General features: G+C 47.8%; 41 protein-coding genes. 24 read left to right on the top strand and 17 right to left on the bottom strand.

Translation table 11 applies throughout. The features are described 5' to 3' along the window. The first annotated feature begins 628 nt into the window (after positions 1–628). The 4 genes from J7438_RS08250 to J7438_RS08235 all read left to right on the top strand — a co-directional run bounded on the left by J7438_RS08250 (position 629) and on the right by J7438_RS08235 (position 10,402). Positions 629–3,967, top strand: coding sequence for a hypothetical protein (locus J7438_RS08250; protein ID WP_209276173.1), 3,339 nt, complete (start codon positions 629–631; stop codon positions 3,965–3,967). A 293-nt stretch (positions 3,968–4,260) separates the two neighbouring features. Next, entirely contained in the window at positions 4,261–7,539 is a 3,279-nt protein-coding gene (locus J7438_RS08245) for a hypothetical protein (RefSeq protein WP_209276172.1), read from the top strand. Between the two features lie 164 nt (positions 7,540–7,703). Further along, positions 7,704–9,080, top strand: coding sequence for an ankyrin repeat and SOCS box protein (locus J7438_RS08240; RefSeq protein ID WP_209276171.1), 1,377 nt, complete (start codon positions 7,704–7,706; stop codon positions 9,078–9,080). Between the two features lie 1,127 nt (positions 9,081–10,207). After that, positions 10,208–10,402, top strand: a complete 195-nt coding sequence (locus tag J7438_RS08235; RefSeq protein WP_209276170.1) for a hypothetical protein — start codon at positions 10,208–10,210, stop codon at positions 10,400–10,402. Between the two features lie 122 nt (positions 10,403–10,524). Here J7438_RS08235 and J7438_RS08230 read toward each other — a convergent pair whose 3' ends face one another. Further along, positions 10,525–11,202, bottom strand: a complete 678-nt coding sequence (locus J7438_RS08230) for a hypothetical protein (protein WP_209276169.1) — start codon at positions 11,200–11,202, stop codon at positions 10,525–10,527. A 66-nt stretch (positions 11,203–11,268) separates the two neighbouring features. Then, positions 11,269–12,171: a TauD/TfdA dioxygenase family protein gene (locus tag J7438_RS08225; RefSeq protein ID WP_209276168.1), complete on the bottom strand. Its 903-nt coding sequence runs from the start codon at positions 12,169–12,171 to the stop codon at positions 11,269–11,271. 315 nt (positions 12,172–12,486) lie between these two features. Here J7438_RS08225 and J7438_RS08220 point away from each other — a divergent pair, with 315 nt between their 5' ends. Then, entirely contained in the window at positions 12,487–13,539 is a 1,053-nt protein-coding gene (locus J7438_RS08220) for a hypothetical protein (protein ID WP_209276167.1), read from the top strand. 509 nt (positions 13,540–14,048) lie between these two features. Further along, entirely contained in the window at positions 14,049–14,606 is a 558-nt protein-coding gene (locus tag J7438_RS08215; protein ID WP_209276166.1) for a hypothetical protein, read from the top strand. Positions 14,607–14,811: 205 nt separating this feature from the next. On the opposite strand, the gene rsgA is transcribed toward J7438_RS08215, so the two are convergent. Beyond that, the gene (rsgA, locus tag J7438_RS08210; protein ID WP_209276165.1) at positions 14,812–15,849 is read right to left on the bottom strand and encodes a small ribosomal subunit biogenesis GTPase RsgA; all 1,038 of its coding nucleotides are present in this window, start codon (positions 15,847–15,849) and stop codon (positions 14,812–14,814) included. A gap of 205 nt (positions 15,850–16,054) precedes the next feature. Here rsgA and orn point away from each other — a divergent pair, with 205 nt between their 5' ends. After that, positions 16,055–16,594 carry an oligoribonuclease gene (orn, locus tag J7438_RS08205; protein WP_209200633.1) on the top strand — a complete coding sequence of 180 codons (540 nt, stop codon included), beginning with the start codon at positions 16,055–16,057 and terminating at the stop codon, positions 16,592–16,594. 419 nt (positions 16,595–17,013) lie between these two features. Then, positions 17,014–18,432 (top strand): endonuclease/exonuclease/phosphatase family protein, encoded by a 1,419-nt coding sequence (locus tag J7438_RS08200; protein ID WP_209200632.1) that lies wholly within the window; start codon positions 17,014–17,016, stop codon positions 18,430–18,432. An 84-nt stretch (positions 18,433–18,516) separates the two neighbouring features. Here the strand turns inward: J7438_RS08200 and J7438_RS08195 are convergent, their stop codons facing one another. The 6 genes from J7438_RS08195 to alc all read right to left on the bottom strand — a co-directional run bounded on the left by J7438_RS08195 (position 18,517) and on the right by alc (position 23,628). After that, complete coding sequence (locus J7438_RS08195; RefSeq protein WP_209200631.1) at positions 18,517–19,743, bottom strand: urate hydroxylase PuuD; 1,227 nt, start codon at positions 19,741–19,743, stop codon at positions 18,517–18,519. Between the two features lie 80 nt (positions 19,744–19,823). Beyond that, on the bottom strand, positions 19,824–21,140 hold the full coding sequence (guaD, locus tag J7438_RS08190) for a guanine deaminase (RefSeq protein WP_209200630.1): 1,317 nt from the start codon (positions 21,138–21,140) through the stop codon (positions 19,824–19,826). Beyond that, positions 21,137–21,664, bottom strand: a complete 528-nt coding sequence (locus tag J7438_RS08185; protein WP_209200629.1) for an ureidoglycolate lyase — start codon at positions 21,662–21,664, stop codon at positions 21,137–21,139. The genes guaD and J7438_RS08185 overlap by 4 nt, the downstream gene beginning before the upstream one ends. 52 nt (positions 21,665–21,716) lie before the next feature. After that, entirely contained in the window at positions 21,717–22,055 is a 339-nt protein-coding gene (gene uraH, locus J7438_RS08180; RefSeq protein ID WP_209200628.1) for a hydroxyisourate hydrolase, read from the bottom strand. Then, positions 22,052–22,570, bottom strand: coding sequence for a 2-oxo-4-hydroxy-4-carboxy-5-ureidoimidazoline decarboxylase (gene uraD, locus J7438_RS08175; RefSeq protein ID WP_209200627.1), 519 nt, complete (start codon positions 22,568–22,570; stop codon positions 22,052–22,054). The genes uraH and uraD overlap by 4 nt, the downstream gene beginning before the upstream one ends. Continuing rightward, complete coding sequence (gene alc, locus J7438_RS08170) at positions 22,567–23,628, bottom strand: allantoicase (protein WP_209200626.1); 1,062 nt, start codon at positions 23,626–23,628, stop codon at positions 22,567–22,569. The genes uraD and alc overlap by 4 nt, the downstream gene beginning before the upstream one ends. A gap of 176 nt (positions 23,629–23,804) precedes the next feature. On the opposite strand from alc, the gene puuE reads away from it, so the two are divergent. Next, the gene (gene puuE / locus J7438_RS08165; RefSeq protein ID WP_209276164.1) at positions 23,805–24,737 is read left to right on the top strand and encodes an allantoinase PuuE; all 933 of its coding nucleotides are present in this window, start codon (positions 23,805–23,807) and stop codon (positions 24,735–24,737) included. A 32-nt stretch (positions 24,738–24,769) separates the two neighbouring features. Continuing rightward, complete coding sequence (locus tag J7438_RS08160) at positions 24,770–25,846, top strand: patatin-like phospholipase family protein (protein ID WP_209276163.1); 1,077 nt, start codon at positions 24,770–24,772, stop codon at positions 25,844–25,846. 129 nt (positions 25,847–25,975) lie between these two features. Here the strand turns inward: J7438_RS08160 and J7438_RS08155 are convergent, their stop codons facing one another. Beyond that, complete coding sequence (locus J7438_RS08155; RefSeq protein ID WP_209276162.1) at positions 25,976–26,545, bottom strand: arylesterase; 570 nt, start codon at positions 26,543–26,545, stop codon at positions 25,976–25,978. A gap of 31 nt (positions 26,546–26,576) precedes the next feature. Here J7438_RS08155 and J7438_RS08150 point away from each other — a divergent pair, with 31 nt between their 5' ends. The 3 genes from J7438_RS08150 to J7438_RS08140 all read left to right on the top strand — a co-directional run bounded on the left by J7438_RS08150 (position 26,577) and on the right by J7438_RS08140 (position 30,601). Next, positions 26,577–27,440 carry an ABC transporter ATP-binding protein gene (locus J7438_RS08150; RefSeq protein ID WP_503003892.1) on the top strand — a complete coding sequence of 288 codons (864 nt, stop codon included), beginning with the start codon at positions 26,577–26,579 and terminating at the stop codon, positions 27,438–27,440. A gap of 2 nt (positions 27,441–27,442) precedes the next feature. Next, a complete protein-coding gene (locus J7438_RS08145) occupies positions 27,443–29,983 on the top strand; it encodes an ABC transporter permease (protein WP_209276161.1) in 2,541 nt (846 codons plus the stop codon). A gap of 171 nt (positions 29,984–30,154) precedes the next feature. Continuing rightward, positions 30,155–30,601, top strand: a complete 447-nt coding sequence (locus tag J7438_RS08140; RefSeq protein WP_209276160.1) for a hypothetical protein — start codon at positions 30,155–30,157, stop codon at positions 30,599–30,601. Positions 30,602–30,774: 173 nt separating this feature from the next. Here the strand turns inward: J7438_RS08140 and fliO are convergent, their stop codons facing one another. Continuing rightward, the gene (gene fliO, locus J7438_RS08135; RefSeq protein ID WP_209276159.1) at positions 30,775–31,179 is read right to left on the bottom strand and encodes a flagellar biosynthetic protein FliO; all 405 of its coding nucleotides are present in this window, start codon (positions 31,177–31,179) and stop codon (positions 30,775–30,777) included. 492 nt (positions 31,180–31,671) lie between these two features. On the opposite strand from fliO, the gene J7438_RS08130 reads away from it, so the two are divergent. Next, positions 31,672–35,694, top strand: a complete 4,023-nt coding sequence (locus tag J7438_RS08130; RefSeq protein ID WP_209276158.1) for a hypothetical protein — start codon at positions 31,672–31,674, stop codon at positions 35,692–35,694. Positions 35,695–35,746: 52 nt separating this feature from the next. Here the strand turns inward: J7438_RS08130 and J7438_RS08125 are convergent, their stop codons facing one another. Then, the gene (locus tag J7438_RS08125; RefSeq protein ID WP_209276157.1) at positions 35,747–36,148 is read right to left on the bottom strand and encodes a phnA protein; all 402 of its coding nucleotides are present in this window, start codon (positions 36,146–36,148) and stop codon (positions 35,747–35,749) included. 161 nt (positions 36,149–36,309) lie between these two features. Between J7438_RS08125 and J7438_RS08120 the strand changes: the two genes are divergently transcribed. After that, positions 36,310–36,918, top strand: a complete 609-nt coding sequence (locus tag J7438_RS08120; RefSeq protein WP_209276156.1) for an N-acetylmuramoyl-L-alanine amidase — start codon at positions 36,310–36,312, stop codon at positions 36,916–36,918. Positions 36,919–36,932: 14 nt separating this feature from the next. Here the strand turns inward: J7438_RS08120 and J7438_RS08115 are convergent, their stop codons facing one another. Beyond that, complete coding sequence (locus J7438_RS08115; protein ID WP_209276155.1) at positions 36,933–37,730, bottom strand: phytanoyl-CoA dioxygenase family protein; 798 nt, start codon at positions 37,728–37,730, stop codon at positions 36,933–36,935. Positions 37,731–37,770: 40 nt separating this feature from the next. Further along, positions 37,771–38,289, bottom strand: coding sequence for a hypothetical protein (locus J7438_RS08110; protein WP_209200615.1), 519 nt, complete (start codon positions 38,287–38,289; stop codon positions 37,771–37,773). 193 nt (positions 38,290–38,482) lie between these two features. Here J7438_RS08110 and J7438_RS08105 point away from each other — a divergent pair, with 193 nt between their 5' ends. Beyond that, positions 38,483–39,676 carry a class I SAM-dependent rRNA methyltransferase gene (locus tag J7438_RS08105; RefSeq protein ID WP_209276154.1) on the top strand — a complete coding sequence of 398 codons (1,194 nt, stop codon included), beginning with the start codon at positions 38,483–38,485 and terminating at the stop codon, positions 39,674–39,676. A 25-nt stretch (positions 39,677–39,701) separates the two neighbouring features. On the opposite strand, the gene J7438_RS08100 is transcribed toward J7438_RS08105, so the two are convergent. After that, a complete protein-coding gene (locus J7438_RS08100) occupies positions 39,702–40,358 on the bottom strand; it encodes a histidinol-phosphatase (RefSeq protein ID WP_209200614.1) in 657 nt (218 codons plus the stop codon). A gap of 151 nt (positions 40,359–40,509) precedes the next feature. On the opposite strand from J7438_RS08100, the gene J7438_RS08095 reads away from it, so the two are divergent. From J7438_RS08095 to ptsP, 3 genes are all read left to right on the top strand, one after another. Beyond that, positions 40,510–42,435 (top strand): hypothetical protein, encoded by a 1,926-nt coding sequence (locus J7438_RS08095; RefSeq protein ID WP_209276153.1) that lies wholly within the window; start codon positions 40,510–40,512, stop codon positions 42,433–42,435. A gap of 288 nt (positions 42,436–42,723) precedes the next feature. Continuing rightward, entirely contained in the window at positions 42,724–43,215 is a 492-nt protein-coding gene (gene rppH / locus J7438_RS08090; protein WP_209200612.1) for an RNA pyrophosphohydrolase, read from the top strand. Positions 43,216–43,527: 312 nt separating this feature from the next. Next, positions 43,528–45,804 carry a phosphoenolpyruvate--protein phosphotransferase gene (ptsP, locus tag J7438_RS08085; protein ID WP_209276152.1) on the top strand — a complete coding sequence of 759 codons (2,277 nt, stop codon included), beginning with the start codon at positions 43,528–43,530 and terminating at the stop codon, positions 45,802–45,804. A 213-nt stretch (positions 45,805–46,017) separates the two neighbouring features. Here the strand turns inward: ptsP and J7438_RS08080 are convergent, their stop codons facing one another. After that, entirely contained in the window at positions 46,018–47,142 is a 1,125-nt protein-coding gene (locus J7438_RS08080) for a PilT/PilU family type 4a pilus ATPase (RefSeq protein ID WP_209276151.1), read from the bottom strand. A 198-nt stretch (positions 47,143–47,340) separates the two neighbouring features. Beyond that, positions 47,341–48,375: a type IV pilus twitching motility protein PilT gene (locus tag J7438_RS08075; protein ID WP_209200609.1), complete on the bottom strand. Its 1,035-nt coding sequence runs from the start codon at positions 48,373–48,375 to the stop codon at positions 47,341–47,343. 35 nt (positions 48,376–48,410) lie between these two features. Here J7438_RS08075 and J7438_RS28215 point away from each other — a divergent pair, with 35 nt between their 5' ends. The 5 genes from J7438_RS28215 to J7438_RS08045 all read left to right on the top strand — a co-directional run bounded on the left by J7438_RS28215 (position 48,411) and on the right by J7438_RS08045 (position 57,526). Continuing rightward, positions 48,411–50,039, top strand: a complete 1,629-nt coding sequence (locus tag J7438_RS28215) for a YggS family pyridoxal phosphate-dependent enzyme (protein ID WP_353620106.1) — start codon at positions 48,411–48,413, stop codon at positions 50,037–50,039. An 81-nt stretch (positions 50,040–50,120) separates the two neighbouring features. Beyond that, complete coding sequence (locus J7438_RS08060) at positions 50,121–50,675, top strand: YggT family protein (RefSeq protein WP_101744744.1); 555 nt, start codon at positions 50,121–50,123, stop codon at positions 50,673–50,675. Between the two features lie 136 nt (positions 50,676–50,811). Beyond that, positions 50,812–53,286 (top strand): glycoside hydrolase domain-containing protein, encoded by a 2,475-nt coding sequence (locus tag J7438_RS08055; protein ID WP_209276150.1) that lies wholly within the window; start codon positions 50,812–50,814, stop codon positions 53,284–53,286. Between the two features lie 59 nt (positions 53,287–53,345). Then, on the top strand, positions 53,346–55,148 hold the full coding sequence (locus J7438_RS08050; RefSeq protein WP_209276149.1) for a serpin family protein: 1,803 nt from the start codon (positions 53,346–53,348) through the stop codon (positions 55,146–55,148). A 362-nt stretch (positions 55,149–55,510) separates the two neighbouring features. Further along, a complete protein-coding gene (locus J7438_RS08045; RefSeq protein WP_209276148.1) occupies positions 55,511–57,526 on the top strand; it encodes a serpin family protein in 2,016 nt (671 codons plus the stop codon). The last annotated feature ends 145 nt before the right edge of the window (positions 57,527–57,671 follow it).

Below are 57,671 nucleotides of genomic sequence, written 5' to 3'. Positions count from 1 at the left end.
GAAACCAACCCGCCTGCACTCGTTCTCAGAAGCTAAAGAAAGAATGGACAATAGTACTATCAGGAAGAATTCCTTAATGTCTACCCTAAGAAGGCAAACACAGATACCACAGCAAAGTTTAATGATTTATTTGCTAAAGTTGTTCCACAGGTTTCTACCAATATACCGCCATCTGATTTTCACCCATTACATTCACAGTCGGAAAAACAGATGTTTGGTATTGAAACTTTGATGCCCAAAAACAAAGATCTGATTCCCCAACCCTCAACAGACCATCTTCGATCAACCGAACAGGTCTTACAAAAATCATCTGATTAAAGTTGATAAATTACGTCAAAAGAGGGTAATCATAATAAGATTAATTTTATGTACTAAAGTTCCAAAATTAGCAGGCCCGGTGTTACGTAAACAAATATCAGTTATTGAATGTGTTCAAAATGAAAGACTTGCCTCCAACTCCTTGAGGGTAATTAATTCCATGGAACCAAATTGGATTAATTATGTCTGATTAATAAAACATATCCGATTATTACGTAAAGTTCTTTTAATAATAATTATGAACAATACCGAAAACACATTTACTTGTCCCCGGCCTGCCCCTGAGGCATACACCACTGGCTCAGAAGAATTGGCGGACACATCAACAACTGCCAGGGCTACTGCAATCAAACCAGAACTTCATTCCCCGGGCAGTGATATCATCAATGACCCGGAAAACTCTCAGCCCAGTGATTTATCACTGAGTGAAAGAAAGACGGAGACCAGTCCTGTCGATAAAACGTATCATGCACCTGAACTGACCTCAGCTGCCGGGCAGAGCCAGCCGGAACAGTCATCAGCCTTCTGTCCTGTCTCTGACGTGTTCATGAAGCCTCTGACTGATGATGATGACACCATTATGGGCACTCTTCCCTATTTCGACATGACACTGCCCAATCCCCTGGAAATTACCACCGGGGATATCCAAAAATTCAAGGACGAATTATCCATCTTTAAAATGGAACTTGATCAGGAATTTCTCAATGGAAAGTTTCTGGACACAGACAGTTACCAGTTCCATAGCTTAATCTGCAATAGACTGGCTTCGCTCAAGCATCTTGCTGATAAATATCAAGCATTCAAAGACAGTTCTTACAAACTTGTTGAATGGTATAACAAAACAGAAATGGCTTACAAAAGTCTCTATGGCAAATTGTCCAGACAGCTGTTTTTGAGTGATGATATGTGTAAGGAAATACTGAGGCTGGGCGAGCTCTATCGTGATCTCAACAAAATGTTATATCGATGGCCCTCTGGGGTTGAATACCCGCACCAGCAATCAATCAGCTTTCTCAGTGAATCTCTTGTTTGCCATTTGTCATATATCTGTTGTCTTGTGGAGGGCCTGATAAGATACGCTGATTTCAACAAATATATCGCCGTGCGGGCACCAGTAAATCCACTTAACTTTCACACAATTTTGCATGCGCCCCTCCGGGAACACCCTGACATAAAGCCACACGGAACTGGTACCTTGAATGAAGGCATCAGCAATATGCTCACTGCCATTGCCACAGGAACATGGGAAACCCTGAACAGGGAAGCTCCTCAAGATATCCTGAAAACCACCTCTAAATACCTTTTCAGTTCAATCGATCGATACAGGAATGAAGGGAGTGATCAAAAAAAATTCCAACCAGTCTGCATTAATCAAAAGACGATTGGGCAACATCTATTTTGTGCAGAGTTATTCCATGCTGCTTTAATGGCAGGACGATGGGACGAAGCCGATAAGGCTTGTGAAGCAACCACTCGAATAGTATTTCATGGCAAGTATTCACTGGAGCCGGTTATTCAGGCACTTAAACATAATAATAATACAGCAGGAATCAACATTGAGAACTGGCATAATGATTTTAATGAATACACACAATCCCGACCCTACCCCATTCACAAGTATTTTACCCTTGGGCTTGAAGCTGCGTCTACTTACCTGAGTACCCTTCTTGCTCACAAGGAGAGTGACACTGAGAAACAATCACCGTTAATAAAAGTAATGAAGACGGAAGATCTGATACAAATACTGAATGTTCTGGATACATGGGCAGACCAGTTGCAGAAGCTTGGATTTTTGACCAGTGAAGCAAGGGAAACCTGTAAATACCATCGCCGTTTATCTCTCGCCTGGCTAAGATTACTGACTCTGACCAACAATCACGAGATGGCCATCAAGAAGAGCTTTCATGAGGCCCAAAAGGCCATTATGCAACATACCCCCTTGGATGGGGTAACAAATGACAATCCGCAACAGCTTCCTGCGTACCTGAAATCCCGGCTGACACAAATACTTCTCCAGAATAATGATATTTTAAAGCTTATTAATAAAACGTGGAATGCACTCAATCCAAACATTAACATCTCAGAACTGAACAGAGAATCCTGTCTGCACCTAATTAAAATTTTTGCAGACGATGCACCAACACCGCACACCGAGTTATTGTTAACGTTCTTCCACTGCTGTTATCACTGTGCAATACTAGTTGAGCATATTTGTGAATGCGCTTCAATATTCGGTGATCTGGAGACCTGCCTTACCAGCATTCATACAAGTAAACCATCACACTCACTTAAGATGGCCAAAGAGAAATGGAAAGATGAAATCAGAGCAAATGCTTCCGGGATTAAAGAGAAAATTGATCAATTTGACAAGTTCAACCAAAATTTCAAAGCCTTTTTCATCCATGCTTTCAGCCACTTAAAAGAAATCAGAGAACACAGCAATAATGGGGAAGACAAATGCCTGAAAATTGTGCTTTCAGAGTCAATTCAGACTACTTTATACCACAGTTTGTTACAACTTCAGCATTTGAACTCTGCCCTGATTAACGTTAGCAGTAAACGGATCGACATTCTCAGGCATGAGTTTCCAACTATTGCCAACCTTGAACAGGCTACTGCTGGTTTTGGGAAAAGATTGAACAAAAATATTGCTTTCATAGCAAGGTGCTTAAAAGAACTGAATGACTCTAAAGAGCTATCATTAGCCAACACCACTGGCAGGCATAAACCGAATTCAGGCCAGATTAAAAAAGGTCAACGCAACAATCAAGTCATCAATCACAGTGATACTCTGGCAGGTTTTGCCAAAGCAATAACTATCTGGCCAGATACTCCGGAGACTCTCAGTAACAGAGCTGAATTTCAAGAGCAAATAGCCAGCGAAGTGCAGACGTTGCAACATCAAGGTTTGCCTGTGGTCTATCTGGGGAGCCGTGCTTATCAGACGCAGATTCAGTCACTTTGGGGGAATAATGCATTTGAGCTGGCAACCGGCAGCCATCTGTTACCAGCCGAAATATCTGATACAGTTATTAAACGCTCAGTCACGCCAAGAGATACCGATCTTTTGGTACTTGACCAGGAGAAATTCAGTGAAATCAAAACGCAACTCTGTATCCGTCTCAAGAAAGCCGCCGGCATAGACGACAACATGCCGGGGAAATATCAACTGATTACTCCCAACGATGACAACAAGTTTTACTACGGCAAAAACTGTTGCTGCTGCAACCTCATTGTTTCTTTAAGTGGAAGTTATTTCAGGAAAGACTGGGCTTATGTGGTTGACTTGATCTCCCCGATGGACTCAGGCCCGTCACCACTGCTGACTTACGACTCCCCCGTGCTGCCTTCTGGTGACTCGACCCAGGCAAGGCCACTTACCAGCATTATGATGGATGAACTCAACCTGGCAATCAATCAGGCTGTTAGCGTTAGCCCTGTTAGCGTTAGCCCTGCCCGTTCACTGATGGCAATGACGCGCATTAATGTCCTGGCAGTCCTTGAATATTTAGAGCCAAAGCTAGATCCCGTATCACGCATTGTGCTTATGCATGTTCTGGAGCGTCTTCAGAACAGTTACCCCGATCCAGCCCAGGAAAAACTGGCCAGCACTCTGCGTTCCAGGGCATTTAATATATCAGTCCTTTGACAACAGGTTTCAGGAAAAAATCAATATAGATAGGACCGGTGCACTCAACTCCTTGAGCATAATTAATTATGTGGAACCAAATCAGAGTAATTATGTCTGAATAATAAAGATATCCAGTTGTTACATGCCGTTCTTTAAAAATAATTATGCAAAATATCGAAAACACATGTACTCCGTTTGCTTTTCCCCGTCCTGCCCCTGACGAATACACCACTGAGCGCCGCTCAGAAGGATTGGTAAACACAGACCCAACGACAGCCGGAGCTTCTGTAATCAAACCAGAACTTCATTTCGTGAGTAGTGATAAAACCAATGGCCCGGAATACTCCCAGCCCAGTGATTTTTCACTGACCAAAAGGCAAACTGCGACCATTAAAGTAGATGAAACGTACCATACACCTGAATTGACCTCGGCTTCTGACCAGAGCCTTCCGGAACCCTCATCAGCCTCCTGCCCTGTTTCCGACGTGTTCATGAAGCCTCTGCCTGATGATAACAGCGTTGAGCGTACTCTTCCCGATTTCTGCATACCGTCGTCCCCTCAGAGAATTACGATAGGGAGTGTCCGAAACTTCAAGGAGGTATTATCCAACCATAGTGCGGAACTTGAGCAAGAATTCCTCAATAGAAAGTTTCTTGATACCGATCATCACCAGTTCCATAGATTAATCTACAATAGACTGGTTTCGCTCAGGTGTCTCGCCGATAAATATCTGGTATTCAGAGACAATGCATACCAACTTGTTGATTGGTATAACAAAAAAAAGTTCCCTTTCAAAAGTCAATATATCGAATTCTCCGAACAGCTGTTTTTGAGCGATGACATGTGTGAAGTAACGCTGCGGCTGGCCATGCAGTATCGTGTTCTCATCAAAATGCTATGCCAATGGTATCCCGGGGATGATTCCCCGGACCAGCAAGCAATCAGCTTTCTGAGTGAATATATTGCCTGCCATTTATCCTTTGTTTATTGTGTTGTGGAGACATTGATAAGAGGCGCTGACATCAGAGACAATATTGCCCTTCGGGCACCAGTAAAACCGCAAATCAGGAATTACCACTCAATTTTGCATGTGCCACCCCGGAAACGCCCTGGCTTTAATCCGAAAGAGTCTGACATGCTAAGAGAAGGGATCAGCGATATGCTCACTGCCATTGCTACAGGAGCATGGGAAGACTTTAAGAGTAAAGAGCCTATCCTGCATATCGTCTCTGATTATCTTTTCCAATCAATTGATCGATACAGGCAAGAATCTGGTGATCACGAATTTCAACCAGTCTGCGTGACCAATCAGACGATTGGGCAGCATCTATTCTGTGCAGATTTAATACATGCAGCTTCAATAGCAGGGCGATGGGATGAAACCAAAAAGGCTTGTGAAGCAACCACTCGAATAGTTTTCCACAACCAGTATTCACTGGAGCCGGTTATTCAAGCACTTAAACATAATAATACGGCTGAAATTAACATCGAAAGCTGGCATAGCGAACTTAATGAGCATAGACAATCCAGATATTACCCCCTTAGCTATTATTTCATCAAAGGGCTTGTAACTGCTTCTATTTACTTGAGTAACCTTATTGATCACAAGGAGGATGAAACTGAAAACCAGTCACTCTTAATACCGGTAGAGAAAACCGAGTATTTGCAAAAAACACTGGATGTTCTGAACCGATGGGGAGACCAGTTGCATGAGCTTGGCTTATTGCCCGATGAGGCAATGAAAGACTGCGCATTCTACCGTCGTTTACCTCTGGTCAGGAAAAGAATACAGACTCTGACCAACAATCACGAGATGACCATCAGGAATAGCTTTGATGAGGCCAAAAAAATCATCGTGCAGTATACTGCCGGGGATGGAATAACAAATGACAATCCGCAACCGCTTTCTGAATACCTGAAACCCTTCCTGGCACGCCCCCTGATCCAGAATCATGATATTTTAAAGCTCATTAATAAAGAGTGCGATGCATACAATCCAGGCATCAACATCTCAGAACTGGACAGAACATCCTGTGAATGGCTAACCAATATTTTTGCAAACCATGCACCATCACCGCACACTGAGTTATTGCTGACGTTCTCTCAGTGCAGTTATTACTGCGTAGTGCTCATTGAGCAAATTTGTGAATGCGCTTCAATATTCAGTGATCTGGAAGCCTGCCTTACCAGCATTTATACCAGTGATTCATCACACGCACCAAAGATGAGAAAAGAGAAATGGAATGAAAAAATCAAAGCAAATGCTTCCGGGATTAAAGAGAAAACTGATCAATTTCACAGGTTCAACCAAAACATCAAATCCAGTTTCAAAGATGCTTTCAGTCACTTAAACAAAATCAGGGAACACGTCATTAATGAACAAGACAAGTGCCTGAAAATTGTTCTGTTCGAGTCAATTCACGCTACTTTATACCATAGTTTGCAACAAATTAAGCATTTGAATGATGCCCTGGTTACCGTTATCAGTAAACGGGTCGACATTCTCAATAATGAGTTTCCAACTATTGCCAAGCTTGAACAGGCTTCAGCTTGTAACAGGAAAAGATTGAAAAAAAATATTGCTTTCATAGCAGGCTGCTTAAAAGACCTGAATATCTCTAAAGAGCTATCATTAGCCAAAACCACTATCAGTCATAAACCGAATCCAGTCCCGACTAATAATGGCCGCTCTAAAAAACAAACCAGCAAAAACCGTAATACTCTGGCAAATTTTGTCACAAACAATAACAAATCTGTCAGGTTAGATACTCCGAAGACCCTCACGGCAAGAGATTATTTTCATGAGCAAATAGCCAAGGGGGTCCAGGCGTTGAATCATGACGGGAAGCCTGTGGCATATTTGGGAAGCCGTGCTTACCAGGTACAGGTTCAGTCACTCTGGGGGAGCGAGGCATTTAAGCTGGCAACCAGCAGCGACCTGTTACCAGCCGAAATATTACCGGGTGTTATTCAACGCTCAGTCACGCCAAGGGATACCGATCTTTTGGTGCTTAACAGAGAGGATTTCAGTAGCATTAAAGATCAACTCTATGACTGGCTGAAGGAAGCTGCCAAGGAGGAGGGCGGCTTCTTGCCGGATGAGTATGAACCGGTTAAAACCAACGACTTCAATGAGGTTTACTACGGCATAAACTGTTGCTTCTGCAACCTCATTCTTCGTTTAAAAGGAACGTATACAAGGAAAGACTGGATTTATGTGGTTGACTTGATCACCCCGATGGAATCTGGCCCGTCAACACTGCTAAATTACGATTCCCCTGTGCTGGCTTCAGGTGACTCGACCCACGCCAGGTCACTTACCAGCATTATGATCGATGAACTCAACCTGGCAATCGGTCAGGCTGTTGGTCCTGCCCGCGCACTGATGGCAATGACGCGCATTAATGTCCTGGCAGTCCTTGAATATTTAGAGCCAAAGCTCGACTCCGTATCACGCATTGTCCTTATGCATGTTCTGGAGCGTCTTCAGAACAGTTACCCCGATCCAGCCCAGGGCAAACTGGCCAGCAATCTGCGCTCCAGGGCATTTAATATGGTTGCTCATGAAGGATCTAATGACACCAATTAAAAAACAGTGTCGTATATTGTCTGCCCCGCATTGCAAGCACAGTTTTTCATCATGACGAAAACGTCATGAGCTATTGCGATTAGCTGCCCAATCAGGAACTTTCATGACGTTTATCTCTCTAACAGAGATGCTGTCATATTATCCTGATTTTCCCGGGAGGTAGCGTGGGTCCAGCAGAAAGATTATCGAGTTTACTCCCGGTTGCCCCTAACCATCTGTCCAGCGACCACTATCCAGAAGATCAGATTACTACCCGTCAATTGCCAACCGCTGGCAACCAGTTTGAAGCGGGCACGATGCCCAGGCTGGCCAATCGTAAAGTGAAACCTGCTGAAACGCTCACCCCTGAACTGAACGGGCAACTGAACGGAGCGGATTCACTGTCCAGTGTATTAGGCCAATGTTGTTCAAGTCATGCAGCTCTGTCGACAGGTGACTTGAACACAGTGGATGATGAGGGATTTACACTAATGACCAGAGCCGCCTATTTTAATCAGCCCGAGCATGTCAGAAAGCTAATTCGTGCAAAAGCTGATGTGGACCGGGCCGACAATGCCAGCTGGACACCCCTGATAGCGGCTGCCGATCAGAACTGCACAGAAATCACCGGGATACTTTTGACTGCGGGGGCAGATATAGAGAAGACAGATTCAATGATGTTCGGCCCCTTGCATGCTGCTGCTGAAGTAGGCAACGAAGAGGTTACCCAGATGCTGTTGGCGGCCGGAGCAGATGTTGAAGCGGTCAACACGTATGGTTCAACTCCGCTGATGTCCGCCTGCCGCAAAGGGAATAAACAGGTGGTGAAACGACTTGTAGAATATGGTGCTGATATCAATGCAAGGAACTGCAAAACCTTCACCTCTGTCTTCCAGCTCGCCTGTTACTATGCCAATGAGTCCAGAGACACAGATATTCTCCGATTCCTGATCCGGCAAAAGGTAGAAGTCTTCACACTTGACCACAATCATTGGTTTCCGCTGCTGACGGTCATAGCAGGTGGTCTTTCCAGTGAGGTAGAGTTTATCCTGAGCAGGGGGTGGCAAAAGGCAGTCATGGGTTATGACTCCCGTGCATTTTACCTCGCCGCTCTCAATGGTGAGGATGAAATACTCAGAATTCTGTTTCAACAAATACCTGATAAAACCAGTGCGTTTCAATGCATTGCCAAGGTAACCTCACTGACAGGAAAGTTTCTTGTAGAAAGTCCACTGCGCATTATCGAAAGGAACTTTAATGAGATTCTGTCCATTGAGAATATTGTGGATAGCCCTTACTCATTAAAGTATTTGTGCCGGTCGATCATCAAACGATATGCAGCCACTGATCAGTATTTCGTTCTGGACCAGTTGCCATTACCTGAAAGTCTGAAAAAATACTGCTGGCAAATTCCTGTTTGTTTGTACAATAAACATGACGTTGCTATATGGGCTGATTTTGTCGAATCGCAACGTGTTGCTGATGAAGGTGTTGATAATGATAATGTGGGCAGTATCACTGCTGCCCGGTTAAGAAAAAAAGCAAAAAGCAATGCCATATGACTCCAGCATACTTTTATTGATAAATACCGGAAAGAACGGAAGTGTTGTCATATTCACGGTGTATCGGACCAGTATAATTACAACACTACCGGCGACGTTTATTTCTGCCACGCCCGATTGGGCGAGGATGTCTGTCTGAGTTTTTCTCTGGCTGAACAGTAATAGGCCGGGGTTGTTTAGTCGGACGGTCATCAACTGAACCCGTTGCCCTGGCAGTATCAGCTGTAATATCGCTACTGGTGCCGCTAACGTTAAACCGGGGCGTCAAGTTATCCGTGTGATGGCACTTACGATCTTTCAGATGCTCATCCGTTAAATAAACACTCAGGTCCAATAACAATGGTTTGCACGCTGCGGCACATAGCACACCACAGAAACCAGATGCTATGCAGCCGTATCCCAATTTAAATACCAGGCAGGAACAGCATCCCAGACACACCAATTCGGAGCATTCATTAAAGGTCGACTCTTGCACAGCCTGTCGTTCATTCTGACAGGATTGACAGTGCCGAAGATTGTTTCCACTTTGGGCCATTGCCTGATAGTTGCCTGAAATATTCATCGTTCAATAAATCCGGTTTGCCTGACTCATTGGATTGGACAGAATTTATTTACGATTGTTTCCGAACAGTGCCTTTAAAGGAAACATAGCCCAAAAAACCATAGAAAATTTGCCATATCCAGAATCATGACTATGATCCATGGTGTTCCGCCAAATGTTGTCTCTGTTATCAGGAATCATGCAGTAAAGCGGACGTACAAATAAACATTAACCATATAACTATGAAACACTGGAGATTTCCATGGAATCCATTTCTGGGGCCACTGTGCGCTCCGATTGTGTAAGTGCCGGTTTGCAACAACAAGAGCCCCGGACCAAGAGAAAAGGTCTGTGGAGTTGCTTTAGCTGTACCTCTGTTGACCAACCGAAAAGTGAACCCTACACACGAAGGTCAACGACAAATCTGCCAGATACTCCGTCGGGAAAATTCTCTCAGGGTCAAAGACAAACCATTAGAACGCATGTCAAAGCTCACCCCCCGAGCACATCTTCCATCTCCGGAAGCAAAAGTACTGGCAACTCCGAAACTTCCAGTTCCAAGCGAAACGGCTTGTTTATAGGATTGGTGTCAGGTGGTTTACTCGCCAGCAGCAGTCATCACAGCAGTAGTGCTTATGGTACTTATGGTAGTAGTAGTCACGATGACTACTCTGGTGGCGGTGGTTATAGCAGCGGTGTTTGCAGCGGCAGTGGTTACAGCGGAGGTGACTGTAGCTTCGGTGGCGGAGGCTGTGACTCCAGCTTCAGTGGCGGTTTTTGATCAGAACTTTTTGGTAGTTCTGTAGTAACAATAAAAGGCTGTTTGAAAATAGAAAGAACGGTAGGTCTTGTATCTTTACTATGTTCGAAAAGGCAGACCCCTGTTTACTTTCTATCTCTTATTTAATTTTTACTAATGGAAATTAACCGCTCAATATCTTTACATTTTTCATCAATGGCCTTTATTTCCCGGGATAGATTTTTATTCTCCAATTTCAATCTATCCTTTTCTGATTTCATCACTTTTATTTGCTTTTTGATGTATTTAACTTTAGCAACTTTTAATCCTCTACTTTTTTCAGAGTATTCTTTATTCTTCTCAGTTCTTCGCAAATATCTTACAAATTTACAAACCTCTTTATTTTCTTCTTTCTTGAGAATCTGATTAAGTTTTTGTACGGTTAACCCGGCAATTTCCTGACGAGTATATTGTCTTCCACTTATTTCAATGGGCTGATCCAAGGCCCGCTGTATATTTTGACCAGGTAAGACAGCGGGATCAGGTTTCTGGGAGATACTTGCTTGCCACGATTCTGAAGGCCGTGGACTCTGCCTGACAGCAATCTGGTGATCAGGAGTAGTTACTTTACAACTTTTCTTGCCGAGATCCGCAATGATGGGCCCTTCATCCATTGCTTTGCGCTTATTTATTCGCGGCTTTACCGGCTCTTCCGAAGTTGTTACCGTTTTGAACAATGTCCTTGATGTTTGCTGTTTTCCCCCCATAGCCTTTGAGCTGTACACGATGGAGTTAATTTTTGCAGCAGCAGTAGTGGCAAAAGAAAAATATGTTGAATTCATTTTTTCATTACCGGTTATTAATCATCCATTGGATTCGACAGATTTATAGTTGCAAGGTTCCCCACCTCAATAATTCGCTAGATGTCGCAGAGTGGTTTCTTCCCGGGCTACAACCCCTAACCTGAGGCCAACTCGCTGATGGTGCCTTGAGTCATAGGGTTGTCCACGGTGCATGACTTGAGAGTTATCCCAGAAAACAATATCGCCTTCCTGCCACCGGTGAGCGTAAATGACACAGCTGGCAAGGATTTCATCCAACAGTGCTTGCCAGAATGTTCTGGCCGCTTCAGGGTCCTTTTCAAGCCCAACCGGTATCGCTGTATCCGATCCCATGTAGAGCCCTTCCCTGGCAATCAGTTCATGTTCAGAAACCAGGGGGTGGGGTTTTAACGGTGTTTCCGCTGTCCATGAATCAGGCGTCAGAAAAGGTGGCGAGTGGATCAGTTTTACGGCTCTCAACTCTGCCTGCCGCTCAGGACTGAGCGCGCGCCAGGCTTCAAGCTGGTCGAGGAAGTGCGTTGTGTGAGGTTGTCCATCGCATCCGGTCCCGGGCACCTTGTGTATATGAAGCATCACGATATAGAGCGCATTCATTGCCAGTCCCTCCAGGCGGGGAAGCGCATCCTTGTCGTGATGCCATTGCCATGCAGCTGACTCCAGTGGGCGATCAACAGAGCCCAGGGGGTTGCCAAGTACGGCCACATGATTGCTGACCAGCTCAGGTGGTAAAGGTGGGCGATCCTTACGTTGGCGATTGTCGCCTATCATCATGGGACCGAAAGTATCCAGTGCAAATTGTTCCATCTCACTGGCGGTCAGATATTGCTTTCTGGCAAAGATCACCCCATGCTGCCAAAGCGCATGTTTCAGACCAAGCCTCTGGCTGCTGGTTAACGTTTTCAGGTTTAAACCCTGACACACTTCAAAGCCAAGCCTTGGGTGCTGGCTGGTGGTCTGATAGTTGATCATGATCGGCAGGCGGTGTTATCTGATACTGTTGAGTATAGGTAATCCTTGAACCGCAATGACACTTATCAAAAAAGATTGTACGACTGTCTTCTACGCCTTTTCCAGAGAAAAAACCGGTGTCAGGCCTTGAATCCTGAAGGTGTTCAAAAAGAAAGACCTGCCACCCAACTCCCTCCCTGTGTCCCGTTCGGCAGGCAGAGCAGATGCTGGCTATACTGGACGCTGTTTCATGAGCATCACACTCCGAACCTGTGATTTCCATGACTTGTCCGGGGCCATTTGCATTGCAATATTGATTTTGGATGATCGGGAAACATGAACGCAGTAGCCAGCGCCCAAAAACTGCCGCTGATGGGCAGTGCCTGTGGTCCAGTTACGGATATTTACCGCAACAAAGTGTTGTGGGGCGGATACCACATTTGCAATGTGGAGGCTTTTCCGGAAGAAAATAAAGAGTATCTCTATTCATTACCGAGGAGTATTTGCTTTGATTGTCAGGGATTGGCGCGCAACGCAGTACAAACAGCTTGCGTCTCCCTTCTGTGTGAAGACTGCAGCGAATACAGAACCCTGACAACCCCGCCAGGTCGTTTATGTCATATATGCACAGCTAATGGAAAACCTGCCACGCAGGAACACATAGATGCTTGCAAAGTGATCGAACCTTTTCCATTCAAAAGACGTGCGATCGACAAATTTTACCTCAAGTGTCCATTCACCGATTGTCAGTGGCAAGGCACGGTGGCTGAACTTTTCGGCATTCATGAAAGTGAACATCTGATGAATGCTTCCCCTGTCTCTCAACTTAAACATCTGTGCAGGACGGCCATTCAACGCCGCTTTGGTCATAATACTATTCTGTTAAGCGAATGCTGCGCTGTCTTGCGCTTACCTCTGGGGTTACAACAGTATCTGGCCAATGCGCCACCGGGTTACACGCCCAGCAACCGCTCAGCCAAAGCCTATGTAGAAAAGTACTTTGTGACATCCCCTGGTTTGCTGGTTTGCCTGTTGCTCAATAATAAGGACCGGGTGATGGCTACGTGGTCTACGGTCGTGCAGGATCCCTCTGATGCCGACAAAAAAAGAGCCGTAAAGCGCTTTATCCGCGAGCAGGCATTGGACCGCAAGGCGGTCTATATACAGTTTTACTACCACCCGAAAAAATGGGATCCCGCTTGTGAAGGTAATGACACCGTAGCTGAATCCTTGCGATGGAATTGTGTGCATTGGGACGCTTGCGACGATTTGGCGCATATTGATGGTGTGACACTTTGGAAAGTTTTCGTTAAGCAATTGATACTCCACGGTAGCTTTTCCAGGAAGAGCCTCTGCGTCAGGCACCAACCGGCCCGCCCTGTAGTTTGAGAGTGTCGTATTTGTGCAGGGCAACCGGGAAGCCAGATGACCAATTCTCATGACTGGCGAAGCCACGTTTTGGAGCACCTATGAACATGAACCCAGCAGTCAGCCGCCCGATACTGCCACTGATGGGCAGTGCCCATGGCGGCGTTGTAGATAGCGACAGTAACAGAGTGTTGTGGGGCGGATACGCTGTCAGCAATGCTCAGTGGTTGCCGGAAAACAGCGAGCGCATTCGGTTTCCAGAGAATCGCGTTTGCGTTGATTGTGGCGGAATACCACGAAGGGTAGTTCAGACAATGTGTGGCCATTTGCTATGCAAGGACTGTAGCCATTACAGAACCCTGGCACTACCAACAGATCGATTATGTCACCATTGCTCAGCTGAGAATAAGCCGGATACTCCAGAAAATATCAGTTATTGTAATTTGATTAACGTTGATAATTTCACGGGACGTAAAATCAGCAAATTTTACCTCAGGTGTCCATTTACTGGCTGTCAGTGGCAAGGTACCGTGGCTGAGCTTTATGGCCTGCACGAAGATGAACATCTGACGGTTGGTTCCCTGAAACATCTGTGCAGGCGGGCCATTCAACAGCAACTCTCCCAAAAAAGAATTGTGTCACGCGAATATGCGACACTGCCTCTCCCTCAGCAATTGAAACAGTATCTGGCCTTTACGCCGGCTTGTATTCCCAGCAATCAATCAGCCAAAGCGTACGTAGAAAGACATTTTGGGACAACAGATACCGGTGGTTTGCTGGCTTATTTATTTCTCAATCGCCAAGGGCGGGTGATTACTCTGGGGCATACGGTCATGAAAGACCCTTATGATAAACCCAAAACAGAAACCGTAAGGCATTCTGTCATCAAGCAGGCCGTGAATCTCAACGCGAGCCTGGTGCAATTTTACTATCGCCAGGACAATTGGCATTCACAGTACAGAGGCACGGGTACCGTAATTGAAAGCTTGAGGAAAGAACCATTTTTCCAGTGTGTTTTTGCATTGAAGCAGATTGGCTGTGCACAACTTTGGAAAGCTATTGTGCCACATAGCAAGGACCTTGTGTGAAAACCAGTGTCTTGGATGTGTTCAAAAATTGAGAGATTTGAATGGAACCACAAAGCACACAAAGAGCACTAAGAAGAGCTTTTCTTTTCCTTTGTGCTCTTTGTGTGCTTTGTGGTTCAAATCGCAGGGTGCCTTAAAGCCTACGTATGGCAAGACTTTCACTCTTAAGTCAGTACCACTTTATGGGTATTAACGCTTTTCTGCCCTATGCTTTTTCCAGAGAATTCAAAATATTCTGGTAGCTGTCCATTCTTTCCTGAAGAATATCGCCATTCAGGAGGGCCTGACGAATAGCGCAACCCGGCTCCTGTTCATGACTGCAATCCCTGAACTTGCAGTGCCCGATAAAGGGACGAAACTCCTTAAAGCCGTGCAACACGTCTTCCGGTTCCATATGCCAAAGCCCGAATTCCCGAATCCCCGGGGAGTCAATCAGCATACCACCGGCCGGGAAGTGGAATAGCCTGGCTGCCGTGGTGGTATGGGTGCCTTTGCCGGTGCTTTCAGACAGCGGGCCGACCTTGGTATCAACGCCGGGCAGCAGTGTATTGACCAGGGAAGACTTTCCGACACCGCTTTGGCCGACGAAAACGCTGGTATGTTCATTCAGAAGGTTCTTGAGTTCATTGAGCCCATCTTCCGTCCGGGTGGAGGCTTTAAGTACGCGGTAGCCAATACGCTCATAGTTAATCAGCATATCGTCAAGCTCTTTACTGAAAGATGGACGGCTCGCTCCACCTTCCAGCAAATCGGTTTTATTGAGCAGGATGACCGGCTCAATACCAACGGTCTCCGCAGCCACCAGATAACGGTCAATCAGGTTTGAATGAGGAACAGGAACCGGGGCGATGACCAGAACAATGTAGTCAATATTGCTGGCAACCGGCTTTAGCTGTCCTCGCATATCCGGTCTGGATAACAGGCTGTCACGGTCCTCAAGTGCCACTACCACCCCCATGCCGCCTTTGCTGGAGGCTCTCCAGACAATACGGTCACCAGTCACCAGTGGTGGCAGGTTGGCCCTCAGGTGGCAGCGATAGGTCTCACCGGGTTTGCCAATGGGTTCGATATCCAGCTGTGCGCCATAGTGGGCAATAATCAGCCCTGGTTGCTCTGGTCCCAGGGAATCATCCTGAAGTTCCAGGGTAATCTTATCCTCACGCTTTTGGGCGCGGGCTTTGCGTTCTTCCTGAATTTTCTCGATGCGCCAGCTTTGTTTGCGCGTTAGTTTGCGCTTACTCATGATGTGCGGGAGAGAGCCTGATTTGTAAGGTTGGACAGTATCATAAATTTGTGTTGAGCTGATTTCGCTGCAATTATGAATGAAGTAGACTTATTATGTCAGCTGATTCGTTATCTGCCCTTAAATTGATCCATCTTTTTTCAGCGACAGGACAGGTAATTATCAAACCGTTCAGACTTTCTAAACTTTGACGACCGGGTGTTGGATGGCTAAATCGGATAATCTCATATGGATCGACCTGGAAATGACAGGCCTGGATCCAGTCAATGATCGGATTCTTGAGATCGCGACAATTGTTACCGATGGCCAGTTGAACATTCTGGAGGAAGGTCCAGTTCTCGCTGTTCACCAGAATGATGATGTTCTGGGTGCCATGAATGAGTGGTGTGTTAAGACTCACGGAGCCACAGGCCTGACGGATCGGGTAAGAGCCAGCACTATCAGTGAAAGGCAGGCTGAACAGATGACCCTGGATTTTCTCCGCCAACACGTTGACCAGGGTATTTCACCAATGTGCGGTAACTCCATCGGTCAGGACCGCCGTTTCCTCTGGCAATATATGCCAGAGCTGCACGACTACTTCCACTATCGGAATATTGATGTCAGCACCCTGAAAGAGCTGGCTCGTCGCTGGCAGCCGGAGTTACTGGAGCAGTTTACCAAGAAGGGTGTTCACCTTGCGCTGGAAGATATCCGTGAGTCCATTGATGAACTTCGGTTTTATCGGCAGCACTTTATCAAATAGCACTTATCATAAAGGTTAATGACCCGCCCCATCTGATGATAGACTCTGACAGGTTAGCCGCTGCATTAGGTTGGACATTAAGCTTATCCCTCCTTTAATTGGGGTTTCGGATGGAACCACGAAGAACACAAAGAAGAGCTATTCTTTTCCTTCGTGCTCTTCGTGTCCTTCGTGGTTCCATCTTTAACTTGCCGAAGAGAGTAGTAGGCGCTTAATGTCTACCCTAAGAGCCGCTGCAGTACTCACCTGAGGTGATATCGCCAGGGAAATCAGGTGCTCATGCTCGCTGAAATTATCTTGAATGCCCTGCTGTCAGGTGTACAAAGATTAATCACTTGGTTTGATCTGCATCAATAGTGTACAACAGACTTTCCATGCACAATAATCCACCTGATTAACCACCGCTTACTTCCCCCCCCATGAATGTAAAAAAGACCCTGCTGGCCGCTGTGCTGGCTACTTCCACTATCCTGTTATCTGGCTGTAATGAAGAGTTTGTAACCGAACCAATAATGCCAGTGGATGTCAAGTTCGCTTCATTTAACGTATCGTTTGCTGTCGATGGTGACGCGGCAGAAAACTACCAGCGCTGGGTTGAGTTTTTCAGCATCACGCCAGAGGAACAGAACCAGTTGATTGCCATCTGGAAACAGGATGTTGCCGGTGGTACTGAATCTGACGTGCATGCCAGGGCAGAGCGGGTGATACAGATTCGTAATATTGCTGCCATCATCCAGAAGAACCGGCCTGATGTATTGCTGCTCACCGAGTTCAATAACGATGGTGAAGGCAAGGATATGACCGCGCTGGCCAACTTCCAGAAAAACTATCTGTCGGTTTCCCAAAGTATGAACAGTGTCGACGGGGGCGATATGCTGGAGCCGATTCACTACCCGTTTGTTCAGAACTATGCCACTAATACCGGTCTGTTGCCCACAGACACCAGTCTGGATTTTGGCAATGACGGCGCTGGACCCACATTGCCCAATGATGCCTACGGCTTTGGTTTTTATCATGGGCACTACGGCTTTGCCCTGATGTCGAGGTTTGAGATTGATGCCGACAACACCCGCACCTTTCAAACGTTCAAGTGGAAAGATCTGCCTGAAGAAGTTGTGATTCCGACCATTATTAACTGTGAAGATCCCGACAACCCAATTCCTGAGGGCATGAAATGTAACGATAACTGGTACAACGATAAGGAGTTTCAGGAGCTGCGACTCAGCTCGAAAAACCATGTGGATGCGCCAATTATTATCCCCACACCCAGTGGCAACAAGGTTATCCACGCCCTGCTGTCCCACCCGACGCCGGCAGCTTTTGATCCCCTGGCCCACCATAACCGCTATCGCAACGGTGCTGAAAATAAATTGTGGATGCACTACCTGAATGGTGAACCAAGCCTCTATGACGACCAGGGCAATACCGGCGGCTTTACCGGTGAGGACTTTGTGATTATGGGTGACCTGAATGCCGACACGGAGTTCTCCAGCGGTCAGAATTATGGCATTCGAGAACTTATGATCTTCCATCCGCTGGTCAATAACGAGGTCAGTCATCCGGCTGGCAAGTATTTACCAGTCAGCGAAGGTGCCAGGCTGGAAGATAACAGCAAAGGCCACCCTTACCCTGAAACCCGCACCAGTACCTTTGGGAGCCGGGTAGACTATGCCGTGCCGTCGTTGACGCTGAATGTGGTGGATTCCGGTGTCTACTGGCAGGCAGAGGGCGAACCGGGACGTCTGCTGTTTAATGACCCCAGGGTAGGAGACCGTGGTACCGATAAAGAAGTTTCCTCAGATCACCGCTTTGTCTGGGTGACCGTTCGCCTCAACTGATTATGTGACCCGGACGACTCTGTACCGGGTCTTCTTTATATCCACTCTTAAGCAAGTGGCATTACTGAAAGAGAGGCTTCAACATCATGAATCATTCGATCCACCCGCTCTGAGTTGTTGATACCACAGGCCAAGCAACTTGCGCTCTTCATCGGTCATGCCCGTGCGATTAGCCAATGGCATAATCTGAGTCTGTACGGTCTGGCTATAAATCTTATCAGCCTTGTTGGCGATGGAATCATAGTCGTGGAAAACCAGGCCACCGGGCGGTGACTGAAAGAGAGGATCTGTCGGTGTTGCCGAGTGACAGGTGCTGCATCGGGCAGTAACCAGCTCAACAATATCGCCCTGTTCCACAGCCGGTTGCTCTGCCATCGGTGCCTGCTGTGCAGCCATTTGTGGTCGGATAATAAAGGCCAGAGTCAACATCAACACCGCCGCTGCAGGCCATAGCCAGGTTAAAATGGCACCCTGATTGCGTCGGTTGAAGAAATGACGAACCAGTACTGAAGCCGCTGCCAGAACCGCCAGAATTGCCCAGTTCCACTGGCTGCCAAAGGTCATGGCATAGTGACCACTGATCATGATAAACAACAACGGCAGTGTGAAGTAATTGTTGTGGCGAGAGCGCAGCAGGGCATGCCTGGCACTCTTTCCAAGACAAGAAGGATCAAAACTGGTATCCCCCTGTTCAGCGGCGGCAACCAGTTTTCTCTGGGAAGGGATAATCACCCTGAACACATTTCCCACCATCAGGGTACCAATCAGCGCACCGACATGAATATAGGCGGCACGGCCACTGAACAGTTGTGCGTAGCCCCAGGCGGCAAACACCACCAGCGAGAACAGCACCAGGCTGAACAGTGTTTCCTGTTTGAATAGCGGTGATTTACACAACAGGTCATAAATCAGCCAGGCCGTTAGCAGGCTGAAGATACTGATGGCAATGGCCTGAATGGGCGTCAGCGCAGACTGCGGTGCCAGTAAATAACTCTCTGCCCCCCAGTAATAAATAATGGCCAGCAAGCCCATGCCGCTCAGCCAGGTGACATAAGCCTCCCATTTAAACCAATGCAGCGTTGTCGGCAGTTTTTCCGGGGCAAGATGATATTTATTCACTTCATAAATACCGCCGCCGTGCAGCGCCCACAACTCACCTTTGATGCCTTTTTTCTGCTTGTTTGCTGGCGCTGCTTCCAACCGCCCTTCCAGCCAGTTGAAATAAAAGGATGCGCCAATCCAGGCGACACCGGCAGTCACATGTAGCCAGCGAAATAGCAGGTTTAACCACTCTTGTAGATAGGATTCCATGGTTCAATACTCATTTTATTAGTGAAAATGCTGAGCGACGGTTGTTATAGACGTAATGGTGTCGTCAGCACTTCCGGCTTTCAGGCTTCCTGACCCATGATGATGGTTTGTTCAATGACCCGGTCATCGCCCATCACCATCAACACGCCAAGCAACTCTTCCAGTGCCCTTTGTTCGCTGTAGGCACTTATCTTTTCCGTTCTAAATTGAAGCATTGGGGTAGCCGCCGGATTGAGCACCAGAAAATCCGCTTCATTGCCTGTGCGGAAGCTACCGATCTTGTCGTCAAGATGAAGTGCCCTGGCACCTCCCAATGTGGCCAGGTAAAAAGCTTGAAGCGGCGAGATGGTTTCCTCCCGCAACTGAGATACCTGATAAGCGTCTTTCATGGTATTGAGCAGGCAGAGACTGGTTCCCCCACCCACATCGGTACCAAGACCGGTGGGGATACCATGGGCCTTAGCCCGGTTCAGATTAAACAGCCCGCTACCGAGAAACAGGTTGGAGCCCGGGCAAAAGGCGATGGATGAGCCGGAACTGCCCATTCGCTGCCAACTGTGGTCACACAGGTGGACGGAGTGGGCAAATACGGACCGGGGGCCCAGCAAGCCATGCTGATCGTACACATCCACATAGTGTTTGCTGTCCGGGAACAGTTCCTGAACCCAGTCAATCTCTTTCGGGTTTTCCGAGAGGTGGGTGTGCAGATAAAGACCATCATGTTCCCGCAATAATCGGCCAGCCATCTGCAACTGTTCCGATGATGAGGTAGGGGCAAAGCGCGGGGTCACTGCATACGACAATCGCCCTTTGTTATGCCACCGGTTGATCAATGCTTTACTGTCTTCGTAGCTGCTTTCAGGGGTATCAAGCAGATAGTCAGGGGCATTACGATCCATCATCACCTTGCCTGCGATCATACGCAGATTTCGTTGATGGGCTTGTTGAAAAAAAGCATCAACGGACTGAGGTGCCACGGTACCAAACACCAGGGCTGTGGTGGTTCCATGGCTTAGGCATTGGTCCAGAAAGAACCGTGCAATCTCACTGGCATACTGCTCATCAGCAAACTTCTGCTCTGCCGGAAATGTGTACTGGTTGAGCCAGTCCAGTAACTGGACACCGCAGCCTGCCAATACTTCAAGCTGTGGATAATGTACGTGTGTATCAATAAAACCCGGAACCAGAAGGCGACCGGTCAGGTCTTTTATTTCTGTTCCGGCGGGCAGATTCTTAAAGACCTGATCGGAGGGACCGCATCGGGTTATCAGACCATCTTCAACCAGAAGGGCACCGTCTTCGAAAAACTCCCAGGAGTCCTCTGAACCCTGTTGTTTTGCCGGATCCTCCAGAAAGTGCAGGACAGAGGCTCGCCAAACTACCGATTGACTCATCATGGCACCTCCACGATATACGGCACAGACATCAAGACCTCATCACAGTTATCACCGGGTCCCTTACGATCAATCACCAGATACTCTTCTCCGCCATCATCTCCACCAGCAATGGACAGCAAAGGGTGATGCCAAACACCAGGGTGGTAGGTGACTCCCTGTTTACCGTTGGTGAGAAAGCAGCGAATGGATGACCACTCGGGTGTTGAGCCGTCACTGGAGTCAGGGGCCACCACCACCAGAAAGCGCTGGCCTGCCAGGGGCATAAATGTCTGGCTACCCAGTGGGTGTCGTTCTAGCAGGTCCAGTTGATAATCGTGGTTAATCGGGGCTGTTTTATAGATATGTATTGTCGTGTAACCCTGATCGTCCGTGGTGACTGATGTCAGGTCGCTGTATTTCTGACAACGCCCCTGATTGATCACCAACGGTACATCTCGGGTTTCGAGTACATCACCAAAAGGTTCAAAGGCTTCACGGGTCAGTATTTCCACCTTCAGCGTCTGGGCTGGTATTTCTTTATCCATAAGCCTTGTTCTCGTTCTTATTATATTGAGTCAATCAGCTGCTTGTGATGGCTTAACTACCCCGATAGGTAGAGTAGCCATAGGGTGATAACAGCAGCGGCACATGGTGATGACGGTCATCACTGACTTCAAAAGTCACCACAACTTCCGGATAAAAGCACTGGACTTTATGCTTCTGGAAATAATCCTTAATGGCGAAATGCAGCTGATAAACCCCTTTGGAAAGGTTCAGGTCATCTGTCGCCAGGTTTGGAATGCGACCATCATTGTTGGTGACGCCACTGCCAACTGGGTTCCAGTTATCTCCTTCCTGTTTTGACAGGGAGACAGGGACTCCTTCTGCCGGTAAGCCGCTACCGGTATCCAGAATATGGGTGCTGATGCCGGTCATGCCATTGGCCTCCATTCAATCAGTTTGTTCAGACGTAGCCGGGTTATCTTATGTTGCTCGGCAGCGGCAATCTTCAGTTCATGTTCCGGCTGGTTATTCAGCCGGTCATTCAGCAGTGACAGCATCTGATCCGCTGACTTCCCGGTGGCACAGACAATGAAGATATAGCCAAAGCGGGTTTCGTAAGCGGTGTTACCTTCTGCTAACGCCTTGAGTGTTTCGTCACTGGCAGTGGCTGCGCCTGATTGCTCATGACCGGCCATATCACGGGTGTTGGCGTATTTTGCTTTCAGGCTGTTTACGTCGCCAATCTTCGGGTGGCCTGCAAAAGCCTGTAGATAATCTTTTTCTCCACAAGCGGACCAACTGGTGTCCGCTGTGGATAGAAGCTCATCCTGACTGGAGTACGGTCGGTTGTTCGCCATGAATTCCAGCCAATGATCACTGGTACAGCATTGGCGGAAAAAATATCTGGCGCTATCAATATCCAGACTGTTCAGTTCATCAAGTGTCATGAACTACTCCCCTCAACACCGCTCTCATAACCGCTCTCAAAGCCAAGAACGCGAAGCCTTGATACACCCCCATCAGGGAATATATTCAGACGCACATGGGTGTATGGTTGTTCCGTGTTCTGCAACTCATTCAAGAACCGATGGTTGCGATGAGCATGCAGTTTCTGTTCCGGAAGAATGGTATGCCATTGCACAGGATCCGTTGCATCTTCAGGGTTATCCCCAGCAAAGGTACAGGCCTCCAGGCTGCAACGGTCAGGGTAGTTACCCTTGAAGTGCAAGGTATCCACTTCTACGCGATGAATAGTGCCGGGCAGAGCCAGCTTGACCATCATCCAGTCATTACCGCCCTGCCGCCGACGTCTGGTTTCCCAGCCATTATGCATATCGACACCACGCCCTGGCAGTAACAGGTTTTGCATAGGGCCGAAGAATGAGTCACTGCAGGCTACGGAGCGGCCACCGTTCATCAGTGCCGCCAGATCCAGGGGCTCACCCGGTAAGCGATGGCGCTGATCAAGATGAACCTTGCCATAAACCCGGAGACGGGCAACACCACCATCCGGGTAAATTCTCAAACGAATATGGCTGGCTACTCTTGGTTGAAGAGCGAGCTGATCCAGAGTAATCAGGTTTCTGCAATCGGGTTTTACGTCCACCCGATCCGTCAGCGGTAGCCAGTTGCTCTGTTCGTTGGGATCAGCGTCATCAAGCAGGTAGTCCAGCTGCACCGCGCCGGGGGCATTACCTTTAAAGTGACGTGTATCAATATCCAGCGCTTCGATTTCACCCACAGCAGCCAGGCGCACAATGACCCAGTCACAGCCTTCATAACCCGGTGCATCGCGACGACGACGTGACTCCCAGCCATCCATCCATTTGCCGTAGGCCGTATATTTTTCTGGCAGAAATATAGGGTCCTCTGCCAGTAGCAGGTTATCTTTTTCGGCAAAGAAATCATCGCTGCAGTCGAGAACATCCCCACCCAGCGCACGGGCTGCCAGATCAATTCTTGTCTGCTGCCACTGTGCGGCGAGATCATCAGAAGAGTTATTCATTAATGTGTTGAACCTGCTGTTATTATTTTTCAGTGCATTGATAGCGGCAAACTTGTATGAGCCTTGTACCACTTTATCCTGATAGAATAGGTTTTATTATTTGACCATTTAGTCAATTTTTTGAGCATTTATGCCATAGAACCCATCAGGCAGGCAATAAAAAAATGGAGAGCCCAATGAAGTTCGACCCTCTTTTAACGACAGATGACTACCCAAGAGACCTGATAGGTTATGGCAAAACGACGCCTGATCCCCAGTGGCCGGGTAATAGCAGAATAGCGGTTCAGTTTGTTATCAATTACGAAGAAGGCGGCGAGAACTGTATTCTTCACGGTGATGAAGCATCGGAGGCATTTCTCTCGGAAATCATTGGTGCTCCGGCTCATAAGGGCATGCGTCATATCAGTATGGAGTCGATCTATGAGTACGGTTCAAGGGCCGGGTTCTGGCGACTTCACCGGCTGTTCTCCCAGAGGCAGATACCGGTCACTGTGTACGGTGTCGCCATGGCCATGGCACGCAATCCGGAAGCTGTCAGCGCCATGATTGAGTCCGACTGGGAGATTGCCAGCCATGGTTATCGCTGGATTGACTATCAGTTTATGGACGTTGATGAAGAGCGTCGTCATATGCAGGAAGCGATTCGTCTGCACACCGAAGTGACCGGTAAGCGCCCAACCGGTTGGTATACCGGACGTTGCAGTCCAAATACCGAGCAGCTGGTAGTGGAAGAGGGAGGTTTTTTATATCACGCCGATAGCTATGCGGATGACCTTCCCTACTGGGATACCCGGTTTGGTAAACCCCAGCTGGTGGTTCCCTATACGCTGGACTGCAATGATATGCGTTTTGCCACCGCCCAGGGTTTTAACAGCGGCGATCAGTTCTTCAGTTATCTGAAGGACGCTTTCGATGTACTTTATGAAGAAGGTGCTACTGCTCCCAAAATGCTGTCGGTAGGCCTTCATTGTCGTTTGGTTGGACGACCGGGAAGAGCGGCAGCCCTGGCCCGTTTCCTGGATTATGTGCAATCCAGGGAGCAGGTATGGCTATGTACACGGGAACAGATTGCCCAACACTGGCATACTCATCATCCTTATAATCGATAACACTGGTTGGGAATTTTCAGGGGGAGCGGTGTATGGGCAGTCTGATTGATATTCAGGCCGGGGCAAAGGCATTGGAAAGTATTCGTGCCAATGGTTTGCCCCAGGAGAGTGTCAAGGTCATGGTAGGCGCTTCTGGTGGTCCAAAGTGGTTTGTGCTCAGTGGCTTGGATAAAGCCCTGCTGGGTGAATACTTCAGCCACAGAACATCACCGCTGGATCTGATTGGCACCTCTGCCGGCAGCTGGCGCTTTAGCTGTTACAGCCAGGATGACCCTCTGGCTGCCCATGAGCGTTTTGAACAGGGCTATATTTATACCAGTTATTCCAGCAAGCCAGATGCTGCTGAAATAAGTCGTAAAGCCAGGGAGTTGGTAGAAACGATCGTTTCCTCCGATAGTGTCGGACAGATCCTTGATAATCCGGTTTTTCGTTTTAATCTGATTGCCGTGAGAAGCCATGGACTGGTCGCTTCTGAACGCAAACCGCTACAAATAGCGGGCCTGGGGCTTGCCGCTACGGGAAACTTGATTAATAGAAAATATTTGTCGTCATTTTTTACCCGTACTCTTTTCTATCATCCAGCCTATGACACTTCAGAGAAGCCTGCTTTTTATCATGCCGATGATCTTCCGACTGAGCGTGTGCGACTGACGGCAACCAATCTGGTGGATGCCATTATGGCCTCTGGTGCCATTCCTGCGGTGATGAAGGGTGTGAAGAATATCTCTGGTGCGCCCGCAGGCTGCTATCGGGATGGCGGGCTTACCGATTACCACTTCGATATGCGCTTTCATCAGGGTGATGGTCTGGTGCTTTACCCACACTTTTACTCAAGGATGATTCCCGGCTGGTTTGATAAGGCCTTAAAGCATCGCAGGCCGTTGCCACAGAATACCGACAATATGGTACTGGTTTCGCCGTCACAGGCATTTGTTGACCGGCTTCCCTATGGAAAAATACCCGATCGCAATGATTTTGCCCGATTTACCTACGATGAACGGGTGCGCTACTGGCAGCGGGTGGTTAATGAGAGCAAGCGGCTGGGGGATGAATTTCTGGAACTGGTTTCGGGTAATAAAGTACAACAGGTGGTTAAGGAACTGTCCTGAAATAACTTCCACATCCGATGTTGTCCAGTAAAGAAAAAACCTTGCCACGGAGTCACGAAGAAAAGAAAAAATCTTTTCCTCTGAGACTGCCTCCGTGGCGAACAAGAGGAAGTTATTCAGGGACAATTCCTAAGCCCCAGGCTTAATCATCGAGAGGGTTGACTGCTGCAACCGGGGTTGCAGCTCAGGCCATACATTGTTTAACAGGATTGGCTGGGCGGCTTCCGTCGGGTGAATCCCGTCCGGTTGATTGAGTGAATCATTGCCTGCAACGCCATCCAGGAAGAAGGGAATCACTGGTATGTCCCACTTTTTACCCAGCCCATGAAAAGTTTCTGTAAAACGTCGGGTATAGACCGGTCCGTAGTTGGGTGGGATCTTCATTTCAAAGAGAATAATGTCAGAATTGTATTCCCGGGTCAGGGCGATCATCTGATCAAGGTTGGATTTGATGGTTTTCAGCGGCTTTCCCTGCAGACCATCGTTGGCACCCAGCTGCAGTAACACCAGGTCCGGGTTGGTCTGTGCCAGTGTTTTCCGGAATCGGCTCAGGCCTCCGGCGGTGGTTTCGCCACTGATACTGACATTGGCAATTTTCCAGGGGTACTGATGGCTGTCGATTTTTTCCTGAAGTAATTGCACCCAACCCCGATTGATATCCGTAAGACCGTAGGCAGCACTAAGACTGTCGCCATACACTAATAGTGTTTTTTCTGAAGCTGACAGATTGATGGCCGGAAGGGACATTAAAACAAGAGTAAACAGCCTTGAGCTGATAGAAAGCCTTGAGCTGATAAAAGGCTTTGAGCTGGTGAAAAGACGACGAAATAAGGATTTTCTCATGAATGATGCGCTCTCCGGTTCCCGCCACACTCTCACCTCTGAGACCGCCGCTGAAACCACTCCATCGATAGAATCTGATTCACTGGCGGTGACTGCCTCAGGTCTGGAAAAGACCGTGGTTGCCCGTGATAACCGACTCACCATCTTGTCCGGACTTGACCTTCAGATCAAGTCTGGTGAATCCGTTGCGATTGTAGGGACCTCCGGCTCCGGCAAGTCAACGTTGCTGGGTATTCTGGCAGGGCTGGATTTGCCCACTGCTGGCAGTGTCAGCCTGGCCGGAAAACGCATTGATCATCTGGATGAAGATCAGCGGGCAACCGTGCGCGGGCAGCATACCGGGTTTGTTTTTCAGTCATTCCAGTTACTTGCCAACTTAACGGCGCTGGAAAACGTTATGTTGCCCCTTGAGCTGGCGGGTGTGGATAACCCCGGTGAGCGGGCCAGGAAACTGTTAACCCGAGTTGGTCTGGAGCACCGGCTGGAGCATTACCCGAAACAACTGTCCGGTGGTGAGCAGCAGCGGGTCGCCATTGCCAGGGCATTTGCCGGGGAACCGGATATTCTCTTTGCCGATGAACCCACCGGCAATCTGGATGAGAAAACCGGTGAAAGCATTATTAAACTTCTGTTTGAAGTAAATCAGGCCAGCGGTACCACCATTATCCTGGTTACCCATGATATGGACCTTGCCAGACGGTGTCAGAGAATACTGAAATTGCACGGCGGTCGTCTGGAGGCGGTGGTATGACGGTGAATAGTTCCTCCGCAAGTCTTAAGCACAATAAGGTTATCCACAAGCCGAAAAGTACCTTCGGACTCGCCTGGCGCTTCCTGCTCAGGGATTGGCGCTCCGGTGAACTCTGGCTGCTGGTGGCGGCACTGTTGATGGCGGTTGCGGTCAGTACTGCCATTGCTCTGTTCAGTGATCGTCTGCAACTGGCTCTTGGACGACAGGTGGCAGAAGTACTGGGTGCGGATATGTTGATTCGCAGCCCGGGACCGGTGCAGCCAGTGATTCTCGAAGCAGCCAAAAAGCAGGGTTTAAAGTTATCCACAGTGCTTGAATTTCCCTCGGTGGTGATGGCCGGGGATGAAATGCAGATGGTCTCTGCCAAGGCTGTGGAAAACAATTATCCACTGCGTGGGCATATTCGCACGGCCGATCAGCCCTTTGCCCCGGACCAGATCGTCAATGACACACCCAATCCGGGTGAAGCCTGGCTTGAGCCCAGGCTTTTTCCTTTACTGGGCGTGGCTATCGGCGATCAGGTGATGCTGGGGAATACCTGGCTGACCATTACCCGGGCAATCACTCTGGAAACCGACCGGGGAGGTGATTTTTACAGCTTTTCACCCAGGCTGATGTTCAATATGGCGGACCTGGACAGCACCGGCATTATCCAGCCGGGCAGCCGGGTCAGCTGGAAAACGCTGATGGCAGGAGAGCTTTCATCACTGGAACAATTCAAGGCATGGTCCAAAAGTCGTCTGGATACCAGTGAACAATTGATGATGGCCGACGACAGTCGACGTGATCTGCGCAACTCGGTGGTGCGGCTAAAGCAGTTTCTTGGCCTGGCCAGTATGGCCGCGATGCTGCTGGCTGGCGTTGCGGTGGCCATGGCCAGCCAGCGGTTTGCAGAGCGCCGTTTTGATAGTTGTGCGGTGATGCGTTGCCTGGGAGCCAGTCGCCAGCAGGTGCTGAGACTGTTGCTTGGGGAGCTGGCTTTTGTGGCGGTGCTGGTGGCGCTTCCCGGCGTATTGATTGGCTGGTTGCTTCAGGAAGGGATTGTCCAGATGCTCAGGGGAGTATTGCCCGCCTGGCTGCCTGCAGCGGGTATCATGCCGATGGTGATTGGTGGGCTCACCGGAGTGATTACCCTGGCGGGCTTTGGGCTTGCGCCACTGTTACGGCTGCAGGACGTTTCGCCACTGAGGGTCTTAAGACGTGACCTGTCGCCTGCGCCTGCCGCTTCCTGGCTGGTATACGGTTTCTCGTTAATGGCGGTGTTTCTGCTGCTCTGGTATCACACCGGCGAGGTGGTGATGGCGCTGATTCTGGCCGTGGCTTCGGGAGCGGTGCTGATGATGATCTCCCTGGGCGTGCAATTGCTGCTTACTCACCTGGGCAATCGTCAGAGGCTTGCTGCCCTGCCGGTGTTCTGGCGTCCCGGGGTCAGCAGGATTATCCAGGGTAAAGGCAAGACCTCGGCCCAGCTTCTGGCATTTACCCTGACCTTTATGGCCATGGCGGTGGTGCTGCTACTGCGCACCGATCTGCTTGATCGCTGGCAGAATGAGTTGCCGGACGAGACGCCCAACTACTTTGCCATGAATATCCAGCCGTCTGAAGTTGACGCATACTCCGAGTTTCTGACCATTAATGATGTGAATACCAGTCAGCTCTATCCGATTATCCGTGGTCGTCTGGTTCGCATTAATGATGTGCCCGTCAGGGAGGCAGTAACCAAAGAGCAGGAGAACCATAACGCCCTGAACCGTGAATTGAACATGACCTGGTCAGAAACGTTGCCGGAAAATAACCGGATTGAACAGGGCGAATGGTGGGAACCCGGCAGTAATGAGGGCCTTTCCATAGAGGCAGAAATTGCTGAAAACCTGGGTATTGATCTGGGTGACCGTCTGACGTTTATGGTGTCAGGCAATGAGTTTACCGAAACGGTAAGCAGTATTCGTTCGGTCCAGTGGGAGTCTTTCCGGCCTAATTTTTACATGATTTTTCCTGAGGCCGTTTTACAGGATCTGCCGGCTAACTGGTTGAACAGTTTCTATCTGGATGCAGAGGATAAACTGCTGCTCAATGGTTTGGTCACTCAGTTTCCCACCATGACCTTACTGGACCTGGACGCAGTGATTAACCAGGTAAAGAAGATGCTGGCGCAATCAACCATTGCTGTCGAAGCAATGCTGGTAGCACTGCTATTGGCAGGGTTGCTGGTGATGATGTCCGTGATTGAATCCAGCATTGATGAACGCCTGCACGAGGGCGCATTGATTCGCTCACTGGGAGGAACCCGTCGTCAGCTCTTGATCATGCAGATCGGCGAGTTTGTTCTGTTCGGTATTCTGGCAGGTTTACTGGCAGCCTGCGGTACCGAGCTTGCCAGCTATTTGCTAAATACCCGGGTTTTCCAGTTGCGTTGGGAACCTGCCTGGTTTATCTGGTGTGCATTACCCCTGTTTGGTGCCGCTGTTCTGGGTATTGCCGGATGGCTGGGGATTCGCCGGGTCATCAGTCAGTCTCCTGCAAATATTTTGAAGGAGGTGTGAGCCAAATTGCGTCTGTACAAAAAATAAACAGGTATTGTTTTACCCAGTAACTGTAAGGGATAAAAGGATTTATCCACAGCTCATTCAGGGAGTTGATCAGGGAAACTGTGGAAATCTGTTCACTATCTGGATTAACCTGAAGAAAACACTACCTCAGGGAAGGAGGTTACGATGGCGTGGGTAATTGATGGTGATGTCAAAGAGCTCAGTGGACCGTCTGCACGGGAAGACAGTTTGGAAGGAGTGGCGACTGCGGTCTCTGCCGATTCGCTTCCCATTGAGGATGAATCCTACCTCTGTCTGTTATGCCTGCGGGACAGTACTGAGCGGATCATCATGCTCTACTTTAATTACCTCAAGTTGCGCCAGGAAATATCGAGAGACACACCTGCAGTGCTGATCGGCATGCTGATGGTCATGCAGGAAAAACACCAGGGTCTGCAGGAGAAGCTGTTGCATTACTACCCGGATAATATGGCCGCTGGGAAATGGCACAATCGGGATGAGCAAAATGAATGTCTGGGGTATCTCAGTGAAGATAACCGGCAATCCTTACAGCAGATCTGTCTGACGGAAATGAAGATGATGATGTTGATATCACAAATGATGGAACGCTAGGAGCCATTGACAGGTTGCGCACAGGTTTATGTGGATAACCTGTGCGTTACCTGTATAACTCCTGTTTCCAGTTATGAATAAGTTTATTTGTGTATAACCAAGTGTGGAAAACCGTAAAACAACAGTCAGGCAGGAAAGCCCCCGAAGATCAAGATGAGTTGATTAACGGGGCTTTAATCGTGGGCCCCTGAACCATCCGCTTTCTCAGAGGATTTATCACCATCCGTTTTGGAGCGCAGGAGTTTTTTAAACTGCTCTGCCAGATCCGTCTGCCCTTTGATCTGACTTCTTTCGACGACCGGGGCATCAAAATCTTTCAGCAGAGTAATTTGGTTAGGTGTGATGCCAATAAGAAGATCTTTGCCACTCACCCGAACCAGAGTCAGGCGTGACTGATTGGTTAGAGGCGCACTGGATAATAACTCGATATCTTTTCCCATGGCCGGCAGTTTGGGGTTAAGCCGCTTGACCAGCCAGGCCAACGCAAAAATCAGGCTGACCACTATCAGCATGGGCATGACAACCTGAAACAGATCCAGCTCACTGACCGGATTGGCAGGCTCTGGTGTCTCTGCCATCAAGCTGGCGGGCAGAAGTAACAGGAAAGTGTAATATTTGCATAATTGTCTCATGATAATGACTATAAAGCCCTCCCTGCTCAGAGTGCAAGCTTCTGATTTGGTTTACATTCTGCACAATGGTGAAATCCCCTGCTGCTCATTGGCTCATCTTATTAAATCAGTGATTTAAATTGGATTGTCCAGACGTGGATCAACATACTCCTGACAATCAGATAGTCATTAAATATCAATAGTTTAATAGTACTGAAGAATTTTCTACCTTGGTATTTTTATTTCTTTAATGAACTATTGTCCTCAATATTGATCTAAAAGAGGTAATTAGAAAATCATTCGAACTTAATCAGGCTTAAGATGTTATTTCTTAACGAATGCAATGACTGTTGCTTGAAGTAAGCGAAACAATACGTCCTTGTGGAATACAGGAAATCCATAAGCTGATTAAACCCCGTACGGTTAAAAAATCTTTCCAGAGTATTTAAGGAGTTAAAAATGGATAATAAGGTTGGGAACAAAGGTTATGGAACAACAAGCTCTTCTCCTGGTGCCGGCCCCTCTGAATCTGCAAGGCGCAGGCATGAAACGGGTACTCATGAAAGATATAAACATCAGGCTAAAAATGATGGAACAGGACAACCTGTTCCATCGCAGCAATTCGCAGGTCGTCCCTGTTCAACAAGGCTGGCGGGGCCTTCCGGAGTTTCAGGCAGCACGGGGCCCGGTTCTGTAATCCCCGGTATTTCAGGATCTCGACTTGCACCAAAAACCTCTACTTATTCAATAAGCCAACAGACTGCAGTTACCCGGTTATCTTCACCCCACAACCGGAGTTCTGCCCCTGACTCCTCTGCAGAGTCTTTGAGTGATATTGCCAGGGTAATATGTAAAATCTTCAATAAAGGAATTCACCCAAGACTCCAATTTATGAATAATGTAACTGAACAGGAGGTTCATAATGCTGTGTCGACACAGCAAAACTCGGTAGCAGTCATGGAGTGTTTAAAGAATTTGAAACCTGATACGACGTTAACTTTCCCAGACAAATTGGCCCTCGAAGAGGTGGCCAAAGCACACATTCTTTCCAATTATGACATGATGCCCAATTCTGAAACTGGCTCTAGAGCAAAGGAGTCTGATTCAACAGTTGAGGGGAATAGGCAAAAATACTCACCCAAGTACGACCTGCGAGCTCAAACCGCTGACAATAGACCGGGACAACCAGGGGCAACACACGCTCCTCAACTACCGAAAGCAAAGCCTGTAAAAATTAAACGCCCGGTACTTAACCGGTCCAGGCAACCACCTGGTATTGAAACTCAAGGAGAAATACAGCATGCCCGGGCAGACCGGTTTAAACCACAAGCTCGGCAGTGTGTGCCCATTCCACCGACTAAAAACAAGCAAGATCGGCCACTGACACCGGTTGCAGATCCATCTGATGGTGCTTTCCTGGGTCTGAGAGATGAGGAACTGACCAAATCTCTCTGCTTTGACATCAGGAATGGCTTGGCGGCTGCCGAATGGATAAAGCATGCCGGACAGCCTGAAGAACTGCCTCCAAAGGTCAGTTCACAACATGCTGCTGTGAAGAACGTTACGCCCCCGCTTATTCCACCGAGCTCTCACTTCCGGCCAATCAGGCCTGAAGCGAAAGTTGCTGTCACTTCCGCTTTGGCAGAAGGCCGGAGTCTACCGAAAGCGCCAGAGCCCGGCGGAGCGAGGCGAAAGCATCTAATGAAGGGAGTGGGCAGCAGGCCTCTTGCACCGGTAACCACGGCAAGGTCCGATGCGGCCCTGACAAAAGCTCCAGACACGCCTGTTCAGCTGGTAACTCAGGGCCTGCCAAAAGCTGACTCTGAACATTTGGCCGGTGCAACCAGAGAGCCATTTACAACATTATCCTTTAATATTCGTCGCTATGCTCGATTAGAAGGCGAGAGCCTAAAAAATGTTGTAAGCAGCATTAACTCATTAGGACTGGATAAGAATATTATCGAGCTAGCTGCTGGATACTTTTGGAAAGAGGAAACTCAGGATGCTTTGGATAAAGTGCTAGCGGCGTACACCACGCTGAGCACGCCGGTATTGACTACTCCCCCAGGCCCTACTGTTGAAGCTAACCAGGTTTCAGTGTCTGCTGATGAGCTTTCTAATGCTGATAGACCTGAGAAATCTATTTCTGATTCCAATATGTCAAATCAAGTCATAGAAGCGGTTGGAGGTCATCACACCATTGCCCCTGACTCCAGGCGCTCTGAGGAAGATAAACGCGTTTACGACCTAAGAAAGGCTATTTGGGAGGCAATGAATGAAGAGGTGGGTGTTCTTTCACCTGATCACAGCTCAGGTACATCCAGTCCAGACAGTTCATCTGGTTCATGGCATTTCGTAGACACTAAACAAGATGAGTATGGTACTGAATCTCTTATCCGCGCCGAATCTCAAGCTACCCGTTGGCCGGACCATCCGCAAAGACAGGCAGCGGAGCCTTGGGTCGCCCTGGGCATGAATGACCTGAATGACCTGACGCCCTCTCTGGTATTTGATTTGGAGAATCAAAAGATTGATCCGTCAGCGCTGCCGAATCAATCCGAGAGTACCAGAATCACTGAGGAGCAAATTTCGGCAATAATGAAGCAACTTAAAAAGTCATGTCCAATGGATGCCGCTACCGAGGAAAGGATATGGAGCAATATTGGTACTATCCAACTGACTACCACGGAGGTTGAGGCAGCCACTCATGGTGGTAGAGATTCACTTTGTAATATTCTGGCAAAATGTCTTGAGGGTCCATCATTACCACAACAAGCAGCAATTCATGCCGACGGACCTATCGCTAATCCAAGTGAAGCAACGGTAAGAGCAGCAGGTATTCAAGCAAGAAACAATAACTGTGGCCTTGCATCCTTCTTTATGTGTCTTTCACATGATGGCGTGCTGGATACTTTGATTAGTGATGCCAATCATAGAATTGAAACACTTCATCATTCAGGGAAATTTAATGATGCCAGATCCCTGGAAAGGTTAGTTAGCCTACTGAAGAAATTCAATACTTGTGGAGATATTGATAAATATATTTCAAATGATGGACTTGATAATATCAGATTACAATTTAGCCTGATAGCAGCCACATTGAATAGTGATGCTGTAGATACTGCTTTCAATAATAATAAAGGGCAGCAGGTAAGTTTTGTGGTTGAATCGGCATTCGACAATATCACAGAATTAACAAACACTGACAATAAAAAAGCGACAATTTCATTAGCAATATCAGCAGTTCCAAAACATGGTTCATTATACGCTACGGTTACCTCTCTTCCTGATTCATCTAAAGGTTGTATGCGTCTCAAAGGCACTTCTCTGGTTGTAGGTCAGCAGATAACAAAAGCTGATCTTAAGGATTTGAAATTTGTACCCTTTGGAGAACAACTGGAACACAATGAGCTTATAAACAAGATGCTCAGTGAAATCTATGGGTATTTGAATACTGAAGCCGAGCCGTTACAAAGTATATCGCAATTAGAGCGTGTCCCCATGTCACTCAAACAAAAAGTCACCTTGATTGAGATGTCTCATGATCGTAAAGAATTAGAAAAAACTACCAGAAAAGCACCAAATTTTAAGACTTCCATAAAGGAGGAAGAAGTTCCTGGAAATTTAAAACTCAAAAAAAGGGAAACCAAACCTCACGAGTACAACAGGAATACTATCGGACAGACTATTGAATATTATCATAATGAAAATGACATCTTGAGTTTAAAGCTGAAGAAGGAGCACCATCATGCACATAAGGGTGTAATCCGCAAGATTTTTGAGTACTTTGATAAGGACGGGAATCTGTCCGAGAAAATCATCCTTGGAATGGATAAACACTGTCTGCTTGATACTCCTTTCGTTCGTTCCAGAGAGTCAGAAAAAGTTGAAAATGGAGAAAGAATCAAAGTTGAAGAAGTGCTGACTGGATATTCACAAAGCGCTCCACATTCAGGAAATGTAGTAACAACGAAAACAAAGAGAGCGGATAACTTTCAAGATTTGATCGATATCTTTATTGATGGCTTGAAGGATAAATATAGTAACGGTGCTTTAAAAGCACTTTTACCGGAGGGAAAAGATGATTGTCCGGAAGTCATATTCATGATCATACCTAATGAGGGCAAACACAAAAGGTGTAAATTAGACTGGCAAAAGGATGTTAGCCTGCCCACGTTGCAAGGTGACAAAAAAATCACTTATGGAGCCGATGCCATGGTTACGATTGCTGAAAGCCACTTTTTAGCCTGGCTAAGAGATCGTAAAAACGGGCTGCTTCACTATACCGACTCCATGGGCGATAGTGAAAAAGATGTTACGATTCCTATGGTGGTTACGATGCCGGATCGGAATACAGAAGCCGCGCTACAACTTGCTGACCAAAAGGTCAATGGCATTCATAGACACTTCAGAGAAGCCGAAAGAAAGCTAAAAGTGCTTGATAGCCAGATGGCTTTGGTGATGTTAAAGCGAAAAGATTAAAGAACGCTGAGCCATTTATTGAACAATAAATGGCTCTTTTTTTGCTCCCTTTTCAGATTTTTGCGGCGTCTGCCCACTCCTCAATGTCAGGCTCAAGGTAAGCATGCTCCAGCGCTTCGATAGCCCAGTCCTGTCTTTGGGATAATGTTCTTAGCAGTCGAAGAGAAACCACCTGAACCGCGGGTATCTGGCTCCAGATACTTTTAGTCAGGCATCGCCAGTGGTTGGGTTCCAGACGTTTTGGCTGCTCCAGTTGCGTTTTGCAGGTTTCACAGAGCATCAGACAGTAGTCGTAATCTGGTTCGCCGGGAACAGGCTCTATCTCATAGATGGACAGTGGAACGCCGGACGCTTCACACAGTTCACATTTCGATTTTGCCCGCCGTGCCAGATCCTTTCCCAGCAAACTCAGGGCACTCTGTCGCTCCTGATGCTTTAATAGCCCTTTGGCCATGGTTTATCCTCCAAAAATTTCTTTATCGTTACATCGTGACCGCTTGCAGTCTCTGGATAATCAGACAATGATAAGTTGATTGATATCTGGCTGGCTGCGAGCTTATGACTCTGAATGTGAACAGGGTAAAAACTGCGAACAGGGATGACTGGTTAATTCCTGTGGATTATCTGGTAATTCATTATACAGCGGTAGACCTGAAAGATACGCTGGACATTTTTATGAACCCTGAGTCCTGTGCGTCTGCACATCTGGTGATCGATACGGATGGTGAGATTTATGAACTGGTTGACTGTCTGGATGGCCATGTCTATCGCGGTTGGCATGCAGGGGTTAGTGAGTGGGAAGGCGTTCAGGGGTTAAATGACTGCTCTATTGGCATCGAGCTGGTGAATTATAACGGTAATGTATTCCCGTTTACCGAAGCACAGTACCGGTCGTTGCAGCAGGTGATGGCCAGGTTCAAAGAACACTATCCTGATTTGCGCGACCCTGAGAGGGTGTTTGGTCATGAGCATATTGCCGGCTTTCGTGGCAAAGCTGACCCCGGCATACTGTTTGACTGGCCCCGTTTTTACCGGGAGAACTACCAGGGGCCAGAGGCCCCCTGCCGTCCTGCGGTATGCCCGAAAGCACTGCAAGAGAGTTTGCTGCAACTGCAAAAGAGTGAGCCTGAATTGCAAACAGAAAAAAGTCAGTTCTGGCGTTCGGTCAGTTTGCTGACAGAAACGACCATTCGTCTTATTGCAGAGGCTAAGACAGGCTCTTGATGCATCAGTCCAGACTATGTTGATCCAAGACCCAGAAGCTGTTCTCCCACGGGCGTCAGTTTAGCGGGTTCACCGGGTTCCGGGTCCTGTTGATACGGAAAGTTACGCCAGCGCTCAGGCGCTCTTTTGTCACGCCATAGCTGAATACGCTCTTCCCGGTTATCTTCGGTACCCGCCGGGAACATGGAGATATATTGGGTCAGGCGTGGCTTTGAATGGTGGTTCAGGCTGCTGGCATGGGGCAGGCGTGAGTCCCATAGAATGAAGGTTCCGGCCTTGCCCGCCAGATGGACAATATCGTGGCCTTTCAGCTCTTCATCGGTAAAGAGTAGAGAATTGCGATCCAGTGTCGTTTGTTTCCCGGTGTAAAGGCTGGGAACACAACAGAATGCCCCCTGATTTTCCGCCGTATCCGTCAGGTAGAGAATCCCCTGGTATCTTGGCAGGAACACTTTTTCCGGATGGCTGTCCAGGTGGATCTGACTGTCGTCTTTCTTATCCGGGTGCTCCGGACGCCAGGGGGGTTTGAAGGAGGCTCGATCCAACCTTACCCAGAGATCGTCTGTCTTTAACAGGTCAGCATACAATCGGTAGACAGGCTCATACTGGCGGATATCCCAGAATGCCTGATGATGATGAATGGGCACAATACCATTACTGCCCAGGTTTTTCCGGTACCAGGTTGTGGGATCATCCAGATTAACCTCCAGAAAGTCGGTAATGGCTTTGATAACGGGCTGGAGTAACTGCCCCGGCACCAGGTCAGGGACGATAATGTAACCTTTTTCCTGCAATTCACTTTGATCAATCATTACTCAGGTCCCTCATTCAGTGGCTTTTGCTGGAACGAGTTCAGTGCAGCGTTGACTCCAGTGTCTGAGCCTCATCAAACTCTGAAGGCAGGCTGTCATCAAGGCTATCCAGCAAGGCCATAACTGTTTGGCGGATAATATCCGTGTTCTTGTTCAGCTCATGGTATTTGACAATGCTGATCAGCATTTGTGCCAGGGGATAAATCCGAAGATGTTTTTTAATATCGGCTGGGGATATTTTTCCTGTTGCCCCTTCAACGTAGTCATTGGCACCCCGGGTAAATCCTTTGTGGGCTGACTCGAGAAGGTCCATCGTTGAGCGGTTATCGGCCCTGTCCAGCAATGATTGGAGCAGGGTGTTCAATGGTTCTTCGTCGTTATGGGAATTGTTATGGGACATCTCTACAGCTCCTGTGAAGGTTTTGGTAGAGACTAAAGTTCCATTAAAGGTGTTGGTATCCGTATATTTGCCAATGTCATAATGATCATTACCGGTTTTCTGGTAAATGCTTTTGGTTTTTTCATTGCCCATTCCTCTGCCAGCAGCTGGGTAAGCCATAATGCGAAACAGGCGAAAGCCTGTGCGTCTTCCCTTTATCTGGTTTTTATCTGGACCTGTTCTGGCGTTGGATGGGATGGCAAGGCGTGATTTTCGGTTCCTGGCTGATTCTGGCTTTGACGCCTGGATTATCTCTCAGGCTTTACCGGTATTCCAGCCTGACGGGATCTGCCTGAATGAAAAGGGTTCGCTCATGATATTAAAACGATTACGCCTGAAGAATAAGGCTGACCGCCGCCTGAAACTCGGGCACCTGTGGATATACAGTAATGAAGTGGATACGCAGACCTCACCACTGAGCAGCTTTGCCGTGGGTGAGTGCGTACTGGTTGAAAATGCCTTTGGCAAGCCGCTGGGTACGGCTTATGTGAACCCCAATAGCCTGATCTGTGCCCGCCTGGTCAGTCGGGAAGTTGACCGGCCACTGGATAAGGCGCTTTTGATTCACAGAATTAACATTGCTCTCAGTCTGCGCGAGCGATTGTTTGAAAAGCCCTACTACCGGTTAGTTTATGGTGATAGTGACGGATTGCCCGGTCTGGTGGTTGACCGGTTTGATGAGGTACTGGTGGCGCAGATATCCACGGCGGGCATGGAGCTGGTTCGGGATGACGTTGTTGAAGCGTTAAACCAGGTTCTGAAACCTAAAGGTATTTTGTTCAAGAACAGTGGCAATGCCCGCAAGCTTGAAGACCTGCCCCAATATGTTGAGGTAGCTTCCGGAACCGTTCCGGAAGTGGTGGTGCTGGAAGAGAATGGGGTCAGCTTTCAGGCTCCGGTAATGGAAGGCCAGAAAACCGGGTGGTTTTATGATCACCGGCTCAATCGGGACCGCCTGCGGCATTATGTAAAAGGCAAACGGGTGCTGGATGTTTTCAGTTATGTGGGTGGCTGGGGCATTCAGGCGGCGGCTTTCGGGGCGGATAAAGTGACCTGCGTCGATGCCTCTGCCCTGGCATTGGAAAATGTTCATGCCAATGCTGAACTCAATGAGGTTCAGCATAAGGTGGACACTCTGCAAGGTGACGCCTTTGAAGCATTGAAAGCGTTGAAAGACGGCCAGGAACGGTTTGACCTGGTTATTGTTGATCCGCCCGCCTTTATTAAAAAGCGCAAAGATATTAAAGCGGGTGAACAGGCCTATCGTCGCATCAATGAGCTGGCTATGCGTTTACTGGAGAGGGATGGTTATCTGGTGGCAGCTTCCTGCTCAATGCATTTGCACCGGGATAATATGATCGATTTGCTACGGGCTGGCAGTCGTCATATTGACCGTAACCTGCAGATTCTGGACCAGGGGCACCAGGGACCGGATCATCCTGTGCACCCATGCATTCCGGAGACGGACTATATCAAAGCGATTTTTGCCCGGTTAACTGTTCAATAAATAGCCTTTAAGATTCATAGAGCCACTAACGGAAACTGATAACTGGCCAGCCATGGGCTTCTGCAAAGCTTTTGAGTTCCGGGTCGGGGTCGACAGCGACAGGGTTGTCGACCTTCTTCAGCAGCGGCAGGTCATTTTGAGAGTCGCTGTAGAAGTAGCTGCCTGCCATTGAGTGCTCCGGGTGCTGGTTAAGCCATTCCTGCAGGCGGAGTACTTTCCCCTGCTGATAGGTGGGGATTCCGGTAACGTTGCCAGTATAGCGGTTGTCGCTGATCTCCAGGTCAATGGCCAGCAGGGCATCTACCTTGAACTGGTCAGCAATGGGTTTGGTCACAAAGCGATTGGTCGCGGTGATGATCATAATATAATCACCACGCTGGCGATGGTGTTCTATCCTGGCCAGCGCTTTATCCAACAGGATGGGGCTGATAACCTGTGCCATAAACTGACCATGCCAGGTGGCAAGCGCTTCCAGGGAGTATTGTGTTAATGGCTCAAGGCAAAAATCCAGATACTCCCGGATGTCCATAACCCCCTGTTGATACTGTTTATAGAAACGGTGGTTACCTTCCCTGAAGCTTTCACTATCAACCAGGCCATTAGCGGCCATAAACTCTCCCCACAGGGCATCACTGTCACCAGCAATGAGAGTATTGTCCAGATCAAAGATTGCCAGGGTCATTGTTACTCCGGTTTATTATTAAGGCCGAGTGTTTCGGGATTATACAGGTTCTTTATCAACCCAAAAGCAATTACCCAATTCTGAATATTAAGTTTTTTGAATTTTTTATTACCAAGACTGTCTAAGAGTTTTTCGTCAATTGAGTTTTGTTATGGAAAGAAATAGTGGTGTATTACCAGGTATGCCATTTGGCCTGATGAATGGTTATGATTACCTTAACACTGGTCAGACTGATTCAGCAGTTTTTGGCCAACGTCAAGTATCAAATTGTCACCCTGAAGCAGGAACAAATTATCTGGCTAATGCAAATAGTCATGATCCAAAAAACTGGATTGAGAAAGATCTGTATAACCTGCTTGATGAGAGTGGACGAGGTTTAGCTCCGAAAACAGCCAGTTATTCTACTTCTACGAGTCATTTAAATGTCCTGAAAGGCCATCATACTCATGTGTCGTCGATGACTGAGTTATCCCCATCTACGCCTGTTGAAACTTGTCTGGCGGATCAGCAAAGAGAGAGCCTCTCTTCTGTGTTTCCGCCAACTACCTGCATAATACCACAGCCGTTTGCAGAACCTTATGTTCAACCAGTGGATAATAACTTTAGCCATTTATGGAAGCAAAGGCAGGTATCCAACACAGGGCCTGAAACGGTGGATGGTTATTTAAGCAAACCCACCCCATCGGGAGATCATGTTGCATTAGCTCCTGTTTATTTGATGGAAAACCTGAGTATCGGTGAGCAGTCTGGAGCAGTCAATTTTCCCAGCTTTTGGCCACCGGAAGCAGAAGCAAGTGCTGACCCTGTACAAACACAGGATCTTGTACATCCCCAGACACCTCATGCAAGTGAATCTGTCTCTTCGACCAACCATGATGAAGAAGTGATTACCGCTGCACATTTGGAGTCATCGGCGGCGGATGTACTCAGTTCTCAACAACTTCCGGCTTTTTTGAGAAAAAAAATCCTGATTTCCCATTGGGACTTATTGGCAAATTATGCAAAGTCCCATCAAGGCGGGACCAAACAATGGGCTAAAGCGTGGCAGAACGCCCTTGATTTTGCCTTGCAGTGCTCTGAGGAGGACTATCACTACAATTTGAATGTGGCGAAAGCTTTAACAAGACTCAAGTATATGAACCGGGCAAAAGAGATTTTGCTTGATCAGCTGGCTACGTCTAATGATCAGAGATATCTTTTGGGTGTTAACAAACAGTTAGGATTCTTATTTTATAAAGAACGGAGCTACATCACTTCCATAAAATATTTTATGCGTGGTTTTGTAGGCACGATGGATGTCCCTAATGATACCTACTCATTTATACATTCCGCAATGAAGCAAACTATTAGAATGTGTGATGACAAGCAATTTGTAACCAATGCTGTTTGCTGGTTCAATTATCTGCAGCCCAAGACAAGAAAAAATAAAGTAGAGATCTCGAATTTTATCTTTCCACTCTATTATTCATCCATGTCTTTCTTGGGAGCTGCACCGACTTACACGGAGTATCTGCCGCCAGATCAGATGAAATGGGCCATTACCCGATGGAAAGATCTGGAATCCCTGGCTGCGAGCCTGAAGCCAGGAGATCCTAATTGGTTTACGTCCTGGACTTGTGCCTTGAATTTTGCTTTGGAGTGTAAAAAGCTGAGTTATCATTTCAACCTTAATGTAGCAATAGCATTAACCCGGTTGAATCAACTGGATCTGGCCATCGACACTCTGTTCCAGCAGTTGTCTGTGCCTGAATATGCAAGTGACCACACGTACTTCATGGCCATAAATAAGCAACTGGGGTTTATCTTTTTCAGAAAAGGTGAGTATCTGGACTCTATTCATTACTATATGAATTGCTTTGATGGCTCAAGAGCTCTAGCCAACAAGACCTACCAGTATATAACCATCGCCATGCGCGCTTTCCAGGACGACGTAGACCCTGAATTCAGTCGTTCAGCAAATGACTGGTATAACCGGCTTTACTCACAATCAATGGAAGACAAACGGCTGTTCGGGGAGAAACAGCCCTCTGTAACAAAGGCCCCCTTGTTACCTCTGGATTCTGCATCCGTGCAGTAGGGCAGTCTATCCCGGATATTTTCGAACAGCCTCCTGGTACGTCATGTCAATGAGTTTGATCGTTCCAATCGCCATTCACCCTGAAGGTTTGCTGTGTTGTATCCGTTTGTGAAACAATGCGTGATAAGTAATAGTTTAAGTGGCCACCGACAAGTGATTGCGTCTAAATCCTGTTGTTCTTTGAACAGCCAGCTTCATGCCCCGTTTTAGTGTGGGGTTATGATTATGTTCCTGGAAGTGGGGGGGGTATTCGTACCATAGGATGGTGGCTCTAAGGTAGCCATATACGTGATTGACATCGATGGATTCAGGCCAAATGTAGGCATTATCCTGGCGAATCATCACGGTCAGTTATTGTGGGCTCGGCGGATCAGGCAGGATGCCTGGCAATTTCCCCAGGGTGGTATCAATGATGGGGAGACGCCGGAAGATGCCATGTACAGAGAGCTGTTTGAGGAGATAGGTCTTCATCCTGAAGATGTAGAAATCCTTGGCTGCACCCGGGGGTGGTTACGTTATCGTCTACCGAGACGACTCGTCCGCCGGGATCAGCAACCGCTGTGCATCGGACAGAAGCAGAAATGGTTTTTGCTGAAGCTGCTGAGCAATGATGACCGTATTCGGGTTGACCACACGAGGTCTCCGGAATTTGATGGCTGGCGCTGGGTGAGTTACTGGTACCCTCTTGGTCAGGTGGTTTCTTTTAAACGGGAAGTCTACAGGCGGGCGCTGAAAGAGTTGGTACCCAGAATTGGGAAGTTACAGTCCAAAGGGGGGTGACAGGTTGTCAGGAGGCTGACGTGGAATAAACTGCCCTACTGCGGCGGCAGTAAATTGGTCTAAAAAGTCGGAATTTTTTAGCAAATAGAAGCACTATTCATCAAAAAATTCTGGCTTTATATACTCAACTTTCTGCCAACCTCGCTATGGGCATTATTCTCGGACTGCCTCCCGGGCCCAATGGATATGTATTTAAACCTGTGGGCTGCAATAACAGGAAAGATGTTAACAGGCAATATAATTTGCCATGGATTGCTATTGTACTGTTAAAGTAGTTGCAGCAAGTATTATCAGACCGGATACGTCATAGACATGCTAAACACCCTGCGCAATATCGTACAGGAAGTCAGTTCTGCCTCTGATCTACAAGTGGCACTGCAGATTATTGTGCAGCGGGTTCGTGGTGCCATGAACACCGAGGTGTGCTCGGTCTATCTATACGATTCTGAGAGCACCTCTTATACTCTGATGGCTTCAGAGGGTTTGAACCCTTCCGCAGTCGGACAGGTGACTCTCTTTCATTCTGAAGGCCTTGTTGGACAGGTGGGGCTGCGGGAAGAGCCCATAAACCTCGAAGATGCTGCTTCTCACCCGAAATTTCACTATATCCGCGAAACCGGAGAAGAGCGATTCACCTCTTTTCTCGGTGTCCCCATTATCCATCACCGTAATACGCTGGGTGTGCTGGTGGTTCAGCAGGTTGAGCAGCGGCGTTTTGATGAACATGAAGAAGCGTTTCTGGTCACCATGTCGGCCCAATTGGCAGGGGTTATTGCCCATGCCCAGGCAACCGGTTCAATCAATAATGTCTCCACGCCCACCCGCAAAAAACGAATTGCGCGCTTTCAGGGGAGTGCCGGTGCCACAGGGGTAGCCATCGGCGAGGCGGTGGTGATTACGCCTCCGGCTGATCTTGGTGCGGTACCTGAGCGAACCTGCAAGGATATAGATCTGGAACTCGCCTTGCTTGACGATGCCCTGGCTGCGGTGCGAAAAGAAATGAAAGACACCGCTGAACGATTGTCTGACCGTTTACCTGCCGAGGAACATGCACTCTTTGATGTTTATCTGAGAATGCTGGATGACCGGGCCCTTGGTCAGGAGATAAGAGAGCGGATTCGGGGCGGATCCTGGGCACAGGGTGCCTTGAGACAGGTGATCGAAGAGCATATCCGCAATTTCGAAATGATGGACGATCATTATCTCCGTGAACGGGCTGCCGACGTCAGGGACCTGGGGCGCAGAGTACTTTCTCATCTCCAGCAGGGAGAGCATGCGAGGGTTGAATACCCTGCGAATACCATTCTGATCAGCGAGGAGCTTTCTCCGGTTATGCTGGGCGAGGTTCCACAGGAGTCACTGGCGGGTCTGGTTTCCAAGCAAGGTTCCAGTAACTCCCATGTGGCTATTCTTGCCCGTGCTTTAGGTGTGCCTACCGTCATGGGGGTGGTTGATCTGCCTTTCCATAAGCTGTCCGGAAAAAAACTGATTGTGGATGGTAATCTTGGCCTGATCTACTCCTCTCCGGCCCAGGAGTTGCTGGATTATTACATCGAAGTACTGGAAGAGGAAAATCAGTTCAGTAAGGGGTTGGAAGCCATCAGAGATCTGCCCTGTGAGACCCCGGATAATTACCGTATTCCACTCTGGGTCAACACCGGACTGATGACCGATACCATCCGCTCACTGGACAGAGGAGCTGAAGGTGTTGGTCTGTATCGGACTGAAGTACCTTTTATGGTTCGGGATCGTTTTCCCAGTGAATCCGAACAGGAAAAGATTTACCGACACCAGCTTGAAGCTTTTGCGCCACGACCCGTGACCATGAGAACCCTGGATATTGGCGGGGATAAGTCGCTGAGTTATTTCCCCATCAAGGAAGATAACCCTTTCCTTGGCTGGCGGGGGATTCGGGTAACACTGGATCATCCGGAAATCTTTCTGGTGCAGGTCCGGGCCATGTTGAAAGCCAGCGTGGGGCTGGATAATCTCCGGATTATGTTGCCGATGGTATCCAGTATTTTTGAAGTCGAGGAAGCGCAACACCTGATTCACCGGGCCCATGCGGAAGTGCTTGCTGAAGGCCTGCCAGTATCCATGCCACCGGTGGGTGTGATGGTGGAAGTGCCCGCTGCCGTTTATATGGTCAAGGACCTTGCACAACGTGTCGACTTTCTTTCCATCGGGTCGAATGACCTTGTTCAATACCTGCTGGCCGTAGACCGCAACAACCCCCGGGTATCTGACCTTTATCACTCCTTTCACCCCGCCGTACTGCATGCCTTACAGAAAGTTGCGGACGATGCCCATCAGGAAGGAAAGACCGTCAGCATCTGCGGTGAAATGGCGGGTGACCCTGCTGCAGCGGTACTGTTAATGGCCATGGGCTTCGATATGCTGTCGATGAGTGCCGTGAATCTGTTAAAAGTCAAATGGGTGTTAAGACGCATCGGTATGGATCGTGCGAAAATGATATTGTCGGATTTAATGAAGCACGACAATGCGCAGGTGATTCGCAGCTCCCTGGAACTTGCCCTGTGTAAAGAAGGCATGGGCAAGGTTCTCGGGATCAAGAGCCGGCGTTTTTAGGCCAATGGCACTGACTTAAGAGTGAAAGCCTTGCCATACGTAGGCTTTAAGACACCCTGCGATTTGAACCACAAAGCACACAAAGAGCACAAAGGAAAAGAAAAGCTCTTCTTAGTGCTCTCTGTGTGCTTTGTGGTTCCAATTCAAATCTCTCAACCTGTATCAATTCCCATGTTTGCGGGGCTTTAAAGCTTAAGTCAGCGCCATTGGTTTTTAGGCTTCTTCCATCTGCAAGGTCAATTTACCAGAACGCTGGGTAAGATAACTCTCATCCACTTCTGAACCCAGCTTAATCATCAGACGCAAGTCGTTTGCAGAATCAGCATACCGGATGGCGTCTTCATAGCTGACCTCGCCACGGTTGTAGAGATCAAATAATGCCTGATCGAAAGTCTGCATGCCCAGCTCCCGGGATTTTTTCATTAACTCTTTCAGTGCGTGAGCATCCCCTTTGCGAATCATATCCTGGGCCAGGGGGGTATTCAGTAACACTTCTATGGCTGGAAGCCGCCCTGTGCCATCCAGAGAAGGAACCAGCTGCTGGGCGACAATGCCCTTCAGATTCAGGGAAAGATCCATCCAGACCTGGTGATGATGTTCCGGGGGGAAAAAGTGAAGAATGCGATCCAATGCCTGGTTGGCATTATTGGCATGCAGCGTTGCCAGGCATAGATGGCCGGTTTCCGCGAAGTTCAGGGCATATTGCATGGTATCCTGACTGCGAATTTCACCAATCATAATGACATCAGGAGCCTGACGCAGGGTATTTTTCAGCGCCACTTCATAAGACTTGGTATCAATCCCCACTTCCCGCTGGGTTACAATGCACCTTCTGTGTTGATGGATAAATTCAATGGGGTCTTCAATGCTGATGATATGACCTGTGTCGTTTTCATTACGATAGCCAAGCATCGCCGCCAGGGTCGTCGACTTCCCCGTGCCGGTAGCGCCCACCAGAATAACCAGCCCTCGTTTGACCATGGTCAGGTCTTTCAGGATAGGTGGAAGTTTCAACTCTTCGAAACCGGGTATTTTCTCTTCAATTCGCCGCAAAACCATACCTGACTGATTTCTCTGCTGAAAAGCACTGACCCGGAACCGGCCAACCCCCATTTTGGCAATGGCAAAGTTACACTCCTGCTTTAATTCAAACTCCAGGCGCTGCTTCTCATCCATTACCCCAAGCACCATATCTTTTGCTTCTGTGGCCGTCAGCGGGGTCTTGTTGACAGGTATCAAACGTCCGTCCAGCTTGACACTGGGAGGATAGCCGGCAGTGATAAACAGATCCGATGCTTTTTTTACGGCGACCAGTTTTAATAATTTTTCAATATCCATTTATTTGGCTACTGTTCTGTGTTTGAACCACAAAGGACACAAAGGAAAAGCTCTTCTTCGTGCTCTTTGTGCCTTTGTGGTTCCAATGCAAGACATGCAACACCTATCAACCAACCGCCAGCCCCCCTCATCAAGTGCTGAAAGAAGGCAGGGTGCAAATTTACCATCAATCCTTAATGTCTACCCTGAGTGCGACACCTAAAATGCGTCACGGTCCTTGGCCTTTTCACGAGCCACATCACGAGAGATCAGTCCCTTTTTCATCAGGTTCGTCAGACACTGATCCAGTGTTTGCATGCCAAGCCCACCGCCGGTCTGAATGGCTGAGTACATCTGGGCAACCTTATCTTCCCGAATCAGGTTTCGAATACCTGCAGTGCCAAGCATAATCTCATGGGCGGCTACCCGGCCTCCACCGTTTTTCTTCAAAAGTGTTTGCGAGATCACAGCCTGGAGGGATTCCGAGAGCATTGAACGCACCATGGACTTCTCTTCCGCCGGAAATACATCGACGATACGGTCAATGGTTTTTGCCGCCGAGGTGGTGTGCAACGTACCGAACACCAGGTGACCGGTTTCTGCAGCGGTCATCGCCAGCCGGATGGTTTCCAGGTCACGCATCTCACCAACCAGAATAATATCGGGATCTTCACGCAACGCAGAGCGCAGTGCATTGCTGAAGCTATGAGTATCCCGATGCACTTCCCGCTGGTTAACCAGACACTTTTTCGGGGTGTGGATAAATTCTATGGGGTCTTCAATGGTCAGGATATGCTGATATTTGGTGTCATTAATGTAATCCATCATGGCCGCCAGCGTGGTGCTCTTGCCAGAGCCGGTAGGGCCAGTCACCAGCACTAACCCCCGGGGTTTATCCGCAATGGTTTTAAATACCTGTCCCATGCCCAGGTCATCCATGGTCAGTACTTTACTGGGGATAGCCCGGAACACCGCCCCCGCCCCCCTGTTTTGGTTGAAAGCATTGACACGGAAACGCGCAACGCCCGGCACTTCAAACGAGAAGTCCGCTTCCAGGTGCTCTTCCAGATCTTTACGCTGTTTGTCGTTCATGATGTCATAGATCAAACCATGAACTTCCTTCTGCTCCATGGGCGGCAGATTGATACGGCGAACATCACCGTCGATTCGAATAATTGGCGGAAGTCCTGCCGACAGATGCAGATCCGAAGCCCCCTGTTTATAGCTGAACGCCAATAGCTCTGTAATATCCATTTATTATCCCCCTTACACCAGGAAGCAGGTAAACTATGAGATTATCTGGGAATAGCGCTATTCCAGAACAATCTCCCTGCCAATTTATTATTTACCCGGTAATGTACAACCTGATGACCTTATTACAAAACCGATTTCAGCGGGTTTATGACCGAATTCATCAAGCTGAGCAAGCCTGTAATCGCAACGGGCAAGTGCAACTGCTGGCAGTCAGCAAAACCAAACCTGCCTCTATGGTGCGTGAAGCATGGCATCTGGGTCAAAAGCATTTTGGCGAAAACTACCTTCAGGAAGCCTTGGGCAAAATGGATGAGCTCAGTGATCTTGCGGATATCCACTGGCATTTCATCGGTCCAATCCAGTCCAACAAAACCCGGGATATCAGCAGCCACTTTGACTGGGTTCACAGTGTTGACCGGTTGAAAATCGCGCAAAGGCTGAATGATCAGCGTCCCCGGGAACTCCCTCCGTTAAATATCTGCCTGCAAGTGAATATCAGCGGCGAAGCGTCAAAATCCGGGATCAGCCTGCATGAGCTGCCAGCGCTGGTACCCTCCATTGCCCGCTTACCCCACCTGAAGCTGCGTGGCCTGATGGCTATTCCCGCCCCGGAAACCGACCCTGACCGACAGCGCGAGCCTTTCCGGGCACTGACCAATGCGTTACATACCCTGAATACCGAGTTTTCACTGACGATGGATACCCTGTCCATGGGCATGACGGATGATCTTGAGGCAGCGATTCAGGAAGGTTCAACCATGGTTCGTATTGGTACTGCACTGTTTGGCTCCAGAACCTCTGCTCAGCCCTTCTCTGCAAGCGCCTCAAAGGGACAGCAACGCATGAATAAATCAACCATTGCTTTTATCGGTGCTGGCAATATGGCCAGCAGTATTATCGGTGGCCTGATCAATAATGGCTGGCCAACCTACCAGTTGATTGCTTCCGCCAGAACGGCAGAAACATTGTCCGATATCCGTGAAAAATTTAATATTGCGACCACCGTGGATAATCACCAGGCCGTCAGCCAGGCTGACATCATTATGCTTTGTGTGAAGCCACAGGTGATGAAAGCGGTTCTGACCGACTTAAGCCCGTCCATAAAACCGGATGCCCTGGTTATCTCCGTCGCTGCCGGCATTACCATGGAAAGTTTGCAGAACTGGGGAGGCGAGCACCTTTCGATCGTACGCAGCATGCCGAACACACCTTCTGCACTGCAATGCGGTGCCAGCGGTTTGTTTGCCAACAAAAACGTCAGTACTGCCCAAAAAGCGCTGACCGATGATATTTTTAATGCCATAGGTATTACCAGGTGGGTCGACCATGAGTCCTTAATTGATGCGGTAATAGCCGTTTCTGGCAGTGGCCCGGCCTACTATTTCCTGCTGATGGAAATTATGGAACAGGTCGGTGTTCGCCTTGGCCTTGATGCAGAAACCTCAAGACAGCTGACCCTGCAAACGGCCCTGGGGGCTGCCAGGATGGCAACGGAAAGTGATGTTGATGTCGCCGAGCTTCGTCGTCGCATTACCTCTCCCAACGGAACCACGGAACAGGCCATAAAGACGTTTCAGGAACAGGGGTTGCCTGAGCTGGTGGCACAGGCAATGAATGCTGCCGTCAACCGGTCGATAGAACTGGCAGAAACGCTGAAAGACTGATTCTGTTGACGGGCGATGGAAAGCTGTAATATGCATACAGATTATTAAATTATTTTGACCAAAGGGTAACCAATACACTCTATGTCTGCACTTTCTTCGAGTCTCAGCTTCCTGATCCAGACCCTGGGTGGTTTGTATATCATGGCTGTGTTGATTCGCTTCCTGCTTCAGCTGGTTCGAGCCGACTTCTATAACCCGATTTCTCAAGCTATCGTGAAAGCCACATCGCCACTGCTCAATCCCATCCGCAAGATAATTCCCGGTTATGGCGGTGTGGACATGGCCTCTCTGGTTCTGGCGCTGATACTTCAGATCGCACTGCTCTATGTACTGCTGTTGATAGGTGGTTTCTCTCTGGCGACCATTCCTTTCCCCAGTGTCCTGATCAGCAGCCTGATTAAACTGGGCATCGAGTTTCTGAATATTTATATGTTCAGTCTGATCATTATCGCCATTGCCAGCTGGGTAGCACCGAACAGCTATAACCCGGGGCTGATGCTGCTGTTCCAGATTACCGAGCCACTCACCAGCCGTATACGCAAAGTGATCCCACCCCTTGGTGGGCTGGATTTTTCCCTGATGGTTCTGGTGATCATTATTATTACCCTGAAGAATTTTCTGGGTGCCCTGGCCTGACCCTGCCAATCTGACCACTGGCGCTGTTCTCTGGATCAACGCCAGTGTCTCTCCTCCATTTCAGATTCTTTAAACTGTCTCCTTTCCGTCGATATTAAGGCTACCCCCAAACAACTGTGAGGCAGCTGAAAGGATCATGGAACAGGCCATTAAGTACATGCTTCGAAAGTTAATATGGCCAAAAGCAAGGTTAACTGGCAGAACGACCAGACAATGGGCTGTATCAGCTGCCTGTATTTTAAGCCTCAGCAGCCCTTTCTCTTCGTCAAGTGATGAAAACCTGCTGCTGAGTGAAGCGGAATCACCACCCTTTATCCACACCTTCCAGCAGTCCGACTTTAAGAATGGATCTGAGCTGATCATCAGCGGCAATAATGGCTCAGACAAACAGCAAATCCTGATTGTGCGTATTGATAATGAAAGCTCCGCAGATTACCGGTCCAGGGTCAACCAGGAGTTCACGCTCTCACCCGGTCCGTTTGCAGTGGTACTGCCCCTCTCAGGGCTGAAAACATCCGGCGGACAACCCTTTACACAGCCATACACCAAACTGTTTGTGTTCAGTGCCGATATGTGGGCGGGCATCGAGCTGGAAAAAATCCATATCAGCTCTGCCGCCAGTCTGCCCGAAAACACTCTGGCACTGGATTTTGGGTCAGGCGACAGTGCGGCTTTCCCCGGCTTTGAATCCATTGGCAAAAACAGCTCATACCTGAAAGGCAAAACCACCGAACGGGTCCGCACTTCCGGTGATGCACTGATTCGGGATGGTATTGCCGGGGTTTCCAGCCTGCAGATCCCCTGGTCTGATGGATTATGGAAACTCAGCCTGTGGACACAGGACCAGGGAGAATGGGAATACCTGCCCCACTTTCTTAACCGGCAAATCATTGCCAATGGCACCACCATCGTTGATGAGAAGTTTACCAGGGAGCAGTGGATCAATGATGTTTATCTGGCTGGCAGGAAAAAAGAAGGCGGTATCGATGGGGACTTGTGGGCGTTGGTTGGTGAACGCCGAAGTCACTTTATCAGCAAAAACATTGGTGTCATCAATGGGATGTTGACTATCGATCTGACCGGTGACTATGACGCCAGATACCTGGCGGCTCTGGTTCTGGAACCTGTTAAAGGTACCTTTGCCCAGGCTACCCAGAAAAAACGACAGGAACGCCTGCTGAATCAATGGTCTGTAACCACTGAGCCATACACCCCTCCAGATTCACTGTCATTGGAAGATATCAGCCAGCAGGTAAAGGATGATGACGCTTTTTATCTGGCAGCCCGAAACAGCCTGCTTAACCTGGCCTTTGAAATAGCAAGCCCGATGGATGACGTTGCACCCGCCGTTGTGGTTTCCCCACCGAAATCGTCGGATGGAGAACCCTTAAAGGTTATCACCCGCTATGGGCACTGGCGCTATGAAAGACCGACGCCCAATGCCACGTCACTGATACTGGATGACAGCTATCTCCGTGCCGATATGGCAAGCCTTCGCCTATCCAGCAAAAAGCCCAGACGCCTCTATGTTCAGGTGGAAGTTCCCACTGAAGCACTCCCTGGCGATTACGCTGGTATGATTCAGCTGTTCAGCGGTGGTGAACTGCGGTTGCTGCATTATAAAATACGGGTACTTCCGACCGTGCTGCCAGAACTGGAAACCCCTGTAGGCCTCTACCTGGAACCGCCACCCTACTATCAGTGGTTCAAGGCTCTGGCAGGACAGAGTGCCAATACCACTTCCTGCGATCTTTCCCTGCTGGCTTCCCACGGTTTCAGCACTGTTGCCCCTGCATTGGCAACACCCGGCACCGAGACCGGACGACAGACGTTTATTAAGCAACTGCAGCAATTAGTGCGCTTTGGCTTCAACGGCAAGATTCTGGCTTACGCACCGTTGAAACGCCTGTTAAGTCAGAAAGGCGAAACAGAGGCAATAGCGGACTTAAAACAGCTGCAACAGTTATCAAAGAACCAGAACCTCCCTGAAATTTACTGGTCAATTTTTGACGAGCCAGCCAGGGATCACTTTTCGCAAATAAAGAACACCGCCAGCCTGCTAAACGACAACGCCCAACCATTTAAAACTGCTGGCCATTTGAACCATGACCATCAGGCTGAACTTGCCGAAGAAACAGACCTTCTCCTGATCAACCACGGCACCGAAGTGACCGAAGAAAATATTGATGATTGGCAGGAAAACAGCACGGTCTGGCTATACAACATGCCCAAACCCCGGTTAGCGGCTGGCCTGTATCTCTGGCGATCCGGTGCTGAGGGCTATTTACAATGGCATGGCCGTATGCCTACTGCCGACCCATTTGATCCCATCGATGGTCGGGAGGGAGATGTTATGTATATCTACCCATCTGCCAGCCGGTGTCCGGAAGTTCTGGATATTCATCGCCGTTTTCTTGATTTGCATGAAGCGACCCTTGATCTGCGTTGGTTGCAGTGGCTTGAGGGCATATCCCACAAACAAACCGAAGCCCAACAGCTTCTGGCAGAAATTCGGGCAGAGATACCGCCACAATGGGAACGGGCGGCATTAATAACAGAGGAACAGCGGATGGCAATACGTGACCGGATAATATCAATCATCAGTAGATAGAAAGCATGGAAGCAGCGAGTTTTCTCACTAATTAAATATTATCAAATGGAGGGAATACTATGGGACCGATATCTTCAGGCCAAACACCATCAGTGTCATTAGAGTCATTAACTCCCCCGGACACATCCTCCCGGAGCTATTTATCGGCCTCTGATATTGTTGAAAAACTTATGGATACCGTATCGTTTGCGATCCTGAGTATTACCGACAAAAAAAGCAGGGTAGTGTCTTCTGCCAGCCTGGCACCGGTTCTGGGCATGGTTCTGGCCTGTATGAAAGATAACGCCAAGAAGGAATTGCTCCTGAACATCCCCCCGGGCTCGTTAACTGAAGAGCTGGAGATGGAAATCCATCAAAAGCTTGGTGAATTCAGCAAAGACCGACCTTATGATGAAACTGGCAAGATCATCTCTGCCGCTAACTTTGTTGGTACAGCCTCTGTTACCACGGATCAGTATCTTGACCGGATACTGTCTGAATGTTATCAAACCCAAACGTTGGAAATTGATAAAGAGAACGTAGCGGACGCCGCAGATACTTTTGTTAAAGAGAAAACCAAAGGAAAAATTAAGCAGTTGTTTGATGATCTTACTGAATTTGAGCGGAACCAGATTTCATTGGTATTAGGTAATGTAATGGAAATCCGGGGTGTCTGGATGGAGGCTTTTCCCCTGAATAGTAAGGCTTCGTGCCGTTTTCTGTGCGCAGATGGAACTATGAAAAACGTCAGGAAGATGCGTATAAAAGAAAATTTACACTTTGCTGGCAATAAAGTGTTTACTGCCATTGCCAAAGATTTCCGATCGGAAAATGGGGAAGATCTTAAATTGGTCGCGATAACACCGAACAGGACCAGTGCGACAGCGATTAACAAACTTGATTCTGAAACCATTAACCATCTGATTAGCAAATTGGATGAAAGTAAAGCGGAGATTACGCTGGATCTTCCCAAAATAGAAGTAAAGCAAGGTAGTGATACTGAACTACTGGAAAAAATTACAGATGCCCTGGGAACATCCATAACAGCTCGGGATTTGTCCAGGTTAAACCCATCACCCACTTATAATCTGCGGATGGTACAGAAAATCACAGTATCCGTTGACGAACAGGGTGCTGACAGCACAATTGCCACTGCTGCAACAGCGGCTTCAAGGGGGGGCGAAAACACCTTTAATGTTGACTGCCCCAGCTATATAGCCATTGTAGGCAGCAAAGGTAATCGGTTGCTTGAGATGGTCATTAAGGATGACAGCTTTTTGGTGCCTGATGGTTCGCCTGTGATCATGCCCCCCCAGGATCAGGAAGATAGTTATCTGTCGGATGATGATGATTTTTCAGATGATGAAGAGTATTTCAATAACCGGTCATCATTCAGGAAAGACGAACTTGTTCAAAATGTTAGGGTGAATTCTACCGAGACACATCCACAAGCCAGTAGAATCAATAAAGATTTTCCAAAATCTGAATTTTCACCAGCCAAAAATGAGCAGTTACAAAAAGACGGAAAAAGCAGTATTGAAGCCACTATTGCCTCTACATTAGAGGAATTATCTGCTGCCCCTCATAAAGCTATTGATGTCAGTACTTTAATACAACATGTATTTAACCCGACCGGGAAGCTTGATATTAAAGGTGCCATGGCAGCCAGGGAAATAGCCCTGGGTATCGTGGTTAATTCTTTGAACGACGCCATTAAGATTAAACAAGAAATATTACAATCCATTGGAGAAAAATATGAAGAATCTGTTAAAATTTGGCAGAACGAAAAGCCTGTTAAAGTCGTGGTTTCATCTGTAGCTTGCAAAACACTGTTTGAGAACTTAACTTCTGAATTTAATTTCAATGCACAATCCGGAGATTAATTATCTCTGGATTTTTTTAACAAAGCCTCACACAATCCCCTTGCAGATATCAGCCAACAATTCACCCTGCATGAAATTTGCGATTGGTATGCTCAGCTTGTGCATGTGGTGCTGGCGCAGGGATCTGGGGACCGAGAATAGACCAAAGATTATGACCGTCCAGGGAACTATTATCCACACAAAATGTCTTAATAATATTCAGGTCGGCAACGCTGAATATCCATTTATCAGATCAATACTGTAAATCATTACAGTTTTCCGTCACTTGCGGCTGATTAACAAGACAATCCCTTGCCACAAAGCATGGAGGCAGCGAGTTTGTGCTCGCTAAATAATTTTTATCAAGCATTGGAGAGAATACTATGGATGACATACGTTTTGCCCCAGAGATACCAGCGTTATTCCAGAGAACAAACCTGCCAGACACAGCATCCCCGGCCACTTTATCGGCCTCTGATATTGTTAAAACAATGGTGGATAAATTATCCCTTGAACTCCTGGACATTAAAGGCAATAAAAGTAAGGCACTCTCTCTTGTCAGCCTGCTTCAGCCTCTGGGCATGGCTCTGTTGAGTATGACAGACGACACCATCGTGGCATCGGCTCTTGGCATCTCCCCGGATTCCTTAACTCAAGACCTGAAAGATAAGATTCATACAGAACTCGGTAAATGTGCCGTAAAACAATCTAACAATCCTGACTCTGATCAGTCAATCCGTTTCACTAACTTTATTGGGTCTACCTATTGCTACGATAATGAGCAGTATGAACAGTCACTGTCTAAATATTATAAAACCAAAAAGCTGGACAATAATAACAATGGCAAGAGCCTTGCCGACACCATAGATTCTTTTGTTCATGATAAGACCGAAGGAGTAATTGACACGGTTTTTGGTCATCTTACTGAATCTCAGCGGCACAAAGTTAAAGCGGCTTTAGGCAGTGTGATTGAATTCCAGATTGACTGGGATGAAAGATTTTCTGAAGATGACACGGAAAAGGGTCAATTTCAGTGTGCAGATGGAACTTTTATTAATAACGTCATGATGATGTGTAAAACTGAAGTTCTTAACGTGGCTACTGACGAAAACTTTGCGGCCATTGCCAAAGAATTCCGATCTGCAAATGGAGAAGATCTTAAATTGGTGGCGATAAAACCACGCAAAAGCAGTGCGACAGCAATTAACAACCTGAATTCTGAAACGATTAATCATCTGATTGACAAGCTAAAACATTTTGAAATGGAGGTTGAGCTAAAACTACCCAAAATTGAGATAACGAACAGTTGTAATACTGAGTTACTGGATAAAATTAATCAGGTATTAGGGACCTCCATAGAAGCAAAGGATTTATCAAAGTTAGGTACACAGTCGGATGATCAACTGCACATAGTTCAGAAGATCAAGGCATCCATTAATGAAAAGGGTGCCCGTGGTTCAATTGCCACTGCAGCAGTAGATTTAAGTAGGTCATTATTTACAGACCCAATTTGTTTTGATTTTAACTGTCCTGGCTACATTGCCATTGTGGACGGGGAGGGTAATCGGTTGCTTGAGCTGGTCATTAAAGATGGCCAATTTTTGGTCCATGATGGTCCACCCATGGTCACAGACGCTGAAAACTGTAACTCTTATAATCAGACATATTTTAAGACAGATGGCTTATCTGATGACGAAGATGATTATGTATCTAATGACAAAGATAATAGACCTGATAATAAATGTTCCGAATGCCAAGGGTTAGCCACTCAAGTTTTGTTGCCATATTATACAATTTTACCTCTGCCTGCTAATGAAATCGAATTATCAGATATCAACGATTATGAAACTGGATTTTTACCACAAGACAATATGCAGTTACAAAAATACCTGAAAACCAGTATTGAAGCCCCTTCAGCCTCTGTAGCTTCTCAAACGGTACTGGAAAAAGCAGAACCAGCCTCCCAGCAGCCCAGTGTTTCCGGGGAACAAAGTCCCGTAAAAACGCCTTCACCAGCAGAAAATGAGAAGTTACCAGCCTCTGCAATAGATAATTCTTCAAAACATCTATCTACTGGCCTTACCGCCTCTACAACAGATGAGTTTTCAAATCTTTTATCTGCCAACCCTCTTAAAACTTTTGATGTGAGTACTTTAATAAAAAATAATTTTAAACCGAATGAGGATTTCAATATTAAAAGCGCTGCGGCAGGTAAATCCTCGTTAAAAATCAACGTTGAACATGAGAACGACGCCATTAAGGTTCAAAAAAGAATATTAGAATCAATTGGAGAAGAACATAGTCCTTATGTTAAGATTTGGAAAAATTTTGATCCTGTCCACGTAGAGGTTATATTTGATGCTTGGGTCGCACTGCGGAAGGATTTAGCTTCTTCATAACTTCAAATAAATACAATGTACTAATTTATGACTGTTATAGGTAACACTGCCTGCAAGCATAGCTGGTGTCATGCAACCTGAAAAAACCTTTCACCAATTCAGGCGTCTTTTGTAGCGATCGCATCTTACTACGAACAAAACCTAT

The organism is Thalassotalea sp. G20_0 (genome assembly GCF_017744175.1).
GTDB lineage: Bacteria > Pseudomonadota > Gammaproteobacteria > Pseudomonadales > Endozoicomonadaceae > Endozoicomonas.
This window is presented reverse-complemented; position numbering and strand designations above follow the sequence as displayed.

Coding starts and splice junctions, on each gene's coding strand:
- J7438_RS08230 (WP_209276169.1), bottom strand. CDS start 11,202: ATGAATTCAACATATTTTTCTTTTGCCACTACTGCTGCTGCAAAAATT.
- J7438_RS08225 (WP_209276168.1), bottom strand. CDS start 12,171: ATGATCAACTATCAGACCACCAGCCAGCACCCAAGGCTTGGCTTTGAA.
- J7438_RS08220 (WP_209276167.1), top strand. CDS start 12,487: ATGAACGCAGTAGCCAGCGCCCAAAAACTGCCGCTGATGGGCAGTGCC.
- rsgA (WP_209276165.1), bottom strand. CDS start 15,849: ATGAGTAAGCGCAAACTAACGCGCAAACAAAGCTGGCGCATCGAGAAA.
- orn (WP_209200633.1), top strand. CDS start 16,055: ATGGCTAAATCGGATAATCTCATATGGATCGACCTGGAAATGACAGGC.
- J7438_RS08200 (WP_209200632.1), top strand. CDS start 17,014: ATGAATGTAAAAAAGACCCTGCTGGCCGCTGTGCTGGCTACTTCCACT.
- J7438_RS08195 (WP_209200631.1), bottom strand. CDS start 19,743: ATGGAATCCTATCTACAAGAGTGGTTAAACCTGCTATTTCGCTGGCTA.
- guaD (WP_209200630.1), bottom strand. CDS start 21,140: ATGATGAGTCAATCGGTAGTTTGGCGAGCCTCTGTCCTGCACTTTCTG.
- J7438_RS08185 (WP_209200629.1), bottom strand. CDS start 21,664: ATGGATAAAGAAATACCAGCCCAGACGCTGAAGGTGGAAATACTGACC.
- uraH (WP_209200628.1), bottom strand. CDS start 22,055: ATGACCGGCATCAGCACCCATATTCTGGATACCGGTAGCGGCTTACCG.
- uraD (WP_209200627.1), bottom strand. CDS start 22,570: ATGACACTTGATGAACTGAACAGTCTGGATATTGATAGCGCCAGATAT.
- alc (WP_209200626.1), bottom strand. CDS start 23,628: ATGAATAACTCTTCTGATGATCTCGCCGCACAGTGGCAGCAGACAAGA.
- puuE (WP_209276164.1), top strand. CDS start 23,805: ATGAAGTTCGACCCTCTTTTAACGACAGATGACTACCCAAGAGACCTG.
- J7438_RS08160 (WP_209276163.1), top strand. CDS start 24,770: ATGGGCAGTCTGATTGATATTCAGGCCGGGGCAAAGGCATTGGAAAGT.
- J7438_RS08150 (WP_503003892.1), top strand. CDS start 26,577: ATGGCCGGAAGGGACATTAAAACAAGAGTAAACAGCCTTGAGCTGATA.
- J7438_RS08140 (WP_209276160.1), top strand. CDS start 30,155: ATGGCGTGGGTAATTGATGGTGATGTCAAAGAGCTCAGTGGACCGTCT.
- fliO (WP_209276159.1), bottom strand. CDS start 31,179: ATGGCAGAGACACCAGAGCCTGCCAATCCGGTCAGTGAGCTGGATCTG.
- J7438_RS08130 (WP_209276158.1), top strand. CDS start 31,672: ATGGATAATAAGGTTGGGAACAAAGGTTATGGAACAACAAGCTCTTCT.
- J7438_RS08125 (WP_209276157.1), bottom strand. CDS start 36,148: ATGGCCAAAGGGCTATTAAAGCATCAGGAGCGACAGAGTGCCCTGAGT.
- J7438_RS08115 (WP_209276155.1), bottom strand. CDS start 37,730: ATGATTGATCAAAGTGAATTGCAGGAAAAAGGTTACATTATCGTCCCT.
- J7438_RS08110 (WP_209200615.1), bottom strand. CDS start 38,289: ATGGCTTACCCAGCTGCTGGCAGAGGAATGGGCAATGAAAAAACCAAA.
- J7438_RS08105 (WP_209276154.1), top strand. CDS start 38,483: ATGATATTAAAACGATTACGCCTGAAGAATAAGGCTGACCGCCGCCTG.
- J7438_RS08100 (WP_209200614.1), bottom strand. CDS start 40,358: ATGACCCTGGCAATCTTTGATCTGGACAATACTCTCATTGCTGGTGAC.
- J7438_RS08095 (WP_209276153.1), top strand. CDS start 40,510: ATGGAAAGAAATAGTGGTGTATTACCAGGTATGCCATTTGGCCTGATG.
- ptsP (WP_209276152.1), top strand. CDS start 43,528: ATGCTAAACACCCTGCGCAATATCGTACAGGAAGTCAGTTCTGCCTCT.
- J7438_RS08080 (WP_209276151.1), bottom strand. CDS start 47,142: ATGGATATTGAAAAATTATTAAAACTGGTCGCCGTAAAAAAAGCATCG.
- J7438_RS08075 (WP_209200609.1), bottom strand. CDS start 48,375: ATGGATATTACAGAGCTATTGGCGTTCAGCTATAAACAGGGGGCTTCG.
- J7438_RS28215 (WP_353620106.1), top strand. CDS start 48,411: ATGAGATTATCTGGGAATAGCGCTATTCCAGAACAATCTCCCTGCCAA.
- J7438_RS08060 (WP_101744744.1), top strand. CDS start 50,121: ATGTCTGCACTTTCTTCGAGTCTCAGCTTCCTGATCCAGACCCTGGGT.
- J7438_RS08055 (WP_209276150.1), top strand. CDS start 50,812: ATGGAACAGGCCATTAAGTACATGCTTCGAAAGTTAATATGGCCAAAA.
- J7438_RS08050 (WP_209276149.1), top strand. CDS start 53,346: ATGGGACCGATATCTTCAGGCCAAACACCATCAGTGTCATTAGAGTCA.
- J7438_RS08045 (WP_209276148.1), top strand. CDS start 55,511: ATGGATGACATACGTTTTGCCCCAGAGATACCAGCGTTATTCCAGAGA.